Genomic DNA, 57,671 nt, shown 5'->3' with positions numbered 1-57,671 from the left:
GCCCGAGCGCACCTGCACCAGGCTTGCCGCAGCGATGGCAAACGCCACCAGCAACAGCGCCCAGCCCATCCGCCGCCACGGGAACGGCCCGGCCTCTTCCGGCGCACCGTGGTGATGGTGATGATGCCCATGATGATGGTGGCCGGCATGACCGTGTTCGTGGCCGCTGTGGTCATGGGAATCGTGAGTGTGCGACTGGCTCAAGGGGCAACTCCTGGTTGAGCGGGGGTGCGCGCGGGCGTCGGATCAGCCGGCAGCGTGAACGTACGCAGGTCGATGGTCGGCGCATTGCTGCTGCCGCCTAAACGGTGGTCGAGTACCAGCAGTTTGGCCTTGCTCAGGCCGAGGCTGAGCTGACTCAGATATTGTTCCAGCACGAATGCCTGGCCGGCGCTGGCGTAGGCTTTCTGTTCAGCGCTGAACTTCAGATCCGCCGCCTGCGCTGTGGCGTTGATTTCACGGGCGCTGGCACTGGCCTGATCGCGGGCGAGACTGGCCTGCAATTGCGCCTGATTACTGGCTTCGGCCGCCGCGCCACGCTCACGGGAGATCAACGCCTGGGCGCCGATCTGCGCCGCTTGCACGCTGTGGTAAGCATTGGCAGCACCGGCGGGCGGGTGAATCGCTTCGACCACCGTGGCGAGAATTTCCACGCCGCTGTTGAGTTGCTGCAGATCGTTTTGCACCGCGTGGCCGATTTCCTCGCCCAGCCCTACCCGGTCGGCACCGAGCAAACCGTCGAGGGTGCGCGAGGCAAAATCGTGAACCAGAATCCGGCTCGCGGTGCTGCGGATCAGCGTCGGTACATCGGCATTGTTGTAGGTAGCCGCCAAGGCATCCTGATCCCGCAGGCCGATGCGATAGACGAAGCGCACGTCCATGTTGACGATCTGAAAGCTCTGCTGATCGCCACGGCTGCTGGCAATCACCTGGGATTTGTCGTTGACGTGGCTGGCATCCCACAAGCGGTTGGCAGTCATCGGCGCCGGGCCTTCGGCTGGCTCGGTCTGGGTCGGCGCAGGCACATCGCCGACGCTGGTTGCCAACTCGTGCACCACGCCGTTCTCGACGCTCAATACACGGCCCAACGGCCACGGCAACCCAGCGTGCAATCCGGGGCCGAACACTTGCAGCGGTTTGCCGAAACGCTCGTAGATACCGCGCCCTTGCAGCGGTATTTCGTGGATCCCGGTCAGCATCCAGCCAACGGCAGCGACCAGCGCCAGCACCGGCAGAAAGGCGCGGCGCATGTAACTGAACGCCCAGATCTGGCGCAGATCGATGCCGAAACGATTGTGCAATTCGTGCTGCAAGGCCAGCAGCGGCTGCGGCGGCCAGCGCAGCATGTCAGCGACAAAACTGCGTGCCAGCAGGGTCGGTTCGAGCTGCTCGCGACGAGGGCTGAATACCGACAGGACTGCGCGCAATAGCAACTCGATCGCGACCAGTCCCGGCAAGATTCCAATCAATACCGCAAGGCGCACGGGCCACACCGAAGCCTCGCTGGCGAACAGCAGACACAATGCGCCCAGCACCAGACTGATGATCGCCACCCGCGTCAATTGTGCGAGGTTTCCGGCTTCCGGCCATTGCGCCGGGGTTTCCTGAGCCAGTTGCCGCTCCAGCACCAGCAAGCCGAAACCCAACAGCAACATCAGCGCTGCGCCCACCGTGGCCGATAAACCGACGGTCGCGGCCGGCAACGCGAGATTCCACACCTGTTCGATGCTGAGCACTATCAGCACTGACCAGCCACCCAGCCACAACGCGGCCGCGCCGATCTGACCGAGCAGGTGCAGGCCGCGCTGACCCAAACGCTCCAGCAGCCGTTCGTACCAGCCATCAGGGGCCGTTTGCTCGACCTCGTTCAGCGGTTCCTGCGCCACCGGGTGCATGACCCGCGCACGCCATTGCGTCACCCACCACGCCGACTGCAGGCCAGCGACCAGCACCAGCAACGCCGCGCCCAGATTCATCAGCAACGCCGGCCAAATCGATTGCGCGGCAAACAGCTCGACAAACAGCGCCAGCACCCACCCTGCCCCGGCCAACGCGCCGAGACCGATGGCCAGGCAACGCAATCGCCGCCCCTGCGTGGCCGCTTGTTGAAAGCGCGGCAACCCGGTCACTTGCGTGCCATCGACATCCAGATCGACTTGCATATCACCCCAAAGCCATTGGTTCATTCGCCCATTCGTTACGATATAACGAAAAGCGTGAAATATTCGTACACAAATGCACTTATCTAAAGATGTCCAACCTGTCGCTTGCCTGAAGCCTTGACCGAAATGTCCGGAAATGCACATATTACGTTCGTAATTTTATTCGACTACTACTTTTAGCGATCCGTATTCCCAACCTGGAGTAACAGCATGAGCAACTATGACGTGGTGATTCTGGGCGGCGGCCCCGGTGGTTATAACGCGGCGATCCGCGCCGGCCAGTTGGGCCTGAAGGCGGCTTGCGTGGAAGGCCGCGCCACCCTCGGCGGCACTTGCCTGAACGTCGGTTGCATGCCATCCAAGGCCTTGCTGCATGCTTCGGAGCTGTACGACGCGGCCATGGGTACCGAATTCGCCAACCTCGGGATCGAGGTCAAACCCACGCTCAACCTCGCGCAAATGATGAAACAGAAAGACGAGAGCGTGAGCGGCCTGACCAAAGGCATCGAGTTTCTGTTTCGCAAAAACAAGGTCGACTGGATCAAGGGCTGGGGCCACATCGATGGCCCGGGTAAAGTCACGGTGAGCGACGATCAAGGCAACAAGACCGAGCTGAGCGCCAAGGACATCATCATCGCCACCGGCTCCGAACCCACGCCCCTGCCCGGCGTCGAGATCGACAATCAGCGCGTCCTCGACTCCACCGGTGCGCTGTCGCTGAGCGAAGTGCCCAAGCATCTGGTGGTGATTGGCGCCGGGGTGATCGGCCTGGAACTGGGTTCGGTCTGGCGCCGTCTCGGCGCCCAGGTGACCGTGGTCGAATACCTCGACCGCATCTGCCCCGGCGTCGATGGCGAGGCCGGCAAAACCCTGCAGCGCTCGCTGAGCAAGCAAGGCATCAGCTTCAAGTTGAGTTCGAAGGTCACCAGCGCCACGACTTCGGCCAGCGGCGTACAGCTCAGCGTCGAACCTGCAGCGGGTGGCAGCGCCGAGTTACTGGAAGCCGACTACGTGCTGGTCGCCATCGGCCGGCGCCCGTACACCAAAGGTCTGGGCCTGGAGAACGTCGGCCTGAGCACCGACAAGCGCGGCATGCTCGCCAACCGCCAGCACCGCACCGAAGCCTCCGGCGTGTGGGTGATCGGCGACGTGACATCCGGCCCGATGCTCGCGCACAAGGCCGAAGACGAAGCGATGGCCTGCGTGGAACAAATCGTTGGCAAGGCCGGCGAGGTCAACTACGACCTGATTCCCAACGTCATCTACACCCGCCCGGAGCTGGCCAGCGTCGGCAAGACCGAAGAACAGCTCAAGGCCGAAGGACGCGCCTACAAGGTCGGCAAGTTTCCGTTCACCGCCAACAGCCGGGCGAAGATCAACCACGAGACCGAAGGCTTCGCCAAGGTCCTTGCCGACGAACGCACGGACGAAATCCTCGGCGTGCACCTGGTCGGCCCGAGCGTCAGCGAAATGATCGGTGAGTACTGCGTGGCCATGGAATTCAGTGCCTCGGCCGAAGACATCGCGCTGACCTGCCATCCGCACCCGACCCGCTCCGAGGCGCTGCGTCAGGCGGCGATGAACGTCGAAGGAATGGCGACACAGATGTAGTCAGCAAAAGTTTGGGTGACCGGACGACCGCTTTCGCGAGCAGGCTCACTCCTACAGGGGAGCGCGATCAATTGTAGGAGTGAGCCTGCTCGCGATGAAGGCCACCCGGTTTCAATCCGGAAGATGCCCCAACGGCAACGCCCCCGGCGTCTTCACCGTGTGAATCGCAAAGTTGCTGCGAATGTCACTCACCCCCGGCAGCTTCAGCAGGCAGCCGCTGAGAAAGCGGTCATACGCGCGCAAGTCCGGCACCACCACCTGCAACAGAAAATCCGACTCCCCCGACACCAGAAACGCCGAGATCACCTCCGGCAGTGCCGTCACCGCCGCATAAAAGGCTTCGGCCTGTTCATCGTTGTGGCGCTCGACCTTGACCCCGACAAATACCGTCAGCCCCAGTCCCACTTCATCGCGATCGAGGTTGGCCTGGTAGCCGCGAATCACCCCGGCCTCCTCCAGCATCCGCACCCGGCGCAGGCACGGTGACGCCGACAGGCCGATCTCGTCCGCCAGCTCGACGTTGCTCAGGCGTCCGTCCCGTTGCAGGGCGGCGAGAATCTTGCGGTCGAAGGCGTCGAGTTTCATGTTTAGCAGATCCTGATGGTCAGATCGAAAAAAGAAAGCAGGTTATGCCAATAATGACCCATTTTGAAGCCGACTACGCAAGCACCTGCTCCACCCTTCGGCCATAGACTGAGCCGACCGAATCGACAACGAAAGGACGGCAGCATGGCAGGTATGTGGATGTTTTTTCTGGCGCTGGCGGTGGTGTATCTGTTGCCTGGGCCGGACATGATCTTGCTCTTGCAAACCGGTGCCCGGCAGGGCCGCGGCGCCGCGCTGGCCACCGCGGTGGGCCTGGCGATTGCTCGGGGATGTCATGTCGCGTTGGCGGCGTTGGGACTGGCGGCGCTGTTCAAAGCCGCGCCGTGGACGTTCGACGTGGTGCGCCTGGCTGGGGCGGCCTATCTGCTGTGGATCGGCATTCAATGCCTGCGCAGCACCTTGCTGCCGGACCTGAACGCCGCCGGTGTGACCGACGTCCACGGACAATGGCGTGAAGCGATCCGCCGTGGCTTGCTGACCAATCTGCTCAACCCCAAGGCGCTGCTGTTCTGCTCGGTGCTGCTTCCGCAATTTATCGTCGCCGACGGTGCCCCGGTGCTGACGCAGTTCGCCATCCTCGGCATGTTGCTGGTGGCTGCCGGGCTGCTGTTTGACTCGACCTACGCGCTGATCGGCGCCGCATTGGGCCGCTGGCTGCAACGCAGTCCCTCGGCCCAACGCTTGCAACAGTGGCTGTTCGGCAGCCTGTTGATCGGCTTCGCCCTGCGCCTGACGTTTGTGCAACAGGCCTAGTCTTTGCGCGCCGCCCGGCGTTGCCGACGAGTGATCAGGAACAACGCAACGCCGACCACCAGCACCGCCCCACCGATCTGCACCGGCCATTTGTAAGGGCGCAGTGCCGAACGCGCGGCATCGGTGACTTGGGTGACGTAGCGCTTGTCGGCGTTTTCAAAGTCCGGGTACGGGCACTGATGACCGAAATCCACCGCCCACGGCACGTACGCACCTTCCTTCACATAGCGTTCATAGAGATCGCTCTGCTCCTGCAGGCTGCTGTTCCAACCGGCGGCGTTGCACAACACGGCAGCAAACGCCTGACTGGTGTGCGGCAGGTTGTCGGCGGCACGACTGGCCAGCGCGGTGGCAACGAAGCGGTAGTGATAACGCTCGTCCGGCTTGGCTTCGCTGGCTTGCTGACGTTTGACTTCGTCTTCAGCCACCAGCGGCCCGACTTTCAGCGCGGCGTTTTCCAGGCTGTAGTTGCCGCCGAACGTGGCGTAATCCGGTGCCATCTCGTAACCGAGAATATCCATACCCCACTCGCGAGCCGTCCACGCAGCGTTGTACAACGCACTGGCGCGTTTGGTCGGCCACCAGGCGCTGTCGGCTTTCAGACGCTGCTGGCCGTAGAGTTTCGCTTTGTTTTGCAGGTCGGGGTTGTCGAAGTAGCCGACCGCTTCTTCATAGCGCCCCTCACGCAACAGACGACGGCCCAGCAGATTGCGCAGGCTCGCGGCAACCGGCAACTGCACATAGTTGTCGCGCTCCTGCTGGGTCAGCGGCGGTGGTGCCGGCACGTTGTCATCGACGTAGCGTTTCAGTTCATCGACCGTCAGCACTCGCTCGGCCACTGTCGCGGCGTCGAACCAATAGATGTTGTTGCTGCGGTACAACTGAACAAAGGCTTGCAGGTATTCACCGCGTTGCAGCGCCAGGATCGCGCTCTCGCCTTCGACCCGGCATTTGGGCTGAACGGTTTCAAAGTCCCAGTCCTGCGTGCGCCGATAGCCCCAATCCTCGGTCTGCGGAAAGGCCTGCGCGGCTTTGGAATAGGCGGCAGCCGCGGCATTTTTATCGCCGTCACGCACCGCCAGTTTGGCCCGCAACCACCACGCAAGGCCGCCGTCACCGGCGTGTTCGAGAAAGGCCTTGGCGTTGGTGTAATCGCCCTGTTGATAATTGACCGCCGCCAGCCGGTCGGCGTTGTCGAAACTGCCGCGGGTGCTGTTCTGCAGGAGCTTGACCAGTTTCTTCTGGTTTGGCGGCTCATCGCCGAATGACCAGCCCTGACGACTGATCAACGAGGCGGTGACCAGTTGCTGCACCGAAGGGTGTTCGAGCAACTTCGCCAGTTGCTCCTCGGGCAACTGCGCCAGATCATTCATCAGCAGCTTGAGCGAGGTATTGCCCACCGCCGAACCGTGCAGGTTCTGCGCTTCATACAATTCGATGGCGCCGGCCCAATCGCCCGAAGTGCGCAGTACCCGCGCCTCTTCGCCGAGGCTGGCGACGCCCAGTTCCAACGGGTCACTGAAACCGTCGATGCTCAGCTGCCGAGCCTGGCGGAAGGCATCTCGTGCCTGCTCCAGTGCATCGATGGCGTTGTTGGCCTCGGTACTTCTGGCCACCCACGCACGGCCCAGCGAGTAAGCCGCCCAAGTGCTGCGCAACGGCCGTTGCTCGGCTGGCAACGCCAGCAACTGGCGGAAATACTCGACCGCCAGTTGATAGTCGCCCGCGCCAAACGCCACGGCACCGGCCAGGTACAGGCGAATCTCCGCCGGCAGGCTGGCGCCCTGCACATCGACCTGATGCGCGTCGGTCAGGCTGCGCAGCTGTTTGACCAGCGCTTGCTGTTCGGCTGTGAGACCGGCCTGCTCGGCCTTGTCACGCTGATTGGCAGGCTCGGTCGGTTCAGCGTAAAAATCGTTGGGGTTGTAGGTCGCCGCGGTGACGTTCTTCAGCCCGGGGATGGCTTTGCCCAGGCGGCTGAGCTCAAAGTTGAAGTTGCCCTCCGGCAGCTCGGCCAGGGTCTGCCCGCGATTGTCGAGCAGGCGCATCGGGAAGTCCGGGCCGCAGGCCAGCGCCGAACCCAGCGGCAGGCTGAGGCTCAGACAGAGCAGATGGCGGGGCCAGTTACGGGTCAACATGCGAACCTCCTTGATCAATAAATGCACAGCGCGCCCAACCGATGGCGCGTTGTCCGCCCGCCGGCAGACGACCGTCGCGCTGGCGGGTGAAGGTAAGCAGATCCGGGCCTTGTTGCAACGCATAACCGGCGAGCGCGTCGGCGCCTTCGCAGTCGCGCGCCTTCACGCTGATGCGTGCGGGCCAGGCGTTGTCGAGGTTACCGCGGTTGTTGAGGGCGATGTCATAGAGGCCATTACTCTCGCTGAGCGTCAGGCTCAGTTGACTGCTCAATGCTTCGCCACGGGCGACGGCACGCAGCGTGCTCAGGCTCCAGGCGCGACGATCGTTGACCAGCGGCAGGCGAAACCAGAGCAGACCGGCCAGATGCGCCGGGCGATCCTCCCGCAACTCCTTGGCCAGTCGGCTCAATTGCTGCGGATCGGCGAGCAATTCGCGCCGTTGTCCGCCGCGCTCAAGTGGCACTTCACTTTCCACCACCGGGGCGCCGTCAGCATCGGGCAACAGCGCCACCCCGTAGGCCGGCAGTGCCAGATAAAACGGTTTGTCGGTTACCCGCCCCCAAGCCTCGGCCCAGCGCCGCGCCTGCTCGGGGTCGAACAGACCGCGACGCGGATCGCTGACCGCATGCACCTGCAGCACACTGCTGTCGACAGTTGCCAGCAGCGCCGGCAGTTGCGGACTGTCGAGCCAGGCCGGCAACGCAGTGATGCTCAGCGGCAGGCTGGCCGGCAATGCGCCGCGCAGATGGAGAAGGAATTCGGCATAGGCCGGCAGACGCGCATTCCCGGCGTCGTGATCGATCTCGATGCCGCTCAGGGTCAGCCCCTGCCCTTGCCAGTCCGCCAGCACCTGAAGGATCTGTGCCGTGACTTGTTGCTCGTCGAGCGCCTTGAGCTGGCCGTCAAGACGGATCACCGCAATCAACGGCCGAGCATCCTGTTTGAGCAACGCCGGATCGATGCGCGCGCGGCTCCATCCGGCATTCGGAAAGGCCTGCAACGCCAGCACCCGCAGCGTCGAAAAGTCGCCGCGACTGTCTTTCAGTGCAAGCTCATGAGCCGGCGTCCAATGCCGCTGCCAGACGTAGAGCTGCTGATCGAGCGGCGCTGCATCCTGTCGTTCACAGGCGCAGAGCAACAACACAGCCAGCATGGCCGACAAGCCGACGATAACGCGCATACCTTGCAGATCCCTGAGACATCAGGCTGCAAGGTTACACAAACCGCTCAAGGCTTGCGGGCAATGATCACCTGACTTTTCGCCACTACCGCATCCAGCGCCTGCTTGATCTGCGCGCCGCGTGGCGAGTCGAGCACGGTTTGCCAGGTGTTGGCCCAATGCTCGAGCAACGGGTGATCCGGGTTACTGAAATCGACCTTGGCCTCCCAGAACAGCAGCATCCACATCGACCAGTAAAAGCCGTACTGGCTGTGGCTGATAATCTCCAGCCCGGCATCGCTGACCATTGCCTTGAACTGTTCTTCACTGATGATGCGAATGTGATTGGGCTTCTGGAAATACTCCGGCGAGGCAATGTCCTTCTGCAGGTCTTCGGAACTGGGGTGCGGCACACTCAGCAGGTACAACGCGCCCGGCTTGCCGACGCGCACCAGCTCGGCGAGAAATTGCGCCGGATCGTCGACGTGTTCAATCACTTCGGTGGACACCACCCGAGTGGCGGTGGCGTCGGCGATCGGTAGCGGGTTGCAGTCGGTGACATGGCATTCGATCTCACGCGCCGGCGTATCGCTCAGGCGCTGGCGAGTAGCCTCAACCTTGGCACCGTCGATGTCGGCAATGATGATCTTCGCCCCACGCATGCCGCAAAAGTACACGTTGCCACCGTCCCCGCACCCCACATCAAGCAGGATGTCGTCAGCACTCACCCGGAACCCGGTGAACAGCTCGTCGGTCTCCTGGTTGAACCAGCCGCTGAGCTTCGCGTCGTAAAGGCCGAGCATGTACGGGTCGACTTTGTCCGCAGCAGACGGCGCGGGGACCGGCGCAGGCGACGCTGCCCTGAGTTTCTTCAAAAGGCTCAGCATGAGGTGGCTCCAGAGGATGGGACGGCGGTTCGCGAAGTATCGAGGCGACGCACCAGCGCAGCGCCGCGATTGCGCATCGGCATTTCGATAAAGCGGTAATTGAGTTCACTGAGCAGCACGATCAGGCCGAACGCCAGCAGGATGGTCAGTACAGGGTGCCCGGCCGGGTTCGGCAGACCGGCGCTTTGCAAGCGGAAGATCAGCTCGCGAACCAGCAGATAGGCCGGAATATGGATCAGGTAGATGCCGTAGGACCGACTGCCGATCCACGCCATCAACCGTTGCAGACCACCGGCCGGCAGCAGGTAATCGCGGTTGTACGAGGCGATCCACACCAGCAGCGCGCTGAGTACGGCAATCGAGCCGATGCGGTAAGAGGAAAAGGTGAAGCGGTCGGTGGCCATGTAGCTCAGCAACAGTGCCAGCAAAATCAGCGTCGATACGCCGGCCCATGGCCGCTGCAGGAACGTCGGCTGCCAGCGCTGATAACCCGGCTGCACGCTCCACATCGCCAGCAACACGCCGAGGGCCAGCGCATCGGTACGCACCACCATCAGCATTGGCGTGCGCAGGGTGAACAATTGCACCGCCACCAGCGCCAGCAATACCCAGACCAGGTGTCTGCGGCACACCAGAATCAGCAGCGGGAACAACAGGTAGAACTGCTCCTCCAGCGCCAGGCTCCAGTAGACGAAGCTGCTGCCGTATTCGTAGTTAAAGAAACTGTCGGCAAAGCGGAAGTTCGCGTACTGCAACACCCCGGCCAATGTCGCCTGCAAGTTGGCGTGCAGGGTGCCGAACGCCCCGGAACGGTTGAGAAACACGCAGGCCAGCAGCATCAACGCCAGCCACAACCACGCCGACGGCAACAGACGAAATACCCGTCGCAGCCAGAAGTTACGCGTCTGCGCCCAGTATTCCTGCCGGGTCGTACAAGCTCGCAGCGCCGGGATCAGGCTGCGGGCGATAACGAATCCGGAGATTGCGAAAAACAGATCGACGCCCCACCACGACTGCGCCCAGGCGTGAATGTTTCCCAGCAGAGGCACCGGATCGGTGAACAGGCTGCCCTGCAAATGATGAAACAGCACACCAAGCACCGCGATTGCCCGCAGCACTTCGATGTCCATGATCCGTTTGCTGCTCATGCCCCGGAAATCTCTACATGGGCGGCAGGCAGGCGGTCGAACAACTGCGTCAGAAACATTTGTAAACGCTGCTCGGCCACTGACTGACTGCAGAAACCCTGCAGGCTGTTAATCGCTTGCGCTGCCATCTGCGCATACCGTTGCGGATCGTGTCTGGCCACCTCGTAGCTGGCGCGATAGGCCACGCACAACGACGCCCAGTTGGTCACGTAGCGCAAAGTGCGGAAAGCACTGCGCGGGTCGTGCGGCCAGGCAGTGAGTTCATCGGTGGAGTCGATCAGGAAGGCGTTGTCGGCGCTCAGGTAATCGATCATCGCCGTGGTGCGCGGGGCGACCGCCGGTTTGCCGCAGGACATGAACTCCATCAGCGGCAGGCACTGGCCCTCGCCGTAAGAGGTGTTGACCACGTAGCGGGTCGCCTGCACCAGTCGTTCGTAATCGGCATCCGCCAGATAGCCATAGATCAGCACGATGCGGCAGCGATAGGACTGGTTCTTGTACAGGTGATGGAGGATGTCGCTCATCGCCAATTCGGCATCATGGTGGGTGAGCTTGAGCACCAGCGTCGCGTCATCGTTGTCGCGGAACGTCACACAAAATGCACTGAGCATGTCTTGCCAGTTCTTGCGCCCGTCGCCGGGGTTGAACACCGAGGTGTAGACCACGCCGTCGAGCAGCAACTCCTGCTCGGTCACCAGGGCCGCAAAATCAATGCCGACGCCGCTGCGCAGCTGCAGCGGAGCGAACGCGTTCAGGTCGAGCTGGCGACTGTCGGCCACCAGGCCCTTGATCTTCAGGCGCAGCGGGCCCGCCTGTGGCTCGCGTGGCAACTGCGCACCGCGTGCGGCAAAACGATCCCACACCGGCGCCGGCACCGCGACAATCGGGTAATCGGCCCCCATCGCCTCGCGCACGGCATTGACCGTGTAGCTGGAATGAGTGATCGCCGCACCGCAGGCGCGCAGCACGGTGCGCCAATCGTTGCGCGGCTCACCGGCAAACGGCTCGTCGGGGATGGTGCTGAATTCCCAGGCGAACACCGGCAGCGTCGGGCACGCCAGGTTCAGCGGCGTGCGGTGCGGCGGCGAGAACGACAGGAACACGCACGGCTCGCCCCGGGCGGCGCACTCCCGATAGAGCGCGTCGACTTCGGTCTGCGGATCGAGCACTTCCACCACCCGCCCGAGCCGCTCGAGTACCGGCCGGTATTCCTTGAGCACGAAGTAATAGCTGTACTCCGAGCGTCCCAGGTTCTGCGCGATGGTGTGCTGGTTGGTTTCCGAATGAATGATGATCAGCATGAGGCGTTATCCGTCACTGACACAGCCTGCGGCGTGTGTGCAACCAGCCCGAAGAAGTCCGCCATACGTTGCTGCACGGGCGCGAAAGCGCAGTATTGGTGCATGCGCTCGACCGCGGCCGTGGACATGCGCCGATAATCCTGCGGCTGAGCCTTGGCCATCCGATAACTGTTTTCGTAGGCGTTTTTCAGTGAACCCCAGTCCGGCCGGTGGCGCAGCGTGCGATAGATGAGGCGGCTGTCCTGCGGCCAGATGGTCAGTTCCTCGCTGGACTCGACCACGAACGCCACCGAATCGTCGATATAGTCTTCCATCGCAGTGTGATCCGGCGCGATCACCGGCTTACCGCTGGACATGAACTCCATCAACGGCAGGCACAGGCCTTCACAGCGCGAGGCGTTGACGTAAAAACTGGCGGCTTCGTAAAGCCGCGCATATTGCCCGTCGTCGAGGTAACCGTGCAGCACCAGCACCCGGCAGGCGAACGGCGACAACTGCGCAAGCAGGGTCATCAATTCGCTGTAGTAGGACGTCAGATCGTTATGGGTAATCTTGAGCACCAGCGTAGCGTCGGGCTTGTCGCGAAAGGCCCAGCAGAACGCGGTGACGATGTGGTGCCAGTTCTTGCGGCCGTCCCTGGGGTTGAACACGCTGACGTAGACCACGCCATCGACACGGGTTTCGACAACCGCTGAGGTGTCCGGCAAATCCAGAGGCGCAGGTTCGATGACCGGCACGGCGGGGGCGCCGGCGATGTTCGGCAAACGCTGTTCGAGCCAGGCATGCGCCTTGTCTGACAGCAGATCGCGCACACCTTCCCAGTACCAGTGATGCAAAAACATCACGCGTGGCACCGCCGGTACTTGCTCGCGGCCTGAATCCAGAACCCACAGACGCAGGTAGTGGCGGGCAATCACAAAGCGCCGCTTGAGGGTCAGCGGTGGCGGACGCGCAGCCTCGATTTCCGCAGCCAGCGCTGCCTCTTCCTCGGCAGTCGGCGGTATCGGAATCAGCGCATCGGCAGACAAGCCCAGCGTGCGGCTATCGAACACGCAGCCCTTGATCGCCAGCGTTGTGCCGGGATTGACCGGCTCACTGACGTGACGTGCGCGGATGGCAGCGAAGTTTTCCCACAGTGGCGTCGGCAGTACCAGCACCGGGAAGTCATCCCCCATGGCCCGGCGGATTGCCCGCGCAGTATGGCTCGACAACGTGATGACCCGGCCCTGACGTGCGAGCATCTGCGTCCAGTCCTGACGCGGGTCATTGCCCCATTGCTCATCGGGGATCGAGTCGAACTCCCAGGCCACCACGCAGACGGTCGGGCATTCAAGGTCGGTCGGGGTTTTCTGCGGCGGGGTGAAGGAGAGAAACAGGCTGTCTTCGCCGGCCGCGCGCAATTGGCGGTACAGCGGATCGACGTCGGCGCTGGAGGACACCACATGCACCCGCCCAAGGCTTTCCAGCACCGGACGATAGGCCTTGAGCACGAAGTAATAACTGTATTCGGGACGCCCGAGACTCTGGCTGATGGAGCTGTCGTTGACGTCCGAGTAAAGAATGAAATTCATGGCATCCCACGATGAAGTCGCCATCCCGGCCGCTTCAATCCATGACGGCCAAGCGCTGGATCGTGGTCGGCATGCCGGCACTCGTCCTGCGTCTTCGGGCCCGTCTTTGTTCTTGTTTTAGTGGTCGGTTGCAACCGGGATTGCAGTAACGCTGAACAACACCGGGAGAACGCGACGAGGGGCATTCTAAACACATCCGTCGAGGATTCGCGAACCACCCGGCGAGAATAAATCAGGCTACTCTGACGAGAACTGACCAGTCACGGTTTGGCCTGTTGAAATTGCTGCGTAATTGGCACAGATTGGCAACCAAACAACTACAACAATGACTTCGCCCGATGTCCGACCGGTATTTACCAGCGTTCTGACAGACACGCCCATAGAGGCTGTGGGAAATGGCGAAGATTCAAGACCAAGGGGTCGCGGTTTGAAAAAGCGTCTGTTCGTCACGGGGCTGGGTGGATTCGTGGGGCAACATATCCAGTCGCGTCTGGCGTCGCCTGATTCGACATGGCAGCTGCTGCCTGGCGCATCGCCCTACGACCTCACGGTGCCGGACAGTCTCGTCGACCTGTGGCCGCAATTGCCCGACGCGGTGATTCATCTGGCCGGCCAGACGTTTGTTCCCGAAGCCTTCCGCGATCCGGCCCGCACCCTCGAGATCAATCTGCTCGGCACCCTCAATCTGTTACAGGCCCTCAAGGCTCGCGGTTTTGCCGGCACGTTCCTGTACGTCAGCTCCGGCGATGTCTACGGCCAGGTCGCCGAATCCGCCCTGCCGATCACCGAACAACAACCGCCCTGCCCGCGCAATCCCTACGCGGTGAGCAAACTGTCGGCAGAATTTCTCAGCCTGCAATGGGGCTTGAGCGAAAGCTGGCCGGTGCTGGTGGCGCGGCCGTTCAACCACATCGGCAGCGGGCAGAAAGACAGCTTTGTCATCGCCAGCGCTGCGCGCCAGATCAACCGCATCAAACAGGGCCTGCAAGCCCCGCAACTGGAAGTCGGCGACATTGACGTCACGCGGGACTTCCTCGATGTCGGCGATGTGCTCTCGGCTTATTTCGCACTGCTGGAAAAAGGCACGCCGGGGCAGGTGTACAACATCTGCTCGGGCCGCGAGCAGAGCATCCGCAGTCTGATCGAACAGCTGAGCGATCTGGCGCAGGTCCAGGTGCAACTGGTTCAGGATCCGGCACGCATGCGTCGTGCCGATCAGCGTCGCGTTTGCGGCAGTCACGCACGACTGACCCAAACCACAGGATGGACGCCTGAAATCACAACACAACAATCCCTGCGGGCGATCCTGTCCGACTGGGAGCAGCGAGTACAACAAGAATGAAAAGTGCATTGATCACAGGGATCACCGGTCAGGACGGCGCCTATCTGGCCAGACTGTTGCTCGACAAGGGTTACAAGGTTCACGGCCTGGTTGCCCGGCGCAGCAGCGATTCGCGCTGGCGCCTGCGCGAGATGGGCGTCGAAGCCGACATCGAGTACCTCGATGGCGACATGGCTGACGCCTGCTCGGTGCAGCGCGCAGTCATCAAGTCAGCCCCGGACGAGGTCTACAACCTTGCCGCGCAAAGCTTTGTCGCCGCGTCCTGGAATCAACCGGTGACCACCGGCATCGTCGATGGCCTGGGCGTGACCCACCTGCTCGAAGCGATCCGCCAGTTCAGCCCGCACACGCGTTTCTATCAGGCCTCCACCAGCGAAATGTTCGGCCTGATCCAGGCCAAGCAACAGGACGAGAACACCCCGTTCTACCCGCGCAGCCCCTACGGCGTGGCCAAGCTCTATGGCCACTGGATCACCGTCAACTACCGCGAAAGCTTCGACCTGCACGCCAGCAGCGGCATCCTCTTCAACCATGAATCGCCGCTGCGCGGCATCGAGTTCGTCACCCGCAAGGTCACCGACGCCGCGGCCCGCATCAAGCAGGGCAAGCAGCAGGAACTGGCCCTGGGCAACATCGACGCCAAACGCGACTGGGGTTTTGCCGGTGACTACGTCGAAGCCATGTGGCTGATGCTGCAACAGGACAAACCTGACGATTTCGTGGTCGCCACCGGCGTCACCACCACCGTGCGCGAAATGTGCCGCATCGCCTTCGATCACGTCGGCCTGAACTACCGCGACTACGTGAAGATCGACCCGGCGTTCTTCCGCCCGGCCGAAGTCGAAGTGCTGCTCGGCAACCCGGCCAAGGCTCAGCGCGTACTGGGCTGGAAGCCGAAAACCGATCTGGACACCTTGATCCGCATGATGATGGATGCGGACATGAAACGCGTCGCCAAGGAGTAGGTCATGCTGATCCCCGTGATTCTGTCCGGCGGTGCCGGTACTCGTTTGTGGCCGGTGTCCCGCGAGGGCCATCCCAAGCCGTTCATGACCCTGCCCGACGGCCAGTCGCTGCTCGGCAAGACCTACCAGCGGGCGGCAGCATTGCTCGACGGCTGGGGCGACATCGTCACGGTGACCAACCGCGAGTACTACTTCCAGAGCAAGGATCACTATTGCGCCGCCCACGTGTCGCGCCATCGCGGGCACTTCCTGCTGGAGCCGACCGGGCGCAACACCGCCCCGGCGATTGCCGCAGCGGCCCTGTCACTGCAGGCGCTGCACGGCGACAACGCAATCATGGTGGTGATGCCCGCCGACCATTTGATCGTCAACCAGGACGCACTCAAGAGTGCCGTCGAACACGCGGTCAACCTGGCGAAGGACGGTTATCTGGTGACCTTCGGTGTGCTGCCGACTGCCCCGGAAACCGGCTTCGGCTACATCGAGACCGGCGCGCCACTGGACGCCAGAGGCGCGGCGAAAGTGCAGCGTTTCGTGGAAAAACCCGATCTGCAGACCGCCACGCATTACCTGGAAAGCGGCAACTTCCTGTGGAACTCGGGCATGTTCTGTTTCACCACCGCGACCGTGATCAACGAGCTGCAACGGCATGCCCCGGAGCTGCTGGAACAGACCCGCGCGTGCATGGACGCCAGCGCCCCGGTGGAAACCGTCGGCTGCCTGCAACAGGAACTGTCACCGGCGTTGTTCGCCGAAATCACCGACATATCCATCGACTACGCCTTGATGGAGCGCTCGGAAAAAGTCGTGGTGGTGCCCGCCGGTTTCGACTGGAGCGACATCGGCTCCTGGGGCGCCGTGGCCGCACTGGTGCCGGCCGATGCCGACAACAATCGTGCCAGTGGCGAAGCGGTCTTCATCGACAGTCACAACAACTTCGTGCAGAGCGAAGGCCGGCTGGTGGCCGCCGTCGGTGTGGATAACCTGATCATCGTCGACACCGCCGACGCCGTGCTGGTGGCCCACGCCGACCGCGCTCAGGATGTGCGGCGTGTCGCCAAGCAGCTCAAGGACAAATCCCACGAAGCCTATCGCCTGCACCGCACCGTCAGCCGGCCATGGGGCACCTACACCGTGCTCGAGGAAGGTCCGCGCTTCAAGATCAAGCGCATCGTGGTCAAGCCCGGCGGCAAGCTGTCGCTGCAAATGCACCATCACCGCAACGAACACTGGGTCGTGGTCGAAGGCATGGCCAAGGTCACCAACAACGGCACGGGCACCCATCTGGTGGCCAAGAACGAATCGACGTTCATCGCCGCCGGACACCGGCATCGCCTGGAAAACCCTGGCGTGATCGACCTGGTGATCATCGAAGTGCAAAGCGGCGAATACCTGGGTGAAGACGATATCGTGCGCTTCGAAGACCAATACGGCAGGACGGATTGAATGCTGCTTTCCCTTTACCGCTCGCTGCACAGCTACCGGGGTTTCATCCTCGGCAGCGTGCAGCGGGAGTTTCAAGCGCGGTACCGCAACTCACTGTTCGGCGCTCTGTGGCCGATCTTCAATCCGCTGTCGATGATCATCGTCTACACCGTGATCTTCTCGCACATCATGCGCGCGCGCCTGCCGGGTGTGGACGACAGCATGGCCTACAGCGTCTATCTCTGCGCCGGGTTGCTGGCCTGGGGAATGTTTTCGGAAATCACCCTGCGCAGCCAGACCATGTTTCTGGACAACGCCAACCTGCTGAAGAAAATCAGCTTCCCGCGTATCTGCCTGCCGGTGATCGTGCTGATCAACGCCGGGATCAATTTCGCGATCATCATCGCCCTGTTTCTGGGTTTCCTGCTGGTCACCGGACGCTGGCCGGGCATGGCGCTGCTGGCGCTGATTCCGCTGATCGCGCTGCAAATGATGTTCTGCGCCGGGCTGGGAATGATTCTTGGCGTGTTGAACGTGTTCTTCCGTGATGTCGGCCAGCTCTTCGCCATCTGCCTGCAGTTCTGGTTCTGGCTGACGCCGATTGTTTACCCGATCACGATCCTGCCAGAGTGGGTCCAGCGTCTGTTGCAGCTCAACCCGCTGACCAGCCTGATCGGCAGCTATCAGAACCTGTTCCTGTATGGGCAATGGCCGGTCTGGAGTTCGCTGCTACCGGCGTTCATCGCCGCCGTGCTGATGTGTCTGATCGGCCTGCGCCTGTTTCGCCAGCGCGTCGGCGAAATGGTGGATGAACTCTGATGGGGCATATTCGCGTTACAGGCCTGGGCAAGGCCTATAAACAGTACCCGACGCGCTGGAGTCGCCTGGCGGAATGGCTGATACCTTTTTCACCCGTTCGTCACCATCAGCACTGGGTACTGCAGGATGTCGCGTTCGAGATCGCGCCCGGCGAGGCGGTGGGGATCGTCGGCGCCAACGGTGCGGGCAAGAGCACGTTGCTGAAGATGATCACCGGCACCACTCAGCCCACGTGCGGCAAGATCGAAATCGAAGGTCGCGTGGCCGCACTGCTGGAGCTGGGCATGGGCTTTCACCCGGACTTCACCGGTCGCCAGAACGCGTTCATGGCCGGGCAGTTGCTGGGCCTGCAGGTCAGCGAGATAGAAGCGCTGATGCCGGACATCGAACACTTCGCGGAAATCGGCGAAGCCATCGACCAGCCGGTCCGCACCTACTCCAGCGGCATGCAAATGCGCCTGGCGTTCAGCGTCGCCACCGCGCGGCGCCCGGACATTCTGATCGTCGACGAGGCCCTGTCGGTGGGTGACGCCTACTTCCAGCACAAGAGCTTCGAACGCATCCGCAGCTTCCGCAAGGCCGGTACCACTTTGCTGATCGTCTCCCATGATCGTTCGGCCATCCAGTCGATCTGCGATTCGGCCATCCTGCTCAAGGATGGGCGCATGGCCCTGTACGACAAGCCGGAAGTGGTGCTCGACTATTACAACGCCCTGATGGCCGAACGCGAAGGGCAGATCGTGCGTCAGGAAATGCTCGCCGGCGGCGAAGTGCAAACCGTGTCCGGCACCGGCGAGGCAGGCATTCTGAGTGTGCGCCTGCTGGACGAACACGATCGCGCCATCGACGCTGCCGAGGTCGGCCAGCCAGTGGTACTGGAAGTTCAGGTGGAGGTTCGGCGCGACATTGAACGACTGGTGCTCGGCTTCATCCTCAAGGATCGTCTGGGCCAGATGATGTATGGCATCAACACCCATCGTCTGAACAAGGCTCTGACTGACCTGCACGCCGGCGAACGCTTCACTTACCGCTTTGCCTTCGTCATGGGCCTGGGCAAGGGCAACTATTCCGTATCGCTGAGCCTGTCACGCCTGGACTCGCACCTGGACCGCAACTTCGAATGGCGCGATTACGGCCTGGTGTTTCATGTGATCAACAACCGCCAGGAAGATTTCGTCGGCTGTTCCTGGCTCAACGCCAAGACCTCGATCACCCGCCATACCGAGGCAGAGCTGACCGAGCGTGCACCATGACCCGGCTGCTGGTGGAGTGCACCCACGTCTTCAAGCACCCGACGATCAACTCCGGTATTCAACGAGTGGTGCGTAACGTCATCAAGCAACTGCCCGAGCGGGTGGGTGATGTCGAGTGCCTGCCGGTGATTTCGCTCAGGGACCAGCTCTATCGGGTCACACGCCTGGCCCCGCTGGACTCGCCTTTGCTCAACGCCGTTGCGACCTTTGGCGAGCGGCTGGAACGCCTCGCCCACCGATTCTGGCAGTGGCACCAGCGCCTTGATCCACGCTGTCCGTCGAAATTCACCCGACGCATTCTGTACGTCGCTTACCGGCTGACCTCCTTCGGCTTGTTTGGTTGTCCGCTACGCCTGATCAGACTGATGAACCGCAAGCAACTGCTCAAGCGCTGCACGCCACTGCAATATCAGCCTGGCGACCAGTTGGTGCTGCTGGATTCATCCTGGCATTCGGACTTTTTTCCCCACGTCGAACAACTCAAGCGTGACGGGGTGGGTATCGTCGCCGTGATCTACGACCTGATCCCGCTGACCCACCCGCAGTTCTACGACACGCGGCTGGTGCAGGTCTTCAGCGCATGGTTCGACTGGATCACCCGCACCGCCGATGGCTACATGGCGATTTCCGCAACGGTGCGTGATCAGCTGCGCGCCGAACTGCAGCGACGGGTCGGCCCGGCACGCACCGACAGACTCTGGTTCGATTATTTCCATCTCGGCTCCGAACTGGATCTGCACAGCGCCAGGTCTACGGTCGAACCGCGCCTGCAACAACTGTTCAGTACACCGGAGCCCGTGTTCCTGATGGTCAGCACCATCGAACCGCGCAAAAACCACACGTACCTGCTCGATGCCTTCGAGCAGGCCTGGGCCGCCGGCTGCACGGCGCGGCTGTGCATCGCCGGACGCATCGGCTGGAAGTGCGACGCTCTGCTCGCCCGGGTGCACAATCATCCTGAACTGAATCGCCGCCTGTTCATGTTCAACGAGTTGAGCGACACCAGCCTCGAACATGCCTACGCCCACGCCAGTGCGCTGGTGTTCCCCTCGTTTGTCGAAGGCTTTGGCCTGCCACTGGTAGAAGCCATGCAGCGCGGCTTGCCGGCGATGGGCAGCGACATCGCGGTGTTCCGCGAAATCGGCGGCGAGTTCATGGCCTACTTCGATTTGCAGGATCCGCAAAGCCTCGCCGACTTGATCATCCGATTCCAGCAAAGCGGTCAGTTCCCCGCTGCTCGCAATGTGGCTGACTGGCGCTGGATCGGCTGGCGCGAGGCCAGCGCCCAATTGACCGAACGCACCGCACACAACGTCCTGAAAGCGCCATCGGCGCCAGCGAGGCCGTATGCGCATTGCCCTTAACGCCCGGATTCTGCAGGCTCCGCGCACCGGCATCGGCCATTACGTCGCCGAACTGGTTCGCGCCTTGCGCAGCACCACCGATGTCGAAGTGGCGCTGTTCCACGGCTGGGGCTGGAGTTCGGCGCTGCCGGAAGCGGCGATGCCCGGCTATTCGCGCCTGACGCCGCTGCTGCGGCAGATCCCCGGCGCCTATCAGGCACGGCGCTGGCTGGAGCAGAAACGCTTCGATCAGGGCCGCACGCAAGGCATCGACCTGTATCACGAGCCGAGCCTGTGGCCACTGGCCTTCGATGGCCCGACCGTGATCACCCTGCACGACCTGACCCATCTGCACTTTCCTGATTCGCAACCGGCGGCGCGCCTCAAGGAAATCGAACGGCGCCTGGCTGCTGGCGTGCAACAGGCGCAACGGATCGTGACCGACTCACAGGCGATCGCCGACGAAGCCCAAGCCTACTTCGGCCTGCCGGCCGAGCGTTTCGTGGTGGCGCCACTGGGTGTGGCCGAGCGCTTCCACCCACGGGAACCACACGCCATCGAAGCGGTGCTCAAAGCGCATGCCGTTGCCGCGCGAGAATATTTTTTGTGTGTCGGCACCCTGGAACCGCGCAAGAACCTGAGCCTGGCCCTGCGTGCCCACGCCTTGCTGCCGGATGCCGTACGCCAGCGCTTTCCGCTGCTGATCGTCGGCATGGCCGGCTGGCAACAGGCCCAGTTCAGCGACGAACTGCGCCAGGCCCTGGCGTCAGGACACGTTTGCCTGCTCGGCTATCTGCCGGATGAACACGTCGCCCAGCTGCTGGCGGGCGCCCGGGCGCTGGTGTTTCCATCACTGTATGAAGGTTTCGGTCTGCCGGTCCTGGAAGCAATGGCCAGCGGCACCCCGGTGATCCTCACCCGATCTTCAGCCATGCCGGAAGTTGCCGGCGCGGCAGGCAACTACATTGAACCTGACGATGCACACGGCTTGCGCGATGCGCTGAATCGCCTGATCGACGATCAAGCGCATTGGCGGGCCTGCCGAGAAGCCGGACTGCACCGGACGCGGCTTTTTTCCTGGGTACGTTGCGCACAGGCCACCGCCGGTGCCTACCGCCAGGCCATGGGAGGCTGAATGCGAGTTCTTCACTTTTTCAAAACCTACTTGCCTGACTCGGTCGGCGGCATCGAACAGGTGATCTTCCAGCTGTGCGAAAGCGGCGCGCATCATGGCATCGACGGTCAGGTGCTGACCCTCAGCGCCGATCCGACCCCACCCGTGGTGCAACTCGGTCAACATGAAGTGCATCGCGCCAGACTCGACATCCAGTTCGCCTCCACCGGTTTTTCCTGGAGCGTGTTCAAACAGTTTCGCGAGCTGGCCGCCGAAGCCGATGTGGTCAACTACCACTTCCCCTGGCCGTTCATGGACCTGGTGCACTTCGCCAGCGGCATGAACAAGCCGAGCGTGGTGACCTACCACTCGGACATCATCCGCCAGAAGCATCTGCTCAAACTCTACCGACCGCTGATGAACCGCTTCCTCGCCAGCGCCGACCGGATTGTCGCGGCATCGCCGAACTACCTGCACACCAGCGACGTGTTGCAGCAGTTCCAGGACAAGACCCGGGTGATTCCGTACGGCTTGAACAAGGCCGGTTATCCACAGGCGGACAGCGAACGCATGAATCGCTGGCGCCAGCAGCTTGGGGATAAGTTTTTCCTGTTCGTCGGGGTCATGCGTTATTACAAGGGCCTGCACATCCTGCTCGATGCCTTGAAGGACGTGGACTATCCGGTGGTAATTGTCGGCGCCGGGCCGCTGGAACTGGAGCTGCATGCCCAGGCCGCTGCGCTGGGCCTGCGCAATATCCACTTCCTCGGACGTCTGGGCGATGAAGACAAGGTCGCCCTGCTGCAACTGAGCTACGCCATCGTGTTCCCGTCGCACCTGCGCTCCGAAGCGTTCGGCATTTCGCTGCTCGAAGGCGCGATGTACGGCAAACCGATGATCTCCAGCGAAATCGGTACCGGCACCAGCTACATCAATATCCACAATGAAACCGGCCTGGTGGTTCCCCCGAGCAATCCACTGGCGTTTCGCGAGGCGATGCGCACCTTGTGGGAAAACCCGGAGCGCGCGGCAGCCATGGGCATCAAGGCCGAGGCGCGTTACCGGCAGCTGTTCACCGCTGACGAAATGGCCCGCAAGTGGACCGAGCTTTATCAGGAGCTGCTGGAAGAGAAAGACCTGTCCTACGCCTGACCCGTTGCTGAAACACATCCCCTGTGGGAGCGGGCTTGCTCGCGAAGGCGGTCTTTCAGTAAACAATCATGTCGACTGACCTGACGCCTTCGCGAGCAAGCCCGCTCCCACAGGGGGGTTGTCGTGATTTCAAATGAGCCGTCAGAGATCCAGCACCAGCGGCTGTTCACTCAGCGCCGGCACCGCGCAGCAAATCAGCACCTGCCCCGCTTCCGGCATGTCTGCCGGGGGCTGTGGATAATTCACCGCGCCACTGAGCAACCGCGTCTTGCAGGTGCCGCACGAACCTCCACGGCAACTGAACTCGGGGCGCAGGCCACGGCTTTCCGCCAGCTCCAGCAGACTGCCGCCGTCCGGCTGCCAGCGCACCTCTTTGGCCGAGCGTTCGAACACTACCGGTACCGAAGTGATGGCGGCCGGCGGCTGCTCGATGACCACGGCATCAGGGTCCGGCTGGCGCTTGAGCGTCGAAGGGCCGAAGGTTTCGGCATGGATCCGCGCATCGCGAATATCGAGGTCGCGCAGGCTGTCGTAGACGCTTTGGGTAAAAGCGCCGGGGCCACAGACCGCAAAATCGATCTGGTCGTAATCCTCGACGTCCAGCAGATCGCGCAGCACCGCAGCGTCGATGCGCCCGCGCAGATCGAAATCTTCGCCCTCCTGCAGATCGGCCTCCGGCTGACTGAGCAAGCGCACCACCCGCACTGCATCGCCAGCATTTTCCAGCAAGCGGTCCAGTTCCTGGCGAAACGGTTGATCAGCCAGGCTGCGCGAACTCTGCAGCAGCCACGTCGGCCGGATTCTGCGGGTGCGCAGGCCTTGATAAACCACCTCGCGCAGCATCGACAGCAATGGCGTGATACCAACCCCCGCTGCCAGCAACACCAGCGGTCGTTGCTCCAGCGGCGCCACCGTGAAGTGCCCCTGCGGCGCCCGCGCCTCGAGGATATCGCCGACCCGGATCTGCTGATGCAAATGGCCTGAGACCAAGCCCTCGCGTTTCACACTGATACGCAGGAAATCATCCGATGGCGCACTGGACAGGCTGTAAGTGCGAATAGGCGTTTCATCACCCAGCTTGAAGCGCAGCGGCAGATGCTGGCCGGCCTGAAACACCGGCATCCCCGCGCCATCGTCCGGTTGCAGATAAATCGAGCGGATGTGCTGGCTTTCGCGCTCGATGCGGGTCACCCGCAGCGGCCGCCAGCGGTCACCCAGTGCCTTGGCCTGCAAGCGTGCATCGGCCTGGGCCCAGGTGCCGGTCAACAGGCTGGTGGGCGACATGCCATAGAAGCGCCAGCGCAAGGCCAGCGCCGCCGGACGCCACACCCGTTGCTCCACCTCGAATGTCCAGAGGCGTTCAGCGCCTTGAAAGGCTTCGATCTGCGGCCCTTCCAGAATGATCTCGGTACGCCCGCTCAGGTGCAGCAGATCACCTGTGGAAAAGTCGATGAACAGCAGTCCCGCACGGGGGTTGAGCAACAGATTACCGAGGGTGTTGAAGTGCAGATTGCCGGCGAAATCGGGAATGGTCAGGCGATTCCCCTCGACCCGGACAAACCCGGGCTGACCGCCGCGATGGGAAACATCCACCGCACGCTGCCCGTCGACCTCGACGTAACTGGCGACGAAGAAGGTGTCGGCGCCTTCGATCATGGCCCGGGCCGCGTCGTCAAGACCATTGCCATGCTGCGCTGGCCGCGTCTGCGGATCACTCAGCGGCACGCGCTGGAACTGGCGCAGTTGAATGTATTGCGGACAGTTGCCGAACGACTGATCCACCGTCACCGCGAAACCGCTGGCGTCGAGGTTGCCGACGCGACCGTTGAGACGATTGCGCCGCCGGGTGTGCAGCTCGATGCCGAGCAAACCGATGGCGGCGCCGTCGTGCAGTTGCGCCGGATCATCGGCCGCCGGCAGGCTGGACAATTGCAGGTGCTGCGGATCGGGCGAACCGGCAAACCCCGGCGCGCCTTCGAGCACGCTGGCCCATGGACGCCCCTCGGCATCGACCGCGCCGTACAGCATGAACGGTAATTGCGCATAGAACGCGCGGTGTTGATCCGGCATCCAGTCGCGAATCACCTTGCGGCCGAAGGTTTCCATGCGTTCGGCAACGCCGACATGGGCCTGCAGTTGTTGCTCGCCAGCGTGCCACGGTGAACGTTCCATCACGCATCTCCCCGCGCCGCTGGCGCACTGTGGATAACTCGATCAGATCGGGCCGAACCCTCAGGCAGTCTTCTGCAGACCGGCGACGGTACGCGGCATGCCGACAAAACCGCGCAAGGCTTCGACACGCGCCAGCCAGGCACGCACATTGGCGTAGTCATCCAGTGACACGTTGCCTTCCGGCGCATGGGCGATGTAGCTGTAGGCGGATACATCAGCGATGGTCGGCTCGCTGCCGGCGAGGTACGGGGTCTTGCCCAGTTCCAGTTCCATCACCTTGAGCAGGTTGTGCGCGCGGGTGATCAGTTCCTCGGCATTCAGTTGCGCGCCGAACACCGTGACCAGGCGTGCTGCCGCCGGGCCAAAGGCAATCGGCCCCGCCGCCACCGACAACCAGCGCTGGACCCGCGCAGCGCCCAGCGGATCGGTGGGCAGCCAGCGGCCATTGCCGTACTTGAGCGCCAGATACACCAGAATCGCGTTGGAATCGGCCAGCACCACGCCGCCATCGTCGATCGCCGGCACCTGACCGAAACTGTTGATCGCCAGATACGGCGCCTGCTTGTGCTCACCCTTGGCCAGATCGACCAGGATCAGTTCAGTCGGCAGTTGCAGCAGGGACAGCATCAGCTCCACCCGATGGGCGTGGCCGGAACGCGGGAAGTTGTAGAGTTTGATCGCTTGCATGGTCGACTCCGCTGGAGGTGGCGCCGTTCGGGATGGCAGCGCCGATGGAGGCCATCTTCCCCCCATCCTCAAAGCAATAGAATCACCAGCAATCGCAATCGATTATTTCACCTGATGAAATAACGCCGCGTTCTGCAGCGCCGGATGCTCACGCAGGGCCTTCACCGCATGGTCGACAAAACTGCGCACCCGCGCCGGCGCCTTGCGGCCGCCCTGATACACCACGTGGATCGGCAGCGGCGGCAGTTCGAAGTCGGCGAGGACGATTTCCAGCTCACCTGACGCCACCTTGCCGGCGACTTGATAGGACAACACCCGGGTCAGCCCCAACCCCAGGCAGGCCGCCGCAATCGCCGCCTGATTGGCGGTGACCACCAGCCTCGGCTCGGGCCGCACGCTGATCGCTTCGCCCTGGTCCACAAACGGCCAGCTACGCAACTGGCCGATGGACGAAGTCGCCACCACCGGCGTGCCGGCCAGGGCCTGCGGATGCTCGGGACGACCGTGCTGTGCCAGATAGGCCGGCGAAGCACAGATCACCCGCCGCACCTCGCCGACACGGATCGCGTGCTGATTGCTGTCCGGCAACTCACCGATGCGCACCGCGACATCAATGCCCTCCTCGACCATGCTCACCACCCGATCGACCAACAGCGCATTGATCGAAACGTCCGGGTACTGCGTCAGATAGCCGGCCATCAGCGGCGTGACGAACAACTCGCCGAACAAAACCGGCGCCGTCACCGTCAATTGCCCACGGGGCTGGGCGTGACTGCCGGCCGCCGAATCCTCGGCTTCCTGCACCTCGACGAGAATTCTCCGACAGTCTTCCAGATAACGCTGACCGGCCTCGCTGAGGTGCACATTGCGCGTGGTACGAATCAACAACTGCGTACCGATGCGCTGCTCCAGCGCCGCCACCGCCCGGGTGACACTGGCGGCGGACAAACCCAGACGTCGCGCCGCTGCCGAGAAGCCCTGCTCCTGGGCCACCGTGGCGAAGATCTGCATTTCCTGGAAGCGGTCCATGGATGTCCTCGAATCAGATACAAAAATCGCAGCCGAGGCTGCGATTTTTGCGGGTCAATGTCAGCTGTGGATAACTTATTCCACCGTCACCGACTTGGCCAGGTTGCGCGGCTGGTCGACGTCGGTGCCCTTGAGCACGGCGACGTAGTAGGACAACAACTGCAGCGGGATGGTGTAGAGGATCGGCGAGAGGATGTCGTGGATGTGCGGCATCTGCACCACGTGGGTGCCTTCGCCGTTGGTCATCCCGGCTTTCTCGTCGGCGAACACGATCAGTTCACCGCCACGGGCACGGACTTCCTGCAGGTTGGACTTGAGCTTCTCCAGCAGTTCGTTGTTCGGCGCCACGGTGACCACCGGCATGTCGTTATCCACAAGCGCCAACGGACCGTGTTTCAGCTCGCCAGCAGGATAGGCTTCGGCGTGGATGTAGGAGATTTCCTTGAGCTTCAGGGCGCCCTCCATCGCCACCGGGAATTGCGCGCCACGGCCGAGGAACAGGGTGTGGTTCTTTTCGGCGAACAGCTCCGAGATTTTCTCCACCGTACTGTCCATCGCCAGCGCTTCGCCCAGACGAGTCGGCAAGCGACGCAGCTCTTCCACCAAAGTGGCTTCGACGTCTTTGCCCAAGGTCCCGCGCACCTGACCCAGAGACAGGGTCAGCAGCAACAGGCCAACCAGTTGCGTGGTGAACGCCTTGGTCGAGGCCACGCCGATTTCGCGACCGGCCTGGGTCAGCAGAGTCAGGTCGGACTCACGCACCAGCGAGCTGATGCCGACGTTGCAGATTGCCAGGCTGGCGAGGAAGCCTAGCTCTTTGGCGTTACGCAGCGCGGCCAAGGTGTCGGCGGTTTCGCCGGACTGTGAGATGGTGACAAACAACGTGTCCGGCTGCACCACCACCTTGCGGTAGCGGAATTCGCTGGCGACTTCGACCTGGCAAGGAATACCGGCCAGTTCTTCGAGCCAGTAACGCGCAACCATGCCAGCGTGATAGCTGGTACCGCAGGCGACGATCTGCACGTTGCGCACTTTGGCGAACAGCTCGGCAGCCTGTGGACCGAAGGCCTGCACCAGTACCTGATTCGGGCTCAGGCGACCTTCCAGGGTGCGCTGTACCACAGACGGTTGCTCATGGATTTCCTTGAGCATGTAGTGACGGAATTCGCCCTTGTCGGCGGCTTCGGCGCCATCGCTGTATTGCACGGTCTGGCGCTCGACGGTTTTGCCTTCAACGTCCCAGATCTGCACGCTATCGCGGCGAATTTCGGCGATATCACCTTCTTCAAGGTACATGAAGCGGTCAGTGACCTGGCGCAGGGCCAACTGGTCGGACGCGAGGAAGTTCTCGCCCAGGCCCAGGCCGATCACCAACGGGCTGCCACTGCGTGCAGCAACCAGGCGATCCGGTTGCTGTGCATTGATCACGGCCAGACCGTAGGCACCGTGCAGTTCCTTGACCGTGGCTTTAAGCGCGACGGTCAGGTCAGGCTGATCCTTGAGTTTGTGGTTCAGCAGGTGAGCGATGACTTCGGTGTCGGTGTCCGAAGTGAACACGTAACCCAGCGCTTTCAGTTGTTCACGCAGGGCTTCGTGGTTTTCGATGATGCCGTTGTGCACCACGGCGATATCGCCGGAAAAATGCGGGTGCGCGTTACGCTCGCACGGTGCACCATGGGTCGCCCAACGGGTGTGGGCGATACCGAGACGGCCAACCAGCGGCTGTGCGGCCAGCGCTGTTTCCAGTTCGCTGACCTTGCCCGGACGGCGCATGCGCTCAAGCTTTTCATCGTTGGTGAAAACCGCCACGCCGGCACTGTCATAGCCACGGTATTCAAGGCGCTTGAGGCCTTCGAGCAGGATGGCGGTGATATTACGTTCAGCAACTGCGCCAACAATTCCACACATGCTTATTTCTCCTGACTGACAGCCGCGCAAATCACGGTGATACCGCGGGCCTGAATCTGATCGCGTGCATCGATAGGCAGGCGATCATCGGTAATGAGGGTATGGACGCTGCTCCACGGCAGCTCCAGGTTGGGAATCTTGCGGCCGATCTTGTCGGCCTCGACCATCACGATCACTTCCCGCGCCACGTCGGCCATCACCCGGCTCAAACCGAGCAGTTCATTGAACGTGGTGGTACCGCGCACCAGATCGATGCCATCAGCGCCGATAAACAATTGGTCGAAGTCGTAAGAGCGTAGTACCTGCTCGGCCACCTGGCCCTGAAAGGATTCCGAATGCGGATCCCAGGTGCCACCGGTCATCAGCAGCACCGGTTCGTGTTCGAGTTCGCTCAAGGCGTTGGCAACGTGCAGGGAGTTGGTCATGACCACCAAGCCCGGCTGCAGGCCAAGCTCGGGAATCATCGCGGCGGTGGTGCTGCCGCTGTCGATGATGATGCGGGCGTGCTCGCGAATGCGTTTGACGGCAGCGCGGGCAATTGCCTGTTTGTATTTCGAAACGCTCTGGCCGGGTTCTGCCACCAGTTCCTGCGGCATGGTGATCGCCCCGCCGTAACGGCGCAGCAACAGTCCATGGCTTTCCAGCGCGGCCAGATCCTTGCGGATCGTAACTTCCGATGTTTCGAAGCGCTTGGCCAGTTCATCCACACTGACTTCGCCCTGCTCATTGAGCAAGGCGAGGATGTTGTGCCGGCGTTGGGGCGTGTTGCGTTTCGACATGGCGGTTTAAGTTTCGATTCGAAAGATATCGGAAGCAATCAAAACCTATTGGCCATAAATCGTCAAGCGACAGATCGAAAATTTTAGAAACGACCCAGACGAATGTGGGAGCGGGCTTGCTCGCGAATGCGGAGGGTCAGTCACTGAAATGTGAAACTGAAACGACGCATTCGCGAGCAAGCCCGCTCCCACATTTGGATTCAAGCATTAAGTGCAGCTGTGGATAACTCAGTTCTTCTTGATCTTTTCCGGCCGCTTCCAGCCATCAATATTTTTCTGCCGCGCCCGACCCACGGCCAACTGCGCGTTATCCACATTCTGCGTGATAGTCGAGCCAGCCGCCGTGGTTGCACCGGACGAGATATCCACAGGCGCCACCAGCGAGTTGTTGGAGCCGATGAACACGTCCTCGCCCAACACGGTTTTCCACTTGTTGGCGCCATCGTAGTTGCAGGTAATGGTGCCCGCGCCGATATTCGTGCGCGCGCCGATCTCGGCATCGCCCAGGTAGGTCAGATGCCCGGCCTTGGCGCCCTCGCCCATGCGGGCATTTTTGAGTTCGACGAAGTTACCCACATGTGCGCGCGCTTCGAGCACTGTGCCTGGGCGCAGACGGGCGAACGGACCGGCATCGCTGCCTTCACCGAGAACCGCACCTTCGATGTGGCTGTTGGCCTTGATCACCACGCCTTTGCGCAAGGTGCTGTCCTTGATTACACAGTTCGGGCCGATCACCACGTCGTCTTCAATAACAACGTTGCCTTCGAGAATCACGTTGACGTCAATCAGCACATCGCGACCAACGGTCACTTCACCGCGCACATCGAAACGCGCCGGGTCACGCAGGGTCACGCCTTGCGCCATCAGCCGGCGGCCGGCGCGCAACTGGTAATGTCGCTCCAGCTCGGAGAGTTGCTTGCGATCGTTGGCGCCCTGCACTTCCATCGGGTCGTGCGGTTGTTCAGTGGCGACCACGAGGCCATCGTTGACCGCCATTTCGATCACGTCGGTCAGGTAGTACTCGCCCTGTGCGTTGTTGTTCGACAGGCGGCCCATCCAGTCAGCCAGACGATTGGCCGGAACGGCGAGGATACCGGTGTTGCCTTCGGTGATTGCGCGCTGAGCTTCGCTGGCATCTTTATGCTCAACGATGGCGGCAACCTTGCCGTTCGCGTCGCGCACGATACGGCCGTAACCGGTCGGATCTTCGAGCTCTACCGTCAACAGGCCCATCTGGCCCGGTACGACGTGCTTGAGCAGACGCTGCAGGGTTTCGACTTCGATCAGCGGCACATCACCGTAGAGAATCAGCACGGTATCGGCGGTGATGAACGGCACAGCCTGAGCCGTTGCATGACCAGTACCCAATTGCTTGTCCTGCAGCACGAAATTCAGATCGTCAGCCGCCAGGCGCTCGCGCACCACATCGGCACCGTGACCGATGACCACGTGGATGCGCTGCGGATCAAGCTGCCGCGCGCTGTGGATAACATGGCCAAGCATGGAATTGCCGGCGACCGGATGCAGCACTTTCGGCAACGCCGAACGCATACGGGTGCCTTGACCGGCCGCGAGGATAACGATTTCGAGAGACATGACTGGCTACCAATCCTGGGTGGTCAGCAACTGCGACCGGGTTGTAAAAATCGGAAAAGAAAAAAGGGTAGCCGAGGCTACCCTTTTTTATCAATCGCACAACAAGTGGCTGACGGATTAACCGCCAAACTTCTTGCGGATCTGCTGGACGGTGCGCAGCTGAGCTGCAGCCTCGGCCAGACGTGCGGACGCAGCTCCGTAATCGAAATCTGCGCTCTTCTCGTGCAGAGCAGCTTCGGCAGCCTTGAGGGCTGCTTGAGCCTGAGCTTCATCCAGGTCGGCGGCACGTTGCACAGTGTCGGCAAGAACCTTGACCATGTTCGGCTGAACCTCGAGGAAACCACCGGAGATGTAGAACACCTCGGTTTCCCCGCCTTGCTTGATCAGGCGGATCGGACCTGGCTTCAGATTAGTGATCAGCGGCGCGTGACCCAGAGCGATACCAAGATCACCCAGTGCACCGTGCGCAATCACCATCTCGACCAGGCCGGAAAAGATTTCCCCTTCCGCGCTGACGATATCGCAATGGACTGTCATAGCCATCTGATTGCCTCAACCTAAATTAGCGCCCGTTGCCGGGCGCCGGGATTACAGTTTCTTGGCTTTCTCGATCGCTTCTTCGATGCCGCCAACCATGTAGAACGCTTGTTCTGGCAGGTGGTCGTAGTCACCGTTGAGGATGCCTTTGAAGCCAGCAATGGTGTCTTTCAGGGAAACGTATTTACCCGAAGCACCGGTGAAGACTTCAGCCACGAAGAACGGCTGCGACAAGAAGCGCTGGATCTTACGAGCACGGTTTACCAACTGCTTGTCGGCTTCCGACAGCTCGTCCATACCCAGGATCGCAATGATGTCCTTCAGCTCTTTGTAGCGCTGCAGCACGTACTGAACACCGCGAGCGGTTTCGTAGTGCTCGTTGCCGATCACGTTCGGATCCAGCTGACGCGAAGTCGAGTCCAGTGGGTCTACCGCCGGGTAGATACCCAGGGAAGCGATGTCACGGGACAGAACGACGGTGGCGTCCAAGTGGGCGAAGGTGGTAGCTGGCGACGGGTCAGTCAAGTCGTCCGCAGGTACGTATACCGCCTGGATCGAAGTAATCGAACCTTGCTTGGTCGAAGTGATGCGCTCTTGCAGCACGCCCATCTCTTCAGCCAGAGTCGGCTGATAACCTACTGCCGAAGGCATACGGCCCAGCAGTGCGGATACTTCGGTACCGGCCAGGGTGTAACGGTAGATGTTGTCGACGAACAACAGAACGTCGTTACCTTCGTCACGGAACTTCTCGGCCATGGTCAGGCCGGTCAGTGCTACGCGCAGACGGTTTCCCGGCGGCTCGTTCATCTGACCGTAAACCAGTGCCACTTTGTCCAGAACGTTGGAGTCCTTCATCTCGTGGTAGAAGTCGTTACCCTCACGAGTACGCTCACCCACACCGGCGAACACGGAATAACCGCTGTGCTCGATGGCGATGTTACGGATCAGTTCCATCATGTTTACGGTTTTGCCTACACCGGCACCACCGAACAGACCGACTTTACCGCCCTTGGCGAACGGGCAAACCAGGTCGATAACCTTGATGCCGGTTTCCAGCAGCTCGTTGCCACCAGCTTGTTCAGCGAAGGAAGGAGCGGCGCGGTGGATACCCCAGCGCTCTTCTTCGCCGATCGGGCCAGCTTCGTCGATCGGGTTGCCCAGTACGTCCATGATCCGGCCCAGAGTCGCTTTACCGACCGGTACGGAGATGGCTGCGCCAGTGTTGTTGACGCCCAGACCGCGCTTCAAGCCTTCGGTCGAGCCCATCGCAATGGTACGTACCACGCCGTCGCCCAGCTGCTGCTGAACTTCCAGAGTGGTTTCGGCGCCTTGAACCTTCAAGGCGTCGTAGATGCTCGGTACGCTGTCGCGTGGAAATTCCACGTCGATAACGGCGCCGATGATTTGAACGATACGTCCGCTACTCATAGCTGGATCCTCTGAATATTTGAACCGTTAAACCGCGGCAGCGCCGCCGACGATTTCCGAGATCTCTTGGGTGATCGCAGCCTGACGCGCCTTGTTGTAGATCAGCTGCAAATCGCTGATCAAATCACCGGCGTTGTCGGTAGCGTTCTTCATCGCGATCATCCGCGCAGCTTGTTCGGCCGCGTTGTTCTCGACCACCGCCTGGTACACCTGCGACTCCACGTAGCGCACCATCAAGCCGTCAAGCAGCTCTTTGGCGTCTGGTTCGTAGAGGTAGTCCCAGTGGTGCTTGAGTTCTTGATCCGGGGTCGCCACCAGTGGAATCAACTGCTCCACGGTAGGCTGTTGCGTCATGGTGTTGATGAACTTGTTGGATACCACGGACAGGCGGTCAATACGGCCGTCCAGGTAGGCATCCAGCATCACCTTGACGCTGCCGATCAGATCATTGATCGACGGCTCTTCACCCAGGTGGCTGATAGCTGCAACGACGTTACCGCCGAAGTTGCGGAAAAAGGCCGCACCCTTGCTACCCACTACACACAGATCAATCTCGACGCCGTTTTCGCGGTTTACCGCCATGTCCTTGACCAGGGCCTTGAACAGGTTGGTGTTCAAGCCGCCGCACAGACCACGGTCACTGCTCACTACGACATAACCGGCACGCTTTACTTCGCGGTCGATCATGAACGGGTGGCGGTATTCCGGGTTGGCGTTGGCCAGATGCCCAATTACCTGGCGGATACGCTCCGCATAAGGACGGCTAGCAGCCATGCGCATTTGTGCCTTGCGCATTTTGCTGACCGCCACTTTTTCCATGGCGCTGGTAATTTTTTGCGTGCTTTTGATGCTCGCAATCTTACTGCGAATCTCTTTTGCGCCTGCCATGTAACACCTATCAGGTTAGCAAGCGGGAGCCTTGCGGCTCCCGCTGCGGCTTACCAGGTTTGGGTGGCCTTGAACTTCTCGATACCGGCTTTGAGGCCAGCGTCGATTTCGTCATTGAAGTCACCTTTAACGTTGATCTTGGCCATCAAATCGGCGTGATCGCGGTTGAAGTAAGCAATCAGCGCTTGCTCGAAGCTGCCGATCTTGGCGATTTCAATGTCAGTCAGGAACCCACGCTCAGCGGCATACAGCGACAGCGACATGTCGGCGATCGACATTGGCGCGTATTGCTTCTGCTTCATCAGCTCGGTAACGCGCTGACCATGCTCAAGTTGCTTACGGGTCGCTTCGTCCAGGTCAGAAGCGAACTGGGCGAATGCCGCCAGTTCACGGTACTGAGCCAGAGCGGTACGGATACCACCGGACAGCTTCTTGATGATCTTGGTCTGCGCGGCACCACCCACACGGGATACCGAAACACCGGCGTTCACTGCAGGGCGGATGCCCGAGTTGAACATGGCCGATTCCAGGAAGATCTGACCGTCGGTGATGGAAATCACGTTGGTCGGAACGAACGCGGAAACGTCGCCAGCTTGGGTTTCGATGATCGGCAGTGCGGTCAGGGAACCGGTTTTGCCGGTCACTGCGCCGTTGGTGAACTTCTCTACGTACTCTTCCGAAACGCGGGATGCGCGCTCCAGCAGACGGGAGTGGAGATAGAACACGTCGCCTGGGTAAGCTTCACGGCCTGGTGGACGGCGCAGCAGCAGGGAAATCTGGCGGTAAGCCACTGCCTGCTTGGACAGATCGTCATAAACGATCAGCGCGTCTTCACCGCGGTCGCGGAAGAATTCACCCATGGTGCAACCGGAGTACGGAGCCAGGAATTGCAGTGCTGCAGATTCCGAAGCGCTCGCTGCAACGATGATGGTGTTAGCCAGTGCACCGTTTTCTTCCAGCTTGCGAACCACGTTGGCGATGGTCGATTGCTTCTGACCAATTGCCACGTAGACGCAGAAAATGCCGCTGTCTTTCTGGTTGATGATCGCGTCGATCGCCAGAGCGGTTTTACCGATCTGACGGTCACCGATGATCAGCTCACGCTGGCCACGGCCGACAGGGATCATGGCATCGACAGCCTTGTAGCCAGTCTGTACAGGCTGGTCTACCGACTTACGCCAGATCACGCCCGGTGCAACTTTCTCGACCGCGTCGGTCTCGGTGTTGCCCAGTGGACCTTTGCCGTCAACAGGGTTACCCAGTGCGTCGACTACGCGACCCAGCAGTTCCTTACCAACCGGAACTTCGAGGATGCGGCCAGTGCACTTGGCGCTCATGCCTTCAGCCAGACTGGTGTATGCGCCCAGTACAACGGCACCTACGGAGTCTTGCTCCAGGTTGAGGGCCATACCGTAGACGCCGCCCGGAAACTCGATCATCTCGCCGTACATGACGTCGGCCAGACCGTGAATCCGCACGATGCCGTCAGATACGCTGACGACAGTGCCTTCGTTACGGGCTTGGGAGGTCACATCGAGCTTTTCGATGCGGCCCTTGATAATTTCACTTATTTCGGAAGGATTGAGTTGCTGCATTGCTCTGCTGCCCCTTCAAACTCAAGATTTCAATGCTTCGGCAAGTTTCGCGATTTTGCCGCGAATCGAGCCATCGATAACCAGGTCGCCGGCGCGGATGACAACACCCCCAATAAGGGATTTGTCTTCCTCGACTTGCAGGCGCACTTCCCGGTTGAGTCGTGCACTGAGAACCTTGGCGAGTTTGTCTTGCTGTTCTTGGTTCAATGCAAAAGCACTGGTCACTTCAACGTCTACCGATTTCTCTTGTTCGGCCTTGTACAGGTCGAACAGAGCGGCGATCTCCGGCAGAAGCGGGAGACGGTCGTTTTCGGCAACGACATTGATGAAATTCTGTGCCTTGGCATCGAACTTGTCGCCGCACACGTCAATGAACGTGGCGGCCTTTTCTGCGCTCGTCAGTCGCGGGGCCTTGAGCACGCGCTGCATGGTGTCGTCTTGCGACACCGCTGCTGCCAGGCCGAGCATGGCTGACCAATTGGCCAGTTGCTGGTGGGCCTGAGCGTGCTCGAAGGCCGCCTTAGCGTAAGGTCGGGCCAACGTGGTCAGTTCTGCCATGATCGCCCTCGCTTAGATTTCAGCAGCCAGTTGGTTAACCAGCTCTGCGTGCGCGTTTTGATCGATTGTGGCACCCAGGATCTTCTCGGCGCCGCCGACAGCCAGCAAGCCCACTTGGGCGCGCAGCTTGTCTTTGACACTGTTCAGTTCCTGTTCGATCTCGGCTTGAGCCTGAACCTTCACACGGTCAGCGTCGACACGGGCTTTTTCAACAGCCTCTTCGACAATCTGGTTACCGCGTTTCTTGGCTTGCTCGATGATTTCAGCTGCCTGAGCTTTCGCTTCGCGCAGTTGCTGACCCGCTTTCTCTTGGGCCAACTCCAGGTCGCGAGCTGCTCGGCTGGCAGCGTCCAGACCATCAGCGATCTTCTTTTGACGTTCGTGCAGAGCAGCGATGACCGGAGGCCATACATACTTCATGCAGAACAGTACAAAAATCAGGAACGCAACGGACTGGCCAATCAGGGTCGCATTAATGTTCACGCCAACACCTCGCAGTTACGTTGTCCATCACACCAAATTACTCGGAAGAATCCGGGTAATTAGCCAGCGATCTGACCAACGAACGGGTTCGCAAAGGTGAAGAACAGAGCGATACCAACACCGATCATGGTTACGGCGTCGAGCAGACCGGCAACGATGAACATTTTAACTTGCAGCATTGGAACCATTTCTGGCTGACGCGCTGCGCCTTCCAGGAACTTGCCGCCCAGCAGGCCGAAACCAATTGCGGTACCCAGTGCGCCCAGGCCGATCAACAGTGCAACAGCGATAGCGGTTAGACCAACTACAGTTTCCATCTTTCCTCCCGACTTTTACGTCGTATGGTTTAGGTTTTTTAGATTAAAGCGGTAAAACAAATCGTTTCAGAGGCCCGTTTAAGAGCCCCCTCCCGTTTGACCGGGAGGGACATCAGATCAGCCGAGGCTGCTCTTAATGGTTTTCTTCGTGCGCCATCGACAGGTAGACGATGGTCAGCATCATGAAGATGAACGCCTGCAGGGTGATGATCAGGATGTGGAACACCGCCCACGCCCACTGCAGAACAACGCCCAGGCCGCTCAGCCAGAGCAGGCCGCTGCCGAACATCACAGCGATCAGAATGAACACCAGCTCGCCGGCATACATGTTGCCGAACAGACGCAGAGCCAGAGAGATCGGTTTGGCGATCAGGGTCACGAATTCCAGCAGGAAGTTCACCGGGATCAGCAGGGCCTGAACGAAGATGTTCTTGCTGCCGAACGGGTGCAGGGTCAGTTCGCCGATGAAGCCGCCGATGCCCTTGACCTTGATGCTATAGAAAATGATCAGTGCGAAAACCGAGAACGCCATGCCCAGGGTCGCGTTCGGGTCGGTCGTCGACACGGCGCGGAACGGGATGTGGTGGTCGCCGGTGATCAGGATGGCCAGCTGAGGAATCCAGTCGACCGGTACCAGGTCGACGGCGTTCATCAGGAACACCCAGACGAAGATGGTCAGTGCCAGCGGTGCGATCACCGGGCTACGGCCATGGAAGCTGTCTTTCACGCTGCCATCGACGAATTCGACCAATACTTCAACGAAGTTCTGCAAAGCACCTGGCTGACCCGAAGTCGCTTTCTTTGCCGCCATGCGGAAAAGAAGAACGAAGATCAGACCCAGCGCGACCGACCAGCCGAGGGTATCGACGTGGAAAGCCCAGAAGCCCATTTCCTTGGCTTCTGCTGCGGTGTGGGCAAAGCCCCAGCCGCCGTTAGGTAGCTGACCGAAGGTCAGGTTCTGCAAGTGGTGCTGGATATAGCCCGAAGCGGTTGTTTCTGCCATGGTTGCCTCAAACGCCCTAAGGTCTCGAAAGTCTTGTTCTCATCAGCAGGGGAGCGAACCAGCTGACCGACTGAGTCAGCACGAAAGCGCCGAATACTGCGATCGGCGCCAATGGCTTCACACCTGCAAACACCAGTGCAAACAGCACTGCCGTCAAAATCAGTTTGCCTGCCTCGCCGGCATAAAATGACCGGACGATGGACTGGGCTGCTCGGGCGCCGGAAAACCGAAATGCCTTGTGAGCGAAATAAACATTGGGCAGCAAGGCTATCAGGCCTCCGCAAAGTCCCGAGTATCCGGCAACGACTCCGTGCCATTGCCAGAGCGCCAAAGCGGCAATGAGCAAAATGACAAATTGAGCCATCAACACCGGAAAAACCGCCAGGCGATGGAACGGCAGGCGGTTTGGCTTGCGGGTTTCCATCACGATTGCTCTCCAATGGTCGGCTGCCAAAATTCAATAACTTGGCATAATTTGTGCCGACAAAATGCGCGCAGAGTATAGGGGCGGTTCTGCCCCTATTCAACTGTCAGGTAGTGATTTCCGACTGCGCGCTACATGAGGAAATGTTTCAGCGGATGTGTGCGAGCACACCTTGAAGCTCATCGAGGGAGTTGTAACCGATCACCAACTGACCTTTTCCCTTCTTCCCGTGGCGAATCTGCACCGCAGAGCCTAGGCGCTCGGCCAGACGCTGTTCGAGCCGGGCGATATCCGGGTCGGGTTTGGCCGCTTCCACAGGCTCCGGTTTACCACTCAACCACTGGCGAACCAGTGCTTCAGTCTGGCGCACAGTCAGGCCGCGTGCGACAACATGTCGCGCCCCTTCCACCTGCTGATTGTCCGGCAGACCGAGCAAAGCCCGGGCATGACCCATTTCCAGGTCACCGTGGGACAGCATGGTCTTGATGACTTCCGGCAGTGCAATAAGCCGCAACAGGTTAGCCACAGTCACGCGAGACTTACCCACAGCCTCGGCAACCTGTTGTTGAGTGAGCTGGAATTCCTGCTGCAGGCGCTGCAAGGCGACCGCTTCCTCGATCGGGTTGAGGTCTTCACGCTGGATGTTCTCGATCAGCGCAATGGCGATCGCGGTTTCATCCGGCACATCACGGACCATTGCCGGGATGGTTTCCTGCCCGGCCTGCTGGCTGGCGCGCCAGCGGCGTTCACCGGCGATGATCTCAAAACGGCCACCGCCAATCGGGCGCACCACGATCGGCTGCATCACGCCTTGTGACTTGATCGACTGCGCCAGCTCTTCCAGCGCCTGTGGATCCATGTCGCGGCGCGGCTGGTATTTGCCACGCTGCAGCAGATCCAGCGGCAGGTGTTGCAGTTCACGGGTATCGGCCTGCGCCGCCTGTTCTTCCAGCGCGCTGACGGTCGGACCACTCAGCAGTGCATCCAGTCCACGTCCGAGACCTCGTTTCTTGACGGCCATGGGGATTCCTTAAGTTGGCTGGGCAGCGGCGATGCGTGAATTTTTGCGCTGACGGCGAACCATCTCGCCGGCCAGGGCCAGGTAGGCCAGAGCGCCGCGCGATTGCTTGTCGTAGGCCAGTGCGGGCATACCGTAGCTCGGTGCTTCGGCCAGCCGGATGTTGCGCGGGATCACCGTGTCGTACAGTTGTTCGCCAAAGTGTTCCTTGAGCTGCGCCGAGACGTCGTTCATCAGGCTCAGGCGCGGGTCGTACATGGTGCGCAGCAAACCCTCGACTTTCAGGTTCGGATTCAGCAGTTCGGCGATGCGCTTGATGTTATCCACAAGGTCGCTCAAACCCTCAAGCGCAAAGTATTCGCACTGCATGGGGATAATCACCCCATCGGCGGCAACCAGTGCGTTCAGGGTGAGCATCGACAGCGACGGCGGGCAGTCGATCAAAATGTAATCGTAGTTTTCACGGATCGGCGCCAGCGCACTGCGCAGACGGCTTTCCTTCATCTGCATTTCCAGCAGAACCACTTCAGCCGCGGTCAGGTCGCGGTTGGCCGGCAGCAGTTGATAACCGCCGTGCTCGGAGTAGTGCATGGCCTGGGCCAGATCGCATTCGCCGATCAGCAGGTCGTAGACCGAGTTTTCCAGGCCATGTTTATCCACACCGCTACCCATGGTGGCGTTGCCCTGTGGATCGAGATCGATCAACAGCACCCGGCGCTTGGTCGCGACCAGGGATGCTGCGAGGTTGATGCAGGTGGTGGTCTTGCCCACACCACCCTTCTGGTTCGCTATCGCGAATACCTTAGCCATTCTTGCTTGTGTTCCCAATCATGCCGTGCGGCGCAGTATCAGCAGATGGCGTTGGCCTTGGCAACCGGGTACGGCCAAGGCGTGTTCGCTATCGAGTTTGAAGTCTGCCGGCAATGCTACCAGCTCATCGGCCGGATGGACGCCCTTCATTGCCAGCCAGCGCGTGTCGGCATCGCCGAGGTGGCGAGTCCAGTTGGTGAAGTTCTCCATGCTGCTGAACGCCCGGGAAATGATCCCGTTGAATGGCTGGGCAGGCTGGAAGGCTTCGACGCGACTGTGGATAACTTGCAGGTTATCCAGTTTGAGTTCGAGTTTGACCTGAGTCAGGAAGCGGGTTTTCTTGCCGTTGCTGTCCAGACAGGTCACTTGCGAGTCCGGATACAGGATCGCCAACGGGATGCCGGGCATGCCGCCGCCGCTGCCGACGTCGAGCCAGCGACCGTTTTCGATAAACGACATCACGCTCAGGCTGTCGAGCAGGTGCCGCGAAACCATTTCGTCGGGATCGCGTACGGCGGTCAGGTTGTACGCCTGGTTCCATTTGATCAACAGGGCCAGGTAACCCAGCAGCAATTCGTGCTGGGCTGCGCTGAGATTGACACCGAGCTCGCGGGCTCCTGTGGATAACTCTTCGGCGTGTTGCGAAGTGACCTTAGAACTCAAGCGCTTTGCTCCAACTGACGGCCCGCGCCGCGTTTTTTCAAATGAATCATCAACAGCGAAATCGCTGCCGGGGTCACACCCGGGATCCGCGAAGCCTGGCCGAGCGTCTCCGGACGCGTCGCACCGAGCTTGCTCTGGATCTCCTTGGAGAGACCGGAAATGTTGGTGTAATCGATATCCACAGGCAGTTTCGTGTCTTCACTGGCGCGCAGACGGGCGATTTCGTCCTGTTGACGGTCGATGTAACCGGCGTACTTGGTCTTGATCTCGACCTGTTCGGCAACCTGTGGATCTTCGGCGCCCTGCCCGGTCACTTCGACCAGACCAGCGTAGTCGATTTCCGGACGACTCAAGAGATTGAGCAAGTTGTATTCGTGAGTCAGCGGCGTACCGAATTTTTCCGCAATGGCATCGCCCTGCTGCGTGCCAGGGCGAACCCAGGTGCTTTTCAGGCGCTGCTCTTCGAGTTCGATGCTTTCGCGTTTCTTGCAGAAAGCCGCCCAGCGCGCGTCATCGACCAGACCCAGCTCGCGACCTTTTTCGGTCAGACGCAGGTCGGCGTTGTCCTCGCGCAGGATCAGGCGGTACTCGGCACGGGAAGTGAACATGCGGTACGGCTCTTGGGTACCGAGGGTGATCAGGTCGTCGACCAGCACGCCGATGTACGCCTCATCGCGACGCGGACACCAGGCTTCTTTGCCCTTGGCACGCAACGCGGCGTTGGCCCCGGCGAGCAAACCTTGCGCACCGGCCTCTTCGTAACCGGTGGTGCCGTTGATCTGGCCAGCGAAGAACAGACCGCCGATGACTTTGGTTTCCAGGCTGTACTTCAGGTCGCGCGGATCGAAGTAGTCGTACTCGATCGCATAACCCGGACGCACGATGTGCGCGTTTTCCATACCGCGGATCGATTGCACGATCTGCAATTGCACGTCGAACGGCAAGCTTGTGGATATCCCGTTCGGGTACAGCTCATGGGTGGTCAGGCCTTCCGGCTCGATGAACACCTGATGGCTTTCCTTGTCGGCAAAGCGATGGATCTTGTCTTCGATCGACGGGCAGTACCGTGGACCGATGCCCTCGATTTCGCCGGCAGCGGAATACATCGGCGAACGATCGAGGTTCGCCGCGATGATTTCGTGGGTACGGGCGTTGGTGTGGGTAATCCAGCAACTGACCTGGCGCGGATGTTGTTCCTTGTTGCCCATGAACGACATGACCGGGATCGGCGTATCGCCCGGTTGCTCGGTCATGACCGAGAAATCCACAGACTTGCCATCAATGCGTGGTGGGGTACCGGTTTTCAGGCGACCGACACGCAGCGGCAGTTCACGCAGACGATGCGCGAGGGCAATCGACGGCGGATCACCGGCGCGACCGCCGGAGAAATTCTGCAAACCGATGTGGATAAGTCCACCGAGGAAGGTACCGGTGGTCAACACCACGGAATCGGCGAAGAAACGCAGACCCATTTGGGTGACAACACCGCGTACCTGCTCTTGCTCGACGATCAGGTCGTCAGCGGCCTGTTGAAATATCCACAGGTTCGGCTGGTTTTCGAGGATTTCGCGGACAGCGGCCTTGTACAGAATCCGGTCGGCTTGCGCACGGGTCGCCCGTACGGCCGGACCTTTGCGGCTGTTCAACACGCGAAACTGGATGCCACCCAGATCGGTAGCCATGGCCATCGCGCCGCCGAGGGCGTCGATTTCCTTGACCAGATGGCTTTTGCCAATGCCGCCGATGGCCGGGTTGCAGCTCATGGCACCGAGGGTTTCCACGTTATGCGTCAGCAACAGGGTTTTTGCCCCCATACGTGCTGAGGCAAGTGCTGCCTCGGTACCGGCATGACCGCCGCCGATGACGATCACTTCAAAACGGGAAGGGAAATCCACCACGCACCTCGTGCCTGCTTAAGTAGGTAATTCAGGAATAGTTTGAGATCAGGTTTCTGGACCTGGTCGACAAGTATAGGGACTTCGCCCTTCCTAAAGAACCCTTTGCACAAAATTTAACCAGCTGTGGAGAACTCGAAGTTAAAAGAATAAAAAAGAGAGAAATTTATAAAACCTTTGTTTTTATGTTTATTCTTACTGACCGTCCTTTCTGTGGATAGATTGCTACAGGCCTTATTATTCAATGTGTACAGAGTTTCAAAACCCTGTTATCAGGTGCCAATGAGGCCCTTGGATAACCGGTTTAAGCCTGTGGATGAATGGGGTGGTTATCCACAGAGGCAGTTATATCCAGTTTTGAGGCCCTGTTATCAACTGACCTCATTGGCAGTTATTCACAGGGCTTAATCCACAGAAATCAGCTGAATGAGTGATTGGCGGGCAGCGGAAATCCGCTCAGGGCGAGAGAATCTGCCCGGCACTGGAGAATGGAATTGAGAAATGAGGAGTGCAGACAGGCCGCGAACGGGCCTGTCTGTGAACAGCAGAAGGGTTATTTGCCGATGCAGAAGCTGGAGAAGATCCGCCCAAGCAGGTCATCGGAGCTGAATGCCCCGGTGATTTCGCCCAGAGAGTGCTGCGCCTGGCGCAAATCTTCGGCCAGTAGCTCACCGGCACCGGCCAAGGTCAGCTGTGTACGACCATGTTCCAGCGCTGCACTGGCGTGGCGCAGAGCTTCCAGATGCCGGCGACGGGCACTGAAGCTGCTTTCCGAGGTTTGCTCGTAGCCCATGCAGGCCTTGAGGTGTTCGCGCAGCAATTCCAGACCTTCGCCGGCAGATTTAGCGCTCAGGCTGAGGGTCACATGGCCATCGTCGCTGACTTCCAGAGCGATTGCTTCACCCGTCAGGTCAGCCTTGTTGCGGATCAAGGTGACCTTGGCCGGATCCGGCCGGGTTTCGAGGAATTCCGGCCACAGGGCAAACGGATCTGCAGCTTCCGGCGCGGTGGCATCGACTACCAGCAGCACCCGATCCGCTTCAGTGATCGCCTTCAACGCACGCTCGACGCCGATTTTTTCTACCTGATCATCGGTATCGCGCAGACCGGCGGTGTCCACCACGTGCAACGGCATGCCGTCGATGTGGATATGTTCGCGCAAGATATCGCGGGTGGTGCCGGCAATCTCCGTCACAATTGCGGCTTCGCGGCCGGCCAGGGCATTCAACAGACTGGACTTGCCGGCATTCGGACGACCGGCGATCACCACCGTCATGCCATCACGCAACAACGCGCCCTGCCCGGCTTCACGCAGCACAGTGGATAACTCTTCACGCACCTTGTCGAGCATGCTCAGCACGTGGCCATCGGCGAGGAAGTCGATTTCCTCTTCCGGGAAGTCGATGGCGGCTTCGACGTAGATGCGCAGGCCGATCAGTTGTTCGGTGAGGTTATGCACACGCTGGGAAAACGCCCCCTGCAGGGAGCGCAAGGCATTGCGTGCAGCCTGTGCAGAACTGGCTTCGATCAGGTCGGCAATGGCCTCGGCCTGAGCCAGGTCGAGTTTGTCGTTGAGGAACGCGCGCTCGCTGAATTCACCCGGACGAGCCAAACGGCAACCCAGTTCCAGGCAACGCTTGAGCAACATGTCGAGAACGATCGGGCCACCGTGCCCCTGCAACTCCAGCACGTCTTCGCCGGTGAACGAGTTGGGTCCCGGGAAATACAGCGCCAGACCTTCGTCCAGCACCTGCCGGTCATCACTGAAAAATGGCCCGTAATGCGCGTAACGCGGTTTCAGTTCGCGGCCGCTGATGGCTTTGGCCGCAACACTGGCCAACGGCCCGGAAATACGGACGATGCCGACACCGCCACGACCTTGAGCGGTGGCGACGGCGGCGATGGTTTCACGAGGTGCGCTCATAAACCGGAATCCAGACAAAAGTGGCAGATAGCAAAACGCCCCACTAGGGGGCGTTTTGAGTGGTGTTATCCACAGAGTAAGTTACGCCTCGGCTTTTTTCGTCGCCGCTTCGATCTTACGCGTGATGTACCACTGTTGGGCAATCGACAGGCAGTTGTTCACAACCCAGTACAGCACCAGACCAGCAGGGAACCACAGGAAGAAGAAGGTGAAGATGATTGGCATCATTTTCATGACCTTCGCCTGCATCGGATCCGGCGGAGTCGGGTTCAGACGCTGCTGGATGAACATGGTCGCGCCCATGATGATCGGCAGGATGAAGAACGGATCCTTGATCGACAGGTCGGTGATCCACAGCATGAACGGCGCCTGGCGCATTTCCACGCTTTCCAGCAGAACCCAGTACAGCGAAAGGAAAACCGGCATCTGCACGAGGATCGGCAAGCAGCCGCCCAGCGGATTGATCTTCTCTTTCTTGTACAGCTCCATCATGGCTTGCGACATTTTCTGCCGGTCATCGCCATGTTGCTCTTTCAGTGCAGCCAGTTTCGGCGCCACGGCACGCATGCGCGCCATGGATTTGTAGCTGGCAGCCGACAGCGGGAAGAAGATGCCCTTGATCAGCATGGTCAGGAAGATGATCGACCAGCCCCAGTTACCCACGATCGCGTGGATGTGTTGCAGCAACCAGAAGATCGGCTGAGCGATGAACCACAGAATGCCGTAGTCGACAGTCAGTTCCAGACCTGGGGACAACTCTTTCAGTACGGCCTGGCTTTTCGGACCGGCGTACAGAATGGCGCTGGTTTCAACTTTGGCACCCGGTGCAGCGGTCAGCGAAGGACCGGTGTAACCGATGATGTAGTTGCCCTTGCTGTCTTTACGCGTCTGAACGATGTTGTTTTCGCCCTTCGGCGCAACCCATGCAGTCACGAAGTAGTGTTGCAGCCAGGCTACCCAGCCACCGGTGACGGTTTCCTTGAGCTGACCTTTGTCCATGTCTTTCATGGACACTTTCTTGTACGGCTCGGAACTTGTCCACAGGGCGGCGCCCAGGTAAGTCGCGGTACCGGTGGCAGTGGTCGACGAAGGGTCGGCACTGGCGTCGCGCTTCAGCTGGGCGAACATCGAACCGGACCAAGGCTGAGCGCTCTGGTTATCCACAATGTAGCTGACGGTCACGTCATACAGGCCGCGTTTCAGAGTGAAACGCTTGATGTAGTTGACGCCGTCCTTGCTGAACTTCAGGTCGACGACCAGTTGGTCCTGACCGTCAGCCAGTTGATAACTTTTCTTCTCCGAGGAGTAAACCGGACGACCGGCCGGGCTTGCGTCCGGACCGTTGGTGCCGATCAGGCCGCTTTGTGCCAGATAAGTACGCTCGCCGCCGTTGTCGAACAGCTGAAACGGCACATCAGGACGGTCCTGACGACGTGGATACAGTGGCAAAGTCAGTTGAGCAACGTCACCGCCCTGTGGATCGATCGCCAGATCGAGCACGTCGGTTTTGACCTGGATCAGATCCTTGCTGGCAGCGACCGGAGTTTCCACAGGCGCGCTGGTATCGCTTGCGGCACGCGGAATATCGTCACTGGCGGAAGCGTTATTGCCAGGAACGGTGTCCGGCAAACCGGATGCAGTCGTACTGGAAGCAACATTCTGAGTCGGCAGGGCAGCCTGGCCATAGTCCTGGTTCCATTTAAGAACCATAACGTAGGACACGATTGCCAGGGCGACGATCAGGATCGTGCGTTTGATATCCATGATTACTCGGCCATCGAAGAAGAACGGGAGGTAGGGATAGGTGGAACCGGGTCATAACCACCGGGATTCCACGGATGACAGCGACCTAAACGACGAAAGGTCAGCCAGCCACCGCGCAGAAGGCCATGATTTTCGATGGCTTCTAACGCGTAGCAGGAACAACTGGGGTAGAAACGACAGTGATCAGCCATCAGGGGACTAATGGCATAGCGATAAAACTGGATCGGAACGAGGGCCAGTTTACGCATCTGGACTGTCTACCCCTACAGTTTCGGTGTTGACTGCTGGAACTGGCTTGTTACGGGCCAGGCGTTTCCAGAGTTTGCCGAAATGCTGAATCAATTCGGGGTTTTCTACATCGCCCAAACCTTTACGCGCGACGATAACGATGTCCCAGCCGACCAGTGAGTCCTGGTGCAGACGGAACGATTCGCGCATCAGACGTTTGAGGCGATTGCGCTCAACGGAGAGCTTTACGCTCTTTTTCCCGATAACCAGCCCTAGACGGGGGTGATCGAGATCGTTGTTGCGCGCAAGGAGCAGGAGATTTTTCCCCGGAACCTTGCCGGTAGGGGAGTCAAAGACTGCCTTGAAATGCCGGGGGGTAAGCAGACGCTTTTCCCGACTGAAGTCCTGACTCACCTCCAGTGCCGGATTATCAAACTGCCAGACGCGCACGACCTTTGGCGCGGCGACGCGACAGGACGGCACGACCGTTCTTGGTAGCCATGCGAGCACGGAAACCGTGGGTACGAGCGCGTTTGATAGTGCTTGGTTGGAAAGTACGTTTCATGTCGTGTTACCTGGTTCGTCCACAACGGGCCGGAATGGCCCCCGTTTTAAGAGACCGGGGATTCTAGAGAAAGCAAGCCTTCAGGTCAATTTCCAACCAACGTTTCCTTATAAATAGATATCTGGAGCATCCAGAACCAAGACCTTGTCTGCCAAACATAAAAATAAAGAAGGGAATTATTTAAAGCTTTTCTGTAAAGCTTATAAAAGCTAGGGCGACAGTCTTCTGTGGATAACCACGTTCAGCCCTTGTCTGGCTTGATGTACAGAGAATGACAACTACAGTGGAAAACCGTGGTCAGCCTGTGCTGCGCTGTCGGATAACCTGTGTGTGGAACCGTCAGTTATCCACAGGCAGGTTATCCACCGAGTTCCACCCCCAGTTGTCCAGTGCCCTCAGAGGCGGTTATCCACAGAGCTTATTCACACACCGTTGGTCGCCTTTTTACCGGTTAACGCATTGATTAATCATGGTCACCACACAACCTGCATGTGGATAAGTGGACGGCTCGCCGTTACAATGGCCGCTTGTTTTTGCCTCACCGGCTTTCAACTTAGGGGATATCCGTGTCAGTGGAACTTTGGCAGCAGTGCGTGGAGCTTTTGCGCGAGGAGCTGCCTGCCCAACAATTCAACACCTGGATCCGTCCACTACAGGTCGAAGCCGAAGGCGACGAGTTGCGCGTCTACGCACCGAACCGTTTTGTGCTGGACTGGGTCAACGAAAAGTACCTCGGTCGCGTCCTTGAACTGCTGGATGAGCACGGCAACGGCATGGCGCCAGCGCTTTCCTTATTAATAGGCAGCAAACGCAGTTCTGCACCGCGTGCCGCGCCGAATGCACCGTTGGCTGCGGCGCAAGCTCAGGCCAATGCCGCGCCGGCCAGCCCGCCAACGCCAGCGCCGAGCGCAACCCCGGCCAAGCGCTCGACGCAGAAAACCGAGGAAGTCAGTGAAGAGCCGTCCCGCGACAGCTTTGATCCGATGGCCGGTGCGGCGTCGCAACAGGCCCCGGTTCGCGCCGAACAGCGCACTGTGCAGGTCGAAGGCGCGCTCAAACACACCAGCTACCTGAACCGCACCTTTACCTTCGAGAACTTCGTCGAAGGCAAGTCCAACCAGCTCGCCCGTGCGGCGGCCTGGCAAGTAGCGGATAACCCGAAGCACGGCTACAACCCGTTGTTCCTTTATGGCGGCGTCGGCTTGGGTAAAACCCACTTGATGCACGCGGTGGGTAACCATCTATTAAAGAAGAACCCGAATGCCAAGGTCGTGTACCTGCATTCCGAGCGCTTCGTGGCTGACATGGTCAAGGCGCTGCAACTGAACGCGATCAACGAGTTCAAGCGTTTCTACCGTTCGGTGGACGCGTTGCTGATCGACGATATTCAGTTCTTCGCCCGTAAAGAGCGTTCCCAGGAAGAGTTTTTCCACACCTTCAACGCCCTGCTTGAAGGTGGCCAGCAGGTCATTCTCACCAGTGACCGCTACCCGAAAGAAATCGAAGGCCTTGAAGAGCGCCTCAAATCGCGTTTCGGCTGGGGCCTGACGGTTGCCGTCGAGCCGCCGGAACTGGAAACCCGCGTGGCGATCTTGATGAAGAAGGCCGACCAGGCCAAAGTCGAGTTGCCGCACGACGCGGCGTTCTTCATTGCCCAGCGAATTCGTTCCAACGTCCGCGAGCTGGAAGGAGCGCTGAAACGCGTGATCGCCCACTCGCACTTCATGGGCCGCGATATCACCATCGAGTTGATTCGCGAATCCCTGAAGGACTTGTTGGCACTGCAGGACAAACTGGTCTCTGTGGATAACATTCAGCGCACTGTCGCCGAGTACTACAAGATCAAGATTTCCGACCTGCTGTCCAAGCGCCGTTCGCGCTCGGTGGCTCGTCCGCGTCAGGTGGCCATGGCATTGTCCAAGGAACTGACCAACCACAGCCTGCCGGAAATCGGCGATGTGTTTGGTGGTCGCGACCACACGACGGTGTTGCACGCCTGCCGCAAGATCAACGAACTTAAGGAATCCGACGCGGACATCCGCGAGGACTACAAGAACCTGCTGCGTACACTGACCACTTGATGAACACCAGCGCAGCTTATTAAGGCAAGGGACTAGACCATGCATTTCACCATTCAACGCGAAGCCCTGTTGAAACCCCTGCAACTGGTCGCAGGCGTCGTCGAGCGCCGACAGACCTTGCCGGTACTGTCCAACGTGCTGTTGGTCGTCGATGGCCAGCAACTGTCGCTGACCGGTACCGATCTGGAAGTCGAGCTGGTGGGTCGCGTGCAACTCGAAGAGCCGGCCGAAACCGGCTCCATCACCGTGCCTGCGCGCAAGCTGATGGACATCTGCAAGAGCCTGCCCAACGACGCGCTGATCGACATCAAGGTCGACGAGCAGAAGCTGGTCGTGAAGGCCGGCCGTAGCCGTTTCACCCTGTCGACCCTGCCGGCCAACGATTTCCCGACGGTTGAAGAAGGCCCGGGTTCGCTGACCTGCAGCCTGGAGCAGAGCAAACTGCGTCGTCTGATCGAACGCACCAGCTTCGCCATGGCCCAGCAGGACGTGCGCTACTACCTCAACGGTATGCTGCTGGAAGTTTCGGCCGGTGTGATCCGCGCCGTGGCCACCGACGGTCACCGTCTGGCGATGTGCTCGATGCAGGCCGATATCGGTCAGCCGGATCGCCATCAGGTGATCGTGCCGCGCAAGGGTATTCTGGAACTAGCGCGTCTGCTCACCGAGCCGGATGGCAACGTCAGCATCGTTCTGGGTCAGCACCACATCCGCGCCACCACCGGCGAATTCACCTTCACCTCGAAGCTGGTCGACGGCAAATTCCCGGACTACGAGCGCGTTCTGCCGAAGGGCGGCGACAAGCTGGTACTGGGCGATCGTCAGGCCCTGCGTGAAGCGTTCAGCCGTACCGCGATCCTGTCCAACGAGAAGTACCGCGGCATCCGTCTGCAACTGGCCAACGGTCAGTTGAAGATCCAGGCCAACAACCCGGAGCAGGAAGAAGCGGAAGAAGAAGTGGGCGTTGAATACAACGGCGGCTCGCTGGAAATCGGCTTCAACGTGAGCTATTTGCTCGACGTGCTGGGCGTGATGACCACCGAGCAGGTTCGCCTGATCCTGTCCGACTCCAACAGCAGTGCGCTGGTGCAAGAGTCCGACAATGACGACTCGGCTTATGTTGTCATGCCGATGCGTCTGTAATCAGCTGATCCTGGATGTCCTTAAGTCGTGTTTCGGTCACCGCGGTGCGCAATCTGCACCCGGTGACCTTCTCCCCCTCCCCCCGCATCAACATCCTTTACGGCGCCAACGGCAGCGGCAAAACCAGTGTTCTGGAAGCCATTCATCTGCTGGGGCTTGCCCGTTCGTTTCGTAGCACGCGGCTGTTGCCGGTCATCCAGTACGAACAACTCGCCTGCACCGTATTCGGTCAGGTCGAATTGGCCGAGGGTGGCCACAGTGCGTTGGGGATATCTCGCGACCGTCAGGGAGAGTTCCAGATCCGCATCGACGGGCAGAACGCCCGCAGCGCCGCGCAACTGGCAGAAATCCTGCCGTTGCAGCTGATCAACCCCGACAGCTTTCGCCTGCTCGAAGGTGCGCCGAAGATTCGCCGGCAGTTTCTCGATTGGGGTGTGTTCCACGTCGAACCGCGTTTCATGTCGACCTGGCAGCGTTTGCAGAAGGCCTTGCGCCAGAGAAACTCCTGGCTGCGGCATGGTACACTTGACGCCGTTTCGCAAGCGGTTTGGGACAGGGAACTGTGCCAGGCCAGCGCTGAAATCGATGAATACCGCCGCGCTTACATCAAAGCCTTGAAACCAGTCTTTGAACAAACCTTGAGCGAACTGGTTGAGCTTGAAGGTTTGACGCTCAGCTATTACCGAGGCTGGGACAAGGACCGGGAATTGAGTGCCGTACTGGCTGGCTCCGTGCAACGGGACCAGCAAATGGGTCATACCCAGGCCGGACCGCAGCGAGCTGATTTGCGTCTTAGATTGGGTGCACACAATGCCGCGGACATCTTGTCCCGGGGTCAGCAGAAACTGGTGGTCTGTGCCTTGCGAATTGCCCAGGGGCATCTGGTGAGCCAGGCCCGACGCGGCCAGTGTATTTATCTGGTGGATGACTTGCCGTCCGAGCTGGACGAGAGCCACCGTCGCGCGCTGTGCCGCTTGCTGGAAGACTTACGCTGCCAGGTGTTCATCACCTGTGTAGATCACGAATTATTGAGGGAAGGCTGGCAGACGGAAACGCCAGTCGCTCTGTTCCACGTGGAACAGGGCCGTATCACCCAGACCCACGACCATCGGGAGTGAAGGCATTGAGCGAAGAAAATACGTACGACTCAACGAGCATTAAAGTGCTGAAAGGCCTGGATGCCGTACGCAAACGTCCCGGTATGTACATTGGTGACACCGACGATGGCAGCGGTCTGCACCACATGGTGTTCGAGGTGGTCGACAACTCGATCGACGAAGCCCTCGCTGGCCACTGCGACGACATCAGCATCATCATCCACCCGGATGAGTCCATCACCGTCAAAGACAACGGCCGTGGCATCCCGGTAGACGTGCACAAAGAGGAAGGCGTTTCCGCCGCCGAGGTCATCATGACCGTCCTCCACGCTGGCGGTAAGTTCGACGACAACTCCTACAAGGTATCCGGCGGTCTGCACGGTGTAGGTGTTTCGGTAGTGAACGCCCTGTCCGAAGAGCTGGTACTGACCGTACGCCGCAGCGGCAAGATCTGGGAGCAGACCTACGTCCACGGTGTACCTCAGGCGCCGATGGCGATCGTTGGCGACAGCGAAACCACTGGTACCCAGATCCACTTCAAGGCTTCCAGCGAAACCTTCAAGAACATTCACTTCAGCTGGGACATCCTGGCCAAGCGCATTCGTGAACTGTCCTTCCTCAACTCCGGTGTCGGCATCGTCCTCAAGGACGAGCGCAGCGGCAAGGAAGAGCTGTTCAAGTACGAAGGCGGCCTGCGTGCGTTCGTTGAATACCTGAATACCAACAAGACTGCGGTCAACCAGGTGTTCCACTTCAACATCCAGCGTGAAGACGGCATCGGCGTGGAAATCGCCCTGCAGTGGAACGACAGCTTCAACGAGAACCTGTTGTGCTTCACCAACAACATTCCGCAGCGCGACGGCGGTACTCACCTGGTGGGTTTCCGTTCCGCACTGACGCGTAACCTGAACAACTACATCGAGCAGGAAGGTCTGGCGAAGAAGCACAAAGTCGCCACCACCGGTGATGATGCCCGTGAAGGCCTGACCGCGATCATCTCGGTGAAGGTGCCGGATCCGAAGTTCAGCTCGCAGACCAAAGACAAGCTGGTGTCTTCCGAAGTGAAGACCGCGGTCGAGCAGGAGATGGGCAAGTACTTCTCTGACTTCCTGCTGGAAAACCCGAACGAAGCCAAGCTGGTCGTCGGCAAGATGATCGACGCGGCCCGTGCCCGTGAAGCGGCGCGCAAGGCCCGTGAGATGACCCGCCGCAAAGGCGCGCTGGACATCGCCGGTCTGCCGGGCAAGCTCGCTGACTGCCAGGAAAAAGATCCTGCGCTGTCTGAACTGTACCTCGTGGAAGGTGACTCCGCGGGCGGCTCTGCCAAGCAGGGGCGTAACCGCAAGACCCAGGCGATCCTGCCGCTGAAGGGCAAGATCCTCAACGTCGAGAAAGCACGCTTCGACAAGATGATCTCGTCCCAGGAAGTGGGCACGCTGATCACCGCACTGGGCTGTGGTATCGGGCGCGAAGAGTACAACATCGACAAGCTGCGCTATCACAACATCATCATCATGACCGATGCTGACGTCGACGGTTCGCACATCCGTACCCTGCTGCTGACCTTCTTCTTCCGTCAGTTGCCGGAGCTGATCGAGCGCGGCTACATCTACATCGCCCAGCCGCCGCTGTACAAGGTCAAGAAAGGCAAGCAAGAGCAATACATCAAAGACGACGACGCCATGGAAGAGTACATGACGCAGTCGGCCTTGGAAGATGCGAGCCTGCACCTGAACGAAGAGGCCCCGGGCATTTCCGGTGAAGCGCTCGAGCGTCTGGTCAACGACTTCCGCATGGTGATGAAGACCCTCAAACGTCTGTCGCGCCTGTACCCGCAGGAACTGACCGAGCACTTCATCTACCTGCCGGCCGTGAGCCTGGAAATGCTTGGCGACCACGCCAAGATGCAAGACTGGCTGGCTCAGTACGAAGTACGTCTGCGCACCGTCGAGAAGTCGGGTCTGGTCTACAAGGCTAGCCTGCGTGAAGATCGTGAACGTGGCGTGTGGCTGCCAGAGGTCGAGCTGATCTCCCACGGCCTGTCGAACTACGTCACCTTCAACCGCGACTTCTTCGGCAGCAACGACTACAAGACCGTCGTCACCCTCGGCGCTCAACTGAGCACCCTGCTCGACGACGGCGCGTACATCCAGCGTGGCGAGCGCAAGAAAGCAGTTACCGAGTTCAAGGAAGCCCTCGACTGGCTGATGGCCGAAAGCACCAAGCGCCACACCATCCAGCGCTACAAAGGTCTGGGCGAAATGAACCCGGATCAGCTGTGGGAAACCACCATGGACCCAAGCGTGCGCCGCATGCTGAAAGTCACCATCGAAGACGCCATTGGCGCAGACCAGATCTTCAACACCCTGATGGGTGATGCGGTCGAACCTCGCCGTGACTTCATCGAGAGCAATGCGCTGGCGGTTTCCAACCTGGACTTCTGATCCAGGTCAGTGACCGTTCGGGCACCCTCTAGGGCGGCCTGCCAAAGCAAGAGAAAGCCCGCGCAAGCGGGCTTTTTTTTACGTACGATACAGCTCGATTTCTGCCTGCACATTGACGGGCGCATGACAAATGGACGTTTATCGATGAAGGATCTGGTCAAACGCTTGCCGGTCAATCTTTTACCTCTATTGATGGGCGTGCTGGCCTTTCTGATTGTCGTTGGCCCCAGAGCGCTGAATCCGCAAAACATCGCATGGCTGAGCAGTGGCGATCCGGCTACGCATTATTTGGGGTGGGTGTTTTTCAGGAATGCGCCTTGGTCATTTCCTGTCGGACTCAATCCGTCGTACGGGCTGGAACTGAGCAACGCCATCGTATTTTCGGATTCAAACCCGCTCTTTGCGTTGCTCTTCAAGCCGTTCGCAGCGTTATTGCCCGAACCGTTCCAATATTTCGGTTTCTGGTTCCTGATGTGTTTCATGCTCCAGAGTTGGTTTGCGTGGAAGCTGATGGGTTTGGCCAGCGACCATCTGATCGTGCGCTTGCTCGGTTCGGCGCTCTTTCTCTTCGCTCCCGCGATGATTCTTCGGATGGGCGAGCACTTGTCCCTCGCGGGGCATTTTCTGGTCCTGGCCGCTTTGTATCTGGCCCTGCGCCCTTCTACCCGTAAACAATCCTTTGCCTGGGCAGCTTTGTTGGTTGCATCGGCGCTGGTGCATGCCTATCTGCTGGCTATGGTCGCGTTGATCTGGCTGGCGGATTTGCTGGCGAGAACCATCAAACGCCAGCTGACGCCGGGGAAAGCCTTTGCCGAACTGGCCGGCATCCTGGTGCTGACGGGTTTCTGCTGCTGGCAGGCAGGCTATTTCAGTGTCGATAGTGCTGGACTCGGTTTAATCGGGTTTGGATTGTTGCGCGCCAATGTGCTGACCTTCTTCGACTCTGCCGGATGGTCCTACGTACTGGGTGATTTGCCCGGCGTACCGGGCGATATCGATGGGCTGGCTTTTCCAGGGCTGGGGGTGCTTTTTCTAACCGTTTGCGCGCTGCCGTTGCTGTTGTCGGGTCGCAGTCAGTTCCTTTCTGTTATTCGTCCGCGTTGGGTGTTATTGCTCGCCCTGTTCGGGCTGATGATCTATGCGTTTTCCAATAATGTCGGCATTGGTCCCTTCGAACTCCACTATTGGCTACCGGAATTCATCATCGCGAAAGCCGGTGTTTTCCGCGCAGCTGGCCGGATGATCTGGCCCGTCATGTACGCGACGATCTTTGCGGTGCTGTTTGTGATTGTGCGTGGTTACAGGTCTCGTACTGCGGTCCTGTTATTCGCGACAGCACTCGTGCTGCAGGTGGTCGATACCCGTGCGGGCTGGGAAACCATTCGCAGCAAACTGATGGCCTCCCCCAGCGCGCAATGGAAAACCCCATTGGTTGATCCTTTCTGGAGCATCGCAGCGTCGCACTATCAAAAGGTGCGATGGATCAAGCCACAAAGCTATTCGACCCATTGGATAGAACTTGCCGATTACGCGGGTAAATACCATCTCGCAACGGACGCGGTTTATCTGGGAAGAGTGAATTATGCGTCTCTGCAGTCCGCGCAGAGCGCGGCAGCCAAGGTCATTGCATCAGGACGTTTCGAGGCTGATTCCCTCTACGTTCTCGATCAGCGTTCAACGCTTCAAGCGGCATTCACCATCGATCGAAGTACCGATTCGCTGATAAAAGTCGACGGTTTTCAGGTGCTCGCACCGGGTTGGAAACGCTGTTCCGAGTGCCCACAATTTCCTGAAGCCGATTTGCACGAGCTGATCCCCGCGGTCAGGCTCGGCGAGAGAATCCAGTTCACGGAAGGAAGTACGGGGAGTACCGCGCTTGCCAAAGGCTGGTGGGACTCCGAAGCATGGGGCACCGGTTCAGTCGGCAAAGAGGCTGAAGTGATACTCAGACCCAGCGCAGATGTGAGCGCTGTGTCGCTCGAAACCAATACCTTCGTGACCCAGGCCTACCCACGCCAGGCAATGGAGATCCGTATTAATGATATCCAGGTCCTTGGCGCCAGCCTGACCACCGCTTCCAACACATTCGACATTACGCTCCCGGCCGAAGCACGAGCGTCGATAGCGCGCGAAGGCTTCATGCGTCTCAAGTTCAATCTTCCCCTCGCCATCAGCCCTCGTGAATTGGGTATGGGCGATGATGAGCGTGAACTGGCAATCGGGCTATTAGGGCTGACGCTTCATTGATCTCTTGTCGGGCTGCCGAAGGCTACGATGCGGTGGGCTTTATTCCTGAGCTGGCGTTACGCTTTCCAATCGATAGCCATAACCATAAATGGTCAGCAACTGCCAACCCCGATCCGCCGTCAGCCCCAGTTTGTTGCGCAGGCGATAGATGTGCGTATCCAGTGGCCGTGACGACGCCACTTCTTCATGGGGCCAGAAGCGTTCGTATAGGTACTCGCGCGACAACGGCCGACCCAGGTTACTGAACAGGCAGCGCGCCAGGCGGTATTCACGCTCGGTCATGATGACTGCCTTGCCCTCGCGGGTGACGCTCAGTTCGGCATCGTCGAATGTCAGGTCATTGAAGGTCAGAACTTCGGCAGCGGTACTGCGTTGCTGACTATGCCGGCGCAGTACGGCGGCGACTCGGGCTTTCAACTCGTTGGGGCGGAACGGTTTGCTCACGTAATCGTCGGCACCGGCGTTCAGCGCCTGGACGATATCGCTTTCGCCGTCGCGGCTGGTCAGCATGATCGCGGCGGGTGGCGACTCCATGTGCTCACGGGTCCAGCGCAGCAGCGCCAGGCCCGTCAGGTCGGGCAGTTGCCAGTCCAGTATCAGCAGGTCGAAGGTGTCCCGGCGCAACTGGCGCAGCAGGTCCTCGCCCCGCTCAAAGCTGTGCAGCGACCAGGGCTGGTCTCCCGCCGCAGCCATCTGCTGCAGGGTTTGCTCGACCCGACGCAGTTCGGCGGGTTCATCGTCCAGTATCGCAACGCGCATACGCGTGGGTTCCTTGTTGCTTGGGCAGTGGCCGGCCACCATAACGGCTTGGCCTGTGCGGTGAAAGTAAGCAATCCACCATCGGTCGTCGTCCGCTATGATTCTTCGGATCTACATCCTCAGACCTGTGACCCATGAAACCATTCACTGTCACCTGCCCTGTTTGTCATGAATAGCCCGCGTCGGCGTGAAAGCCGCGAGCCGAGTCAGGTCCAGCGCCTGTTTCGGCGGCTGGTCCGTGAGTGGTTGTGGATAAGTCTAGTGTTGTTGCCGCTGACTGCCTTGTTGTCGTATCGCGCCCAGATCAATCTGCACGACACGTCGCCAGGCTTGAGCGCATTGCTCTCGGTGGGGCTGGTGGCGTGTGTCCTCGGCTTGCTGCTGTGGCGCCCGCGCTGGGCGATCTGGGTAACATTGGGCGGGGTGGCGTGCGTGTTGCTGGCCAGCGCCGGGCTGGCGGAAGTCCGGCACTGGTGGTCACCGACCCCATCGGCGCTCGGCATGTTGTTCGGTTACCTGATCTGGAACTGGCGGCGCCTGAGCGTGGTGCTGACGTACTTTGGCTGGGAGCTGGCGCGGCTGGATCGCGAGCCGAAAGTATTTCCGGAACGGCGCCGCGCGCAATTCACCAGCGCTGATCAGCTGCAGGGCCAGATCATGGCGCTGGAGCAAGCCATGAGCCGCACCCGCGATACCCGGCGCTTCATTGCCGACGGTCTGGAGTACCTGCCGGTGGCGACGCTGATCAGCGATCCCAAGGGGCAGATTCTCTTGGGTAATCGCAAGGCTCGGGTATTGTTCGATCACCCGCTGGTGGGCGGCGACGTTCTCGAGCAACTGGCCCGTCTCGGTTACCCGGAGTTGTCCACAGAACCGCGCC

The 57,671-nt window shown here is 60.2% G+C and carries 50 protein-coding genes (2 of these 50 only partly in view); 16 read left to right on the top strand and 34 right to left on the bottom strand.

Translation table 11 applies throughout. The features are described 5' to 3' along the window. Nucleotides 1–204: the 5' end (the start) of a protease modulator HflC gene (locus tag LCH64_RS16145; RefSeq protein WP_003229732.1), read on the bottom strand. The gene continues 840 nt to the left of window position 1, outside the view; only the first 204 of its 1,044 coding nucleotides appear in the window; it begins with the start codon at nucleotides 202–204; its stop codon lies off the left edge, out of view. Then, nucleotides 201–2,162: a protease modulator HflK gene (locus tag LCH64_RS16140; RefSeq protein ID WP_226500829.1), complete on the bottom strand. Its 1,962-nt coding sequence runs from the start codon at nucleotides 2,160–2,162 to the stop codon at nucleotides 201–203. The genes LCH64_RS16145 and LCH64_RS16140 overlap by 4 nt, the downstream gene beginning before the upstream one ends. 210 nt (nucleotides 2,163–2,372) lie before the next feature. On the opposite strand from LCH64_RS16140, the gene lpdA reads away from it, so the two are divergent. Then, entirely contained in the window at nucleotides 2,373–3,773 is a 1,401-nt protein-coding gene (lpdA, locus tag LCH64_RS16135; RefSeq protein WP_226500730.1) for a dihydrolipoyl dehydrogenase, read from the top strand. 111 nt (nucleotides 3,774–3,884) lie between these two features. On the opposite strand, the gene LCH64_RS16130 is transcribed toward lpdA, so the two are convergent. Further along, the gene (locus LCH64_RS16130) at nucleotides 3,885–4,358 is read right to left on the bottom strand and encodes an Lrp/AsnC family transcriptional regulator (RefSeq protein WP_103522514.1); all 474 of its coding nucleotides are present in this window, start codon (nucleotides 4,356–4,358) and stop codon (nucleotides 3,885–3,887) included. A gap of 144 nt (nucleotides 4,359–4,502) precedes the next feature. On the opposite strand from LCH64_RS16130, the gene LCH64_RS16125 reads away from it, so the two are divergent. Beyond that, the gene (locus tag LCH64_RS16125; protein WP_103484018.1) at nucleotides 4,503–5,132 is read left to right on the top strand and encodes a LysE family translocator; all 630 of its coding nucleotides are present in this window, start codon (nucleotides 4,503–4,505) and stop codon (nucleotides 5,130–5,132) included. Here LCH64_RS16125 and LCH64_RS16120 read toward each other — a convergent pair. The 6 genes from LCH64_RS16120 to LCH64_RS16095 are packed head-to-tail and all read right to left on the bottom strand — an operon-like array spanning nucleotide 5,129 to nucleotide 13,336. Beyond that, nucleotides 5,129–7,270, bottom strand: coding sequence for a hypothetical protein (locus LCH64_RS16120; protein ID WP_226500729.1), 2,142 nt, complete (start codon nucleotides 7,268–7,270; stop codon nucleotides 5,129–5,131). The two genes, LCH64_RS16125 and LCH64_RS16120, sit on opposite strands and share 4 nt — an antisense overlap. Further along, nucleotides 7,257–8,450 carry a DUF3142 domain-containing protein gene (locus LCH64_RS16115; protein ID WP_226500728.1) on the bottom strand — a complete coding sequence of 398 codons (1,194 nt, stop codon included), beginning with the start codon at nucleotides 8,448–8,450 and terminating at the stop codon, nucleotides 7,257–7,259. The genes LCH64_RS16120 and LCH64_RS16115 overlap by 14 nt, the downstream gene beginning before the upstream one ends. Nucleotides 8,451–8,497: 47 nt before the next feature. Further along, nucleotides 8,498–9,316 (bottom strand): class I SAM-dependent methyltransferase, encoded by an 819-nt coding sequence (locus LCH64_RS16110; RefSeq protein WP_003229744.1) that lies wholly within the window; start codon nucleotides 9,314–9,316, stop codon nucleotides 8,498–8,500. Continuing rightward, nucleotides 9,310–10,464 carry an acyltransferase gene (locus tag LCH64_RS16105; RefSeq protein ID WP_226500727.1) on the bottom strand — a complete coding sequence of 385 codons (1,155 nt, stop codon included), beginning with the start codon at nucleotides 10,462–10,464 and terminating at the stop codon, nucleotides 9,310–9,312. The genes LCH64_RS16110 and LCH64_RS16105 overlap by 7 nt, the downstream gene beginning before the upstream one ends. Next, nucleotides 10,461–11,765, bottom strand: a complete 1,305-nt coding sequence (locus LCH64_RS16100; RefSeq protein WP_226500726.1) for a glycosyltransferase — start codon at nucleotides 11,763–11,765, stop codon at nucleotides 10,461–10,463. The genes LCH64_RS16105 and LCH64_RS16100 overlap by 4 nt, the downstream gene beginning before the upstream one ends. Next, nucleotides 11,759–13,336, bottom strand: a complete 1,578-nt coding sequence (locus LCH64_RS16095) for a glycosyltransferase (protein WP_226500725.1) — start codon at nucleotides 13,334–13,336, stop codon at nucleotides 11,759–11,761. Before LCH64_RS16095 ends, LCH64_RS16100 begins: the two co-directional genes overlap by 7 nt. Before the next feature lie 427 nt (nucleotides 13,337–13,763). Between LCH64_RS16095 and LCH64_RS16090 the strand changes: the two genes are divergently transcribed. From LCH64_RS16090 to LCH64_RS16055, 8 genes are read left to right on the top strand one after another with little or no spacing between them, the layout of a single operon-like run. Then, a complete protein-coding gene (locus LCH64_RS16090) occupies nucleotides 13,764–14,678 on the top strand; it encodes a GDP-mannose 4,6-dehydratase (RefSeq protein ID WP_003229752.1) in 915 nt (304 codons plus the stop codon). Next, nucleotides 14,675–15,643: a GDP-mannose 4,6-dehydratase gene (gmd, locus tag LCH64_RS16085; RefSeq protein ID WP_226500724.1), complete on the top strand. Its 969-nt coding sequence runs from the start codon at nucleotides 14,675–14,677 to the stop codon at nucleotides 15,641–15,643. The genes LCH64_RS16090 and gmd overlap by 4 nt, the downstream gene beginning before the upstream one ends. Nucleotides 15,644–15,646: 3 nt before the next feature. Continuing rightward, the gene (locus LCH64_RS16080) at nucleotides 15,647–17,089 is read left to right on the top strand and encodes a mannose-1-phosphate guanylyltransferase/mannose-6-phosphate isomerase (protein WP_003229756.1); all 1,443 of its coding nucleotides are present in this window, start codon (nucleotides 15,647–15,649) and stop codon (nucleotides 17,087–17,089) included. Next, complete coding sequence (locus tag LCH64_RS16075) at nucleotides 17,090–17,887, top strand: ABC transporter permease (protein ID WP_003229757.1); 798 nt, start codon at nucleotides 17,090–17,092, stop codon at nucleotides 17,885–17,887. Next, the gene (locus tag LCH64_RS16070; RefSeq protein ID WP_226500723.1) at nucleotides 17,887–19,140 is read left to right on the top strand and encodes an ABC transporter ATP-binding protein; all 1,254 of its coding nucleotides are present in this window, start codon (nucleotides 17,887–17,889) and stop codon (nucleotides 19,138–19,140) included. Before LCH64_RS16075 ends, LCH64_RS16070 begins: the two co-directional genes overlap by 1 nt. Further along, nucleotides 19,137–20,504 (top strand): glycosyltransferase family 1 protein, encoded by a 1,368-nt coding sequence (locus tag LCH64_RS16065; RefSeq protein WP_226500722.1) that lies wholly within the window; start codon nucleotides 19,137–19,139, stop codon nucleotides 20,502–20,504. The genes LCH64_RS16070 and LCH64_RS16065 overlap by 4 nt, the downstream gene beginning before the upstream one ends. Further along, nucleotides 20,488–21,618, top strand: coding sequence for a glycosyltransferase family 1 protein (locus tag LCH64_RS16060; protein ID WP_226500721.1), 1,131 nt, complete (start codon nucleotides 20,488–20,490; stop codon nucleotides 21,616–21,618). The genes LCH64_RS16065 and LCH64_RS16060 overlap by 17 nt, the downstream gene beginning before the upstream one ends. After that, nucleotides 21,619–22,749, top strand: a complete 1,131-nt coding sequence (locus LCH64_RS16055; RefSeq protein WP_103484008.1) for a glycosyltransferase family 4 protein — start codon at nucleotides 21,619–21,621, stop codon at nucleotides 22,747–22,749. 141 nt (nucleotides 22,750–22,890) lie between these two features. Here LCH64_RS16055 and LCH64_RS16050 read toward each other — a convergent pair whose 3' ends face one another. The 24 genes from LCH64_RS16050 to rpmH all read right to left on the bottom strand — a co-directional run bounded on the left by LCH64_RS16050 (nucleotide 22,891) and on the right by rpmH (nucleotide 47,020). Next, on the bottom strand, nucleotides 22,891–24,921 hold the full coding sequence (locus LCH64_RS16050) for a pyridoxamine 5'-phosphate oxidase family protein (protein ID WP_226500720.1): 2,031 nt from the start codon (nucleotides 24,919–24,921) through the stop codon (nucleotides 22,891–22,893). 60 nt (nucleotides 24,922–24,981) lie between these two features. Then, nucleotides 24,982–25,608, bottom strand: a complete 627-nt coding sequence (locus LCH64_RS16045; RefSeq protein ID WP_226500719.1) for a glutathione S-transferase — start codon at nucleotides 25,606–25,608, stop codon at nucleotides 24,982–24,984. A 102-nt stretch (nucleotides 25,609–25,710) separates the two neighbouring features. Continuing rightward, nucleotides 25,711–26,637 carry a LysR family transcriptional regulator gene (locus tag LCH64_RS16040; protein WP_226500718.1) on the bottom strand — a complete coding sequence of 309 codons (927 nt, stop codon included), beginning with the start codon at nucleotides 26,635–26,637 and terminating at the stop codon, nucleotides 25,711–25,713. A 75-nt stretch (nucleotides 26,638–26,712) separates the two neighbouring features. After that, nucleotides 26,713–28,545 (bottom strand): glutamine--fructose-6-phosphate transaminase (isomerizing), encoded by a 1,833-nt coding sequence (gene glmS / locus LCH64_RS16035; RefSeq protein ID WP_226500717.1) that lies wholly within the window; start codon nucleotides 28,543–28,545, stop codon nucleotides 26,713–26,715. A gap of 2 nt (nucleotides 28,546–28,547) precedes the next feature. After that, nucleotides 28,548–29,324, bottom strand: a complete 777-nt coding sequence (locus tag LCH64_RS16030) for a DeoR family transcriptional regulator (RefSeq protein ID WP_045122690.1) — start codon at nucleotides 29,322–29,324, stop codon at nucleotides 28,548–28,550. Nucleotides 29,325–29,552: 228 nt separating this feature from the next. After that, nucleotides 29,553–30,920, bottom strand: coding sequence for a bifunctional UDP-N-acetylglucosamine diphosphorylase/glucosamine-1-phosphate N-acetyltransferase GlmU (gene glmU / locus LCH64_RS16025; protein WP_226500716.1), 1,368 nt, complete (start codon nucleotides 30,918–30,920; stop codon nucleotides 29,553–29,555). A gap of 117 nt (nucleotides 30,921–31,037) precedes the next feature. Beyond that, the gene (locus LCH64_RS16020; RefSeq protein WP_003229772.1) at nucleotides 31,038–31,463 is read right to left on the bottom strand and encodes a F0F1 ATP synthase subunit epsilon; all 426 of its coding nucleotides are present in this window, start codon (nucleotides 31,461–31,463) and stop codon (nucleotides 31,038–31,040) included. 45 nt (nucleotides 31,464–31,508) lie between these two features. After that, the gene (gene atpD / locus LCH64_RS16015) at nucleotides 31,509–32,885 is read right to left on the bottom strand and encodes a F0F1 ATP synthase subunit beta (RefSeq protein WP_003229774.1); all 1,377 of its coding nucleotides are present in this window, start codon (nucleotides 32,883–32,885) and stop codon (nucleotides 31,509–31,511) included. 27 nt (nucleotides 32,886–32,912) lie between these two features. Further along, a complete protein-coding gene (gene atpG / locus LCH64_RS16010; protein WP_003229775.1) occupies nucleotides 32,913–33,773 on the bottom strand; it encodes a F0F1 ATP synthase subunit gamma in 861 nt (286 codons plus the stop codon). A gap of 50 nt (nucleotides 33,774–33,823) precedes the next feature. Next, nucleotides 33,824–35,368, bottom strand: coding sequence for a F0F1 ATP synthase subunit alpha (gene atpA, locus LCH64_RS16005; RefSeq protein WP_003229777.1), 1,545 nt, complete (start codon nucleotides 35,366–35,368; stop codon nucleotides 33,824–33,826). 21 nt (nucleotides 35,369–35,389) lie between these two features. Next, nucleotides 35,390–35,926 carry a F0F1 ATP synthase subunit delta gene (locus tag LCH64_RS16000; protein WP_003229779.1) on the bottom strand — a complete coding sequence of 179 codons (537 nt, stop codon included), beginning with the start codon at nucleotides 35,924–35,926 and terminating at the stop codon, nucleotides 35,390–35,392. Between the two features lie 12 nt (nucleotides 35,927–35,938). Continuing rightward, the gene (locus LCH64_RS15995) at nucleotides 35,939–36,409 is read right to left on the bottom strand and encodes a F0F1 ATP synthase subunit B (RefSeq protein WP_003229781.1); all 471 of its coding nucleotides are present in this window, start codon (nucleotides 36,407–36,409) and stop codon (nucleotides 35,939–35,941) included. A 59-nt stretch (nucleotides 36,410–36,468) separates the two neighbouring features. Further along, complete coding sequence (gene atpE, locus LCH64_RS15990; RefSeq protein WP_003097235.1) at nucleotides 36,469–36,726, bottom strand: F0F1 ATP synthase subunit C; 258 nt, start codon at nucleotides 36,724–36,726, stop codon at nucleotides 36,469–36,471. A 133-nt stretch (nucleotides 36,727–36,859) separates the two neighbouring features. Further along, on the bottom strand, nucleotides 36,860–37,729 hold the full coding sequence (gene atpB / locus LCH64_RS15985; protein ID WP_003229782.1) for a F0F1 ATP synthase subunit A: 870 nt from the start codon (nucleotides 37,727–37,729) through the stop codon (nucleotides 36,860–36,862). Nucleotides 37,730–37,745: 16 nt separating this feature from the next. Next, nucleotides 37,746–38,153 (bottom strand): F0F1 ATP synthase subunit I, encoded by a 408-nt coding sequence (locus tag LCH64_RS15980; RefSeq protein WP_003229783.1) that lies wholly within the window; start codon nucleotides 38,151–38,153, stop codon nucleotides 37,746–37,748. A 148-nt stretch (nucleotides 38,154–38,301) separates the two neighbouring features. After that, nucleotides 38,302–39,174, bottom strand: a complete 873-nt coding sequence (locus LCH64_RS15975; protein WP_003229785.1) for a ParB/RepB/Spo0J family partition protein — start codon at nucleotides 39,172–39,174, stop codon at nucleotides 38,302–38,304. Between the two features lie 9 nt (nucleotides 39,175–39,183). Then, a complete protein-coding gene (locus tag LCH64_RS15970) occupies nucleotides 39,184–39,981 on the bottom strand; it encodes a ParA family protein (RefSeq protein ID WP_003229787.1) in 798 nt (265 codons plus the stop codon). Nucleotides 39,982–39,999: 18 nt separating this feature from the next. Further along, nucleotides 40,000–40,644, bottom strand: coding sequence for a 16S rRNA (guanine(527)-N(7))-methyltransferase RsmG (rsmG, locus tag LCH64_RS15965; protein WP_003229789.1), 645 nt, complete (start codon nucleotides 40,642–40,644; stop codon nucleotides 40,000–40,002). Beyond that, a complete protein-coding gene (gene mnmG / locus LCH64_RS15960) occupies nucleotides 40,641–42,539 on the bottom strand; it encodes a tRNA uridine-5-carboxymethylaminomethyl(34) synthesis enzyme MnmG (protein WP_103484003.1) in 1,899 nt (632 codons plus the stop codon). The genes rsmG and mnmG overlap by 4 nt, the downstream gene beginning before the upstream one ends. A 553-nt stretch (nucleotides 42,540–43,092) precedes the next feature. Next, a complete protein-coding gene (mnmE, locus tag LCH64_RS15955) occupies nucleotides 43,093–44,463 on the bottom strand; it encodes a tRNA uridine-5-carboxymethylaminomethyl(34) synthesis GTPase MnmE (RefSeq protein WP_226500715.1) in 1,371 nt (456 codons plus the stop codon). An 81-nt stretch (nucleotides 44,464–44,544) separates the two neighbouring features. Further along, nucleotides 44,545–46,227 carry a membrane protein insertase YidC gene (yidC, locus tag LCH64_RS15950; RefSeq protein ID WP_201136175.1) on the bottom strand — a complete coding sequence of 561 codons (1,683 nt, stop codon included), beginning with the start codon at nucleotides 46,225–46,227 and terminating at the stop codon, nucleotides 44,545–44,547. Between the two features lie 2 nt (nucleotides 46,228–46,229). Then, the gene (gene yidD, locus LCH64_RS15945) at nucleotides 46,230–46,475 is read right to left on the bottom strand and encodes a membrane protein insertion efficiency factor YidD (protein ID WP_010565858.1); all 246 of its coding nucleotides are present in this window, start codon (nucleotides 46,473–46,475) and stop codon (nucleotides 46,230–46,232) included. Continuing rightward, nucleotides 46,468–46,869: a ribonuclease P protein component gene (gene rnpA / locus LCH64_RS15940; RefSeq protein WP_045122860.1), complete on the bottom strand. Its 402-nt coding sequence runs from the start codon at nucleotides 46,867–46,869 to the stop codon at nucleotides 46,468–46,470. Before rnpA ends, yidD begins: the two co-directional genes overlap by 8 nt. A 16-nt stretch (nucleotides 46,870–46,885) precedes the next feature. Continuing rightward, entirely contained in the window at nucleotides 46,886–47,020 is a 135-nt protein-coding gene (rpmH, locus tag LCH64_RS15935; protein ID WP_003213577.1) for a 50S ribosomal protein L34, read from the bottom strand. Nucleotides 47,021–47,586: 566 nt separating this feature from the next. On the opposite strand from rpmH, the gene dnaA reads away from it, so the two are divergent. The 5 genes from dnaA (at nucleotide 47,587) to LCH64_RS15910 (ending at nucleotide 56,032) form a co-directional block, all read left to right on the top strand. Then, complete coding sequence (dnaA, locus tag LCH64_RS15930; protein ID WP_226500714.1) at nucleotides 47,587–49,101, top strand: chromosomal replication initiator protein DnaA; 1,515 nt, start codon at nucleotides 47,587–47,589, stop codon at nucleotides 49,099–49,101. Nucleotides 49,102–49,140: 39 nt separating this feature from the next. Continuing rightward, a complete protein-coding gene (gene dnaN / locus LCH64_RS15925) occupies nucleotides 49,141–50,244 on the top strand; it encodes a DNA polymerase III subunit beta (protein ID WP_003220202.1) in 1,104 nt (367 codons plus the stop codon). Nucleotides 50,245–50,258: 14 nt separating this feature from the next. Then, nucleotides 50,259–51,362: a DNA replication/repair protein RecF gene (recF, locus tag LCH64_RS15920; RefSeq protein WP_103522166.1), complete on the top strand. Its 1,104-nt coding sequence runs from the start codon at nucleotides 50,259–50,261 to the stop codon at nucleotides 51,360–51,362. Between the two features lie 5 nt (nucleotides 51,363–51,367). Continuing rightward, a complete protein-coding gene (gene gyrB, locus LCH64_RS15915; protein WP_103484001.1) occupies nucleotides 51,368–53,785 on the top strand; it encodes a DNA topoisomerase (ATP-hydrolyzing) subunit B in 2,418 nt (805 codons plus the stop codon). 144 nt (nucleotides 53,786–53,929) lie between these two features. After that, complete coding sequence (locus LCH64_RS15910; protein WP_226500713.1) at nucleotides 53,930–56,032, top strand: DUF6311 domain-containing protein; 2,103 nt, start codon at nucleotides 53,930–53,932, stop codon at nucleotides 56,030–56,032. Between the two features lie 39 nt (nucleotides 56,033–56,071). Here the strand turns inward: LCH64_RS15910 and LCH64_RS15905 are convergent, their stop codons facing one another. Further along, nucleotides 56,072–56,791 carry a response regulator transcription factor gene (locus LCH64_RS15905; RefSeq protein ID WP_201136173.1) on the bottom strand — a complete coding sequence of 240 codons (720 nt, stop codon included), beginning with the start codon at nucleotides 56,789–56,791 and terminating at the stop codon, nucleotides 56,072–56,074. Between the two features lie 168 nt (nucleotides 56,792–56,959). Between LCH64_RS15905 and LCH64_RS15900 the strand changes: the two genes are divergently transcribed. Next, nucleotides 56,960–57,671, top strand: partial view of a HAMP domain-containing sensor histidine kinase gene (locus LCH64_RS15900; RefSeq protein ID WP_103483998.1) — the 5' end (the start) only. 821 nt of this gene lie beyond the right edge of the window; the window shows 712 of its 1,533 coding nt (coding positions 1–712); it begins with the start codon at nucleotides 56,960–56,962; its stop codon lies off the right edge, out of view.

Origin of the sequence: Pseudomonas sp. MWU16-30322 (assembly GCF_020515535.1) — a bacterium.
Lineage (GTDB): Bacteria > Pseudomonadota > Gammaproteobacteria > Pseudomonadales > Pseudomonadaceae > Aquipseudomonas > Aquipseudomonas fluorescens_H.
The sequence above is the reverse complement of the archived record's forward strand: the minus strand, read 5'-3'. Positions and strand labels throughout refer to the sequence as shown.

Excerpts from the sequence above, each read along its gene's own strand:
- LCH64_RS16140 (WP_226500829.1), bottom strand. The coding sequence starts at position 2,162 with ATGCAAGTCGATCTGGATGTCGATGGCACGCAAGTGACCGGGTTGCCG.
- lpdA (WP_226500730.1), top strand. The coding sequence starts at position 2,373 with ATGAGCAACTATGACGTGGTGATTCTGGGCGGCGGCCCCGGTGGTTAT.
- LCH64_RS16130 (WP_103522514.1), bottom strand. The coding sequence starts at position 4,358 with ATGAAACTCGACGCCTTCGACCGCAAGATTCTCGCCGCCCTGCAACGG.
- LCH64_RS16125 (WP_103484018.1), top strand. The coding sequence starts at position 4,503 with ATGGCAGGTATGTGGATGTTTTTTCTGGCGCTGGCGGTGGTGTATCTG.
- LCH64_RS16120 (WP_226500729.1), bottom strand. The coding sequence starts at position 7,270 with ATGTTGACCCGTAACTGGCCCCGCCATCTGCTCTGTCTGAGCCTCAGC.
- LCH64_RS16115 (WP_226500728.1), bottom strand. The coding sequence starts at position 8,450 with ATGCGCGTTATCGTCGGCTTGTCGGCCATGCTGGCTGTGTTGTTGCTC.
- LCH64_RS16110 (WP_003229744.1), bottom strand. The coding sequence starts at position 9,316 with ATGCTGAGCCTTTTGAAGAAACTCAGGGCAGCGTCGCCTGCGCCGGTC.
- LCH64_RS16105 (WP_226500727.1), bottom strand. The coding sequence starts at position 10,464 with ATGAGCAGCAAACGGATCATGGACATCGAAGTGCTGCGGGCAATCGCG.
- LCH64_RS16100 (WP_226500726.1), bottom strand. The coding sequence starts at position 11,765 with ATGCTGATCATCATTCATTCGGAAACCAACCAGCACACCATCGCGCAG.
- LCH64_RS16095 (WP_226500725.1), bottom strand. The coding sequence starts at position 13,336 with ATGAATTTCATTCTTTACTCGGACGTCAACGACAGCTCCATCAGCCAG.
- gmd (WP_226500724.1), top strand. The coding sequence starts at position 14,675 with ATGAAAAGTGCATTGATCACAGGGATCACCGGTCAGGACGGCGCCTAT.
- LCH64_RS16080 (WP_003229756.1), top strand. The coding sequence starts at position 15,647 with ATGCTGATCCCCGTGATTCTGTCCGGCGGTGCCGGTACTCGTTTGTGG.
- LCH64_RS16075 (WP_003229757.1), top strand. The coding sequence starts at position 17,090 with ATGCTGCTTTCCCTTTACCGCTCGCTGCACAGCTACCGGGGTTTCATC.
- LCH64_RS16070 (WP_226500723.1), top strand. The coding sequence starts at position 17,887 with ATGGGGCATATTCGCGTTACAGGCCTGGGCAAGGCCTATAAACAGTAC.
- LCH64_RS16065 (WP_226500722.1), top strand. The coding sequence starts at position 19,137 with ATGACCCGGCTGCTGGTGGAGTGCACCCACGTCTTCAAGCACCCGACG.
- LCH64_RS16060 (WP_226500721.1), top strand. The coding sequence starts at position 20,488 with ATGCGCATTGCCCTTAACGCCCGGATTCTGCAGGCTCCGCGCACCGGC.
- LCH64_RS16055 (WP_103484008.1), top strand. The coding sequence starts at position 21,619 with ATGCGAGTTCTTCACTTTTTCAAAACCTACTTGCCTGACTCGGTCGGC.
- LCH64_RS16050 (WP_226500720.1), bottom strand. The coding sequence starts at position 24,921 with ATGGAACGTTCACCGTGGCACGCTGGCGAGCAACAACTGCAGGCCCAT.
- LCH64_RS16045 (WP_226500719.1), bottom strand. The coding sequence starts at position 25,608 with ATGCAAGCGATCAAACTCTACAACTTCCCGCGTTCCGGCCACGCCCAT.
- LCH64_RS16040 (WP_226500718.1), bottom strand. The coding sequence starts at position 26,637 with ATGGACCGCTTCCAGGAAATGCAGATCTTCGCCACGGTGGCCCAGGAG.
- glmS (WP_226500717.1), bottom strand. The coding sequence starts at position 28,545 with ATGTGTGGAATTGTTGGCGCAGTTGCTGAACGTAATATCACCGCCATC.
- LCH64_RS16030 (WP_045122690.1), bottom strand. The coding sequence starts at position 29,324 with ATGTCGAAACGCAACACGCCCCAACGCCGGCACAACATCCTCGCCTTG.
- glmU (WP_226500716.1), bottom strand. The coding sequence starts at position 30,920 with ATGTCTCTCGAAATCGTTATCCTCGCGGCCGGTCAAGGCACCCGTATG.
- LCH64_RS16020 (WP_003229772.1), bottom strand. The coding sequence starts at position 31,463 with ATGGCTATGACAGTCCATTGCGATATCGTCAGCGCGGAAGGGGAAATC.
- atpD (WP_003229774.1), bottom strand. The coding sequence starts at position 32,885 with ATGAGTAGCGGACGTATCGTTCAAATCATCGGCGCCGTTATCGACGTG.
- atpG (WP_003229775.1), bottom strand. The coding sequence starts at position 33,773 with ATGGCAGGCGCAAAAGAGATTCGCAGTAAGATTGCGAGCATCAAAAGC.
- atpA (WP_003229777.1), bottom strand. The coding sequence starts at position 35,368 with ATGCAGCAACTCAATCCTTCCGAAATAAGTGAAATTATCAAGGGCCGC.
- LCH64_RS16000 (WP_003229779.1), bottom strand. The coding sequence starts at position 35,926 with ATGGCAGAACTGACCACGTTGGCCCGACCTTACGCTAAGGCGGCCTTC.
- atpE (WP_003097235.1), bottom strand. The coding sequence starts at position 36,726 with ATGGAAACTGTAGTTGGTCTAACCGCTATCGCTGTTGCACTGTTGATC.
- atpB (WP_003229782.1), bottom strand. The coding sequence starts at position 37,729 with ATGGCAGAAACAACCGCTTCGGGCTATATCCAGCACCACTTGCAGAAC.
- LCH64_RS15980 (WP_003229783.1), bottom strand. The coding sequence starts at position 38,153 with ATGGAAACCCGCAAGCCAAACCGCCTGCCGTTCCATCGCCTGGCGGTT.
- LCH64_RS15975 (WP_003229785.1), bottom strand. The coding sequence starts at position 39,174 with ATGGCCGTCAAGAAACGAGGTCTCGGACGTGGACTGGATGCACTGCTG.
- LCH64_RS15970 (WP_003229787.1), bottom strand. The coding sequence starts at position 39,981 with ATGGCTAAGGTATTCGCGATAGCGAACCAGAAGGGTGGTGTGGGCAAG.
- mnmE (WP_226500715.1), bottom strand. The coding sequence starts at position 44,463 with ATGAGCGCACCTCGTGAAACCATCGCCGCCGTCGCCACCGCTCAAGGT.
- yidC (WP_201136175.1), bottom strand. The coding sequence starts at position 46,227 with ATGGATATCAAACGCACGATCCTGATCGTCGCCCTGGCAATCGTGTCC.
- yidD (WP_010565858.1), bottom strand. The coding sequence starts at position 46,475 with ATGCGTAAACTGGCCCTCGTTCCGATCCAGTTTTATCGCTATGCCATT.
- rpmH (WP_003213577.1), bottom strand. The coding sequence starts at position 47,020 with ATGAAACGTACTTTCCAACCAAGCACTATCAAACGCGCTCGTACCCAC.
- dnaN (WP_003220202.1), top strand. The coding sequence starts at position 49,141 with ATGCATTTCACCATTCAACGCGAAGCCCTGTTGAAACCCCTGCAACTG.
- recF (WP_103522166.1), top strand. The coding sequence starts at position 50,259 with ATGTCCTTAAGTCGTGTTTCGGTCACCGCGGTGCGCAATCTGCACCCG.
- LCH64_RS15910 (WP_226500713.1), top strand. The coding sequence starts at position 53,930 with ATGAAGGATCTGGTCAAACGCTTGCCGGTCAATCTTTTACCTCTATTG.
- LCH64_RS15905 (WP_201136173.1), bottom strand. The coding sequence starts at position 56,791 with ATGCGCGTTGCGATACTGGACGATGAACCCGCCGAACTGCGTCGGGTC.